Genomic DNA, 54,387 nt, shown 5'->3' with positions numbered 1-54,387 from the left:
CTCGTTCTCGTGGTGCGGAAACTGCAGATCGGCGCCACCGCCGTGGATGTCGAAGCTCTCGCCCAGCAGCGCGCAGCCCATGGCGGAGCATTCGATATGCCAGCCCGGGCGCCCCTCGCCGAAGGGGCTGCGCCACTTCACATCGGCTGGCTCTTCGGGCTTGGCGGACTTCCACAGCACGAAGTCCAGCGGGTCGTGCTTGCCGTCCTGCACGGCCACACGCTCGCCGGCATTTAGCTCGTCCAGCGACTTGCCCGACAGCTTGCCGTAGCCGGGGAACTTGCGCACCGCATAGTTCACGTCGCCGTTGCCCGCCTGGTAGGCCAGGCCCTTGCCCTGGAGCGTGCCGATCATGTCCAGCATCTGCGGCACATAGGCGGTGGCGCGGGGCTCGTGCGTGGGACGCTCGATGCCCAGCGCGTCGGCGTCCTGATGCAGCGCGTCGATCATGCGGTCGGTCAGGCTGCGGATGGTCTCGCCGTTCTCCACCGCGCGCTTGATGATCTTGTCGTCGATGTCGGTGATGTTGCGCACGTAGGTCACCGCCAAGCCCGAGGCGCGCAGCCAGCGCTGCACCACGTCGAAGGCGATCATGGAGCGCGCATGGCCCAGGTGACACAGGTCGTACACGGTCATACCGCACACGTACATGCGCACGTGGCCGGGTTCGAGCGGGGAAAACTCCTCCAATGCACGCGACAGCGTGTTGTAGATACGCAAGCTCATGGATGACGGGTCCAGGGAATCGGTGGGTGCGGTGCGCGCCCGGTGCGGCGCGCGACTCAGGGCGGGTGCGCGCGATGGGCGGTGCCGCGGGGCGCGCAGGCGGTCTGCCGCAAGGGCGGCGGGCCCGCCATCAGGAGCGGCAACAGCGTACCGGCATGACAAAACCCCTCCGCTACAATCGGCCGCAGTATAAGCCCGCACCGCGGCCCGACCGCGCTGCTCCGTCTCTCCAACCCCTCCTCCATGACTCCTGCACGCCGACCCGCCCTCCGCTGCCTGCATCTGCTTGCCGCCACTGTGGCCCTGCTCGCAGCTTCATGGGCCCAGGCGGACGAGTACGCCGACATTTCCCGCCTGCTCCAGCTGGGCAAGCCCGCCGAAGCCATCGTGAAGCTGGACCAGCGCCTGGCCGCCACCCCGCGCGATCCGCAGTTGCGCTTCCTGCGCGCCGTGGCGCTGGCCGATTCCGGCAAGCCTGCCGAAGCCATCGATGCCTTCGTGCAGCTGACCGAGGACTACCCCGAGCTGCCTGAGCCCTACAACAACCTGGCCGTGCTCTACGCCAGCCAGAACCAGTTGGAAAAAGCCCGCGCAGCGCTGGAGACGGCGATCCGCACCAAACCCGACTACGCCACCGCCCACGAGAACCTGGGCGACATCCACGCCAAGCTGGCCAGCCAGTCGTATCTGCGGGCGCAACAGCTGGACCGTGCCACGGCCGCCTCGGTGGCGCCCAAGCTCAAGCTGCTGCGCGAGCTGTTCGCCGCCGAATCGAAACCCGCCGCACCCCAGGCCGCCACCCCGGCCAGCCGCTGAGGCGCGCCGTCTTGCGCGCCGGCCCCGACCCCGCATAGCCGGGCGCCGCGGGCCCCCTATCCCTTTCGATCAAGGAGCAACCATGATTTCCAGAAGAAATATCACCCAAACGCTTGCTGGATTTGCGCTAGCAGCTATTTTTACAGTAGCAAATGCCCAGACCGCCAGTGCCGCAGCACCCCAGGTCAAGCTCGCCACCAGCCTGGGTGACATCGTGGTGCAACTGGACCCGGCCAAGGCGCCCAAGACGGTGGAGAACTTCCTGGCCTACGTGGCCGACAAGCACTATGACGGCACGGTCTTTCACCGCGTGATCGATGGCTTCATGGTCCAGGGTGGCGGCTTCACGGCCGACATGCAGCAAAAGCCCACCAAGGCCCCGATCCCGCTGGAAGCCGCCAACGGGCTGAAGAACGACAAGTACACCATCGCCATGGCCCGCACGGCCAACCCCAATTCGGCGACCAGCCAGTTCTTCATCAACGTGGCGAACAACGCCATGCTCAACGCGCCCCAGCCCGACGGCCACGGCTACGCCGTGTTCGGCAAGGTGGTGAGCGGCACCGAGGTGGTGGACAAGATCAAGGCCGTGGCCACCGGCAACCGCGGCATGCACCAGAACGTGCCCACGACCCCCGTGGTCATCCAATCCGCAACCCTGGTCAAGTAACCTGAAAGGACACCCGCCATGAGCAACCCACAAGTCGAACTGCACGTCACCATCAACGGTGCCGAAACGGCCACCCAGGGCGTCATCACGCTGGAACTGGATGCCGTGAACGCACCCAAGTCCACCGCCAACTTCCTGAACTACGTGAACAAGGGCTTCTACGACGGCACGATCTTTCACCGCGTGATCAAGAACTTCATGGCCCAGGGCGGCGGCTTCACGGCCGATATGAAGCAAAAGCCGACCGATGCGCCCATTGAGAACGAGGCCGCCAACGGCCTGAAGAACGACAAGTACACCATCGCCATGGCCCGCACCGGCGACCCGCACAGCGCCACGGCCCAGTTCTTCATCAACGTGGTGGACAACGCCTTCCTGAACCACACCTCCCCCACACCCCAGGGCTGGGGCTACGCCGTGTTCGGCAAGGTGGTTAAGGGCGAGGACGTGGTGGACGCCATCAAGAAGGTGCGCACCACGCGCAAGGGCTTCCACGACGACGTGCCCTTCGACGCCGTGGTGATCGACAAGGCTGTGGCGCTGTAAGCCCTGCGATGACACCATCCGTGCCGCCGATGGACGAGCTGGCCGCGCCAGCCGCGTGGCGCACGGTGGACTTCATCTCCGACCTGCACCTGGAGCCAGCCCAGCCCTCCACGGTGCAGGCCTTGCGGCAGTACCTGCACAGCACGCCCGCCGACGCGGTGTTCCTGCTGGGCGACCTGTTCGAGGTCTGGGTGGGCGACGACGCCATCGACGAGCCGGGCAGCTTCGAAGGCACCTACTGCGCCCTGCTGGCCCAGGCCGCGCACGCGAGGCCGCTGTATTTCATGCACGGCAACCGCGACTTCCTCGTGGGTGAGGGCTTCACGCGCCACACCGGTATACCCGTGCTGGCCGATCCCACGGTGCTCACGTTCGCTGGCCGGCGCTGGCTGCTGTCGCATGGCGATGCGCTGTGCCTGAACGATGTGGAATACCAGCGCTTTCGCATCCTGGCACGCAACCCGCAATGGCAGGCCCAGTTGCTGGCGCGCCCGCTGCACGAGCGCCGCGCACAGGGCCGCAGCGCCCGCAGCGAGAGCGAGGCGCGCAAGCAGGCCGGCGCCGCGGTCTATGCCGATGTGGACAGCCCGGCCGCCATCGAGTGGCTGCGCGCCGCGGGGGCCCAGGCGCTCATCCACGGCCACACCCATCTGCCGGCAGACCATGTACTGGCCCCCGGCCTGGCGCGCCACGTGCTCACGGACTGGGACCTGGACGCCCACCCGCCGCGCGCCGGCGTGCTGCGCCTGACGGCCGAGGGCTTGCAGCGCCTGCCGCTCGTCCCCACGTAGCGGCATGGCACGTAACCGCGCACCCCTGCACTTCCTTCGCCAACTGGCCCTGCGCGTACGCGCCACCGTGGCCCCTCTCCCCGACATCTCCGCGCAACTGTGGTTGCAGACCCTGCGGCGCTACCCATTCCTGCAGGCGCTGCCACTGCATGACCAAGGCAAGCTGCGCGCCCTGAGCGCGCTGTTCCTGGACCGCAAGGAGTTCACCGGCGCCCATGGGCTGGTGGTGACCGATGCCATGGCGGTCTCGATTGCGGCCCAGGCCTGCCTGCCGCTGCTGCACTGGGGCGCTCCCGAGCGTGCGCTGGCCTGGTACGACGACTTCGTGGGTATCGTGGTGCATCCGGCCGAGGCCGTGGCGCGCCGCCAGGCCGTGGATGCCGCCGGCGTGGTGCACCACTACGACGAGGTGCTGTTGGGCGAAGCCATGGAGCGTGGCCCCGTCATGCTGAGCTGGCCCGCCGTGGACGGGGCCGGCCAGGGCGGACCGGACGGACAACCGGCCGCTACCAGCGTGGTGATCCACGAGTTCGTGCACAAGATCGACATGCGCAACGGCCCGGCCGACGGCTGCCCGCCTTTGCCTCCGGGATTCATGGGCACGCGGGGCGCGCGCGCCGCGCACGCGGCCTGGCGCGACGCCTGGGAGCCCGCGTACGAGCAGTTCCGCGAGCAGGTCATCATCGCCGAGCGTTTCGGCGGTGCATGGCCGTGGCTGGATGCGTACGGCGCCACCGCGCCCGCGGAGTTCTTCGCCGTGGCCTGCGAGGCGTACTTCGTGCACCGTGAACGTTTCGGGCAGGAATTCCCCACCCTGCTGCCCGTGCTGGATGCGTTCTTCGGCCGGCCCCTGTCCGGCTGAGGCGGCTTCATTCCCGCCCCTCAACCGCCCCTCAACCGCCCGTCAGCGCGGCCCGCGCCGCCTGCGCAATGCTGGCGGCATCGACCCCAAAGTACGCACGCAGCGCCGCCCGCGTGTCACTGCGGCCAAAGCCATCCGTGCCCAGCGTGCGGTAGCGGCGCCCCTCGGGCACATAGGCGCGCACCGATTCGGGCACGGCCCGCACATAGTCCGTGGCGGCAATGACCGGGCCGCTCGTTCCCTCCAGTACCTGCGTAAGCCAGGGCTTGGCATCGCCTGCATCCCCCCTGTCACGCCCGGCCTCACAGGCCATGCCATCACGCGCCAGCTCGCTCCAGCTCGTCACGCTGACCACGGTGGCTGCGATACCCTCATCGGCCAGCCGTTGCGCCGCCTTTATGACCTCGGTGAGGATGGCGCCGGAGCCCAGCAGGGTCACGTTTTCTTGAGATGAATTTGAGCCACCGCGCCCTTCCAGCAAGCGCTGATAGCTATTGAATACATAGCATCCACGCAGCACCCCTGCATGCGCCTCGGCCGGCAGGTCCGGCTGGGCGTAGTTTTCGTTCATGAGCGTGACGTAATAGAAAACGTCGCGCTGCTCGGTGACCATCTCGCGCATGCCAGCGTCCACGATCACGGCCATCTCGCCCGCGAAGGCCGGGTCGTAGGCCTTGCAGTTGGGGATGGTGGCGGCCACCAGGTGGCTGGTGCCATCCTGGTGCTGCAGGCCCTCGCCGCCCAGCGTGGTGCGGCCCGAGGTGGCGCCCAGCAGGAAACCGCGCGCGCGCTGGTCGGCGGCGGCCCAGATGGCGTCGCCCACGCGCTGGAAGCCGAACATGGAGTAATAGATGTAGAACGGCAGCATGGCCATGCCGTGCACGCTGTAGCTCGTCGCCGCGGCCGTCCAGCTGGCGATGGCACCGGCCTCGCTGATGCCTTCTTCCAAAATCTGGCCGTCCAGCGCCTCGCGGTAGCTCAGCACCGAACCGATGTCCTCGGGCGCGTAGCGCTGGCCCACGCTGCTGTAGATGCCGACCTGCTTGAACAGGTTGGCCATGCCGAAGGTGCGCGCCTCGTCGGCCACGATGGGGACGATGCGCGGGCCGAGCGTAGCGTCCTTGAGCAGCGTGCCCAGTATGCGCACGAAGGCCATGGTGGTGCTCATCTCCTTGCCATCGGCGGCCAGCGCGAACTGCGCGTAGCTGGCGATAGCGGGCACGGGCAGCACGTCGCACACCGTTTCGCGCCGGGGCAGGTAGCCGCCCAGGGCCTGGCGTTGGCGGCGCAGGTACTGCATCTCGGGGCTGTCGTCCCCCGGCTTGTAGAACGCCAGTCCGGTGGCCTGCGCGTCGCTCAAAGGCAGGTTGAAGCGGTTTCGGAATTCGATGAGGTCGGCGTCGTCGAGCTTCTTCTGGCTGTGCGTGGTCATCTTGCCCTGGCCGGCCTGGCCCATGCCGTAGCCCTTCTTGGTGTGCGCGAGGATCACCGTGGGTTGGCCGCGGTGGCGCGCGGCGGCAGCATAGGCCGCGTGGATCTTCACCAGGTCATGCCCGCCGCGCTTCAAGCGGTCGATCTGCTCGTCGGTCATGCCTTGCGCCAGCGCGGCCAGTGCAGGGTTCTGGCCAAAGAAGTGGTCGCGGTTGTAGCGCCCATCCTTGGCGGCAAAGGTCTGCATTTGCCCATCGACCGTGCCTTCGAGCGTGCGCACCAGCGCGCCCGTGAGGTCGCGGGCGAACAGGCCGTCCCAGTCGCTGCCCCAGACGAGCTTGACCACGTTCCAGCCCGCGCCAGCGAACAGGCGCTCCAGCTCGTCGATGATGCGGCCGTTGCCGCGCACTGGGCCGTCCAGGCGCTGCAGGTTGCAGTTGACGACCCAGACGAGGTTGTCCAGCCCCTCGCGCGCGGCGAGCGTGAGGGCGCTCATGGATTCGGGTTCGTCCATCTCGCCGTCGCCGAACACGCCCCACACCTTGCGTGCGGAGCAATCCAGCAGGTTGCGGTGCGTGAGGTAGCGCATGAAGCGCGCGTGGTAGATGCTGCTGATGGGGCCGATGCCCATGGAGCCGGTGGGGAACTGCCAGAAGTCCGGCATGAGCCAGGGATGCGGGTAGCTGGAGAGGCCACGCGCGCCTTGCGCCGGGGCGGTGATCTCCTGGCGGTAGTGCATGAGGTCCTGCTCGCTCAAACGCCCTTCGAGGAAGGCGCGCGCGTACACGCCGGGCGCGCTGTGCGGCTGGAAGAACACCAGGTCGCCCCGGTGCTGGCCTTCGCCCAGACCCTCGCGGGCGCGGAAGAAGTGGTTGAAGCCGCTCTCGAACAGGTCGGCCGCACTGGCGTAGCTGGCAATGTGGCCGCCAAGTTCACCATAGGCCTGGTTGGCGCGCACCACCATGGCCAGCGCGTTCCAGCGCATGATGGACGCCAGACGCTCCTCGATCGCCAGGTCGCCGGGGAACACCCCCTGCTCCTGCACGGACACGGTGTTCACGTAGGGCGTGTTCAGGCCGGGGCGCCAGTCCACGCGCAGTTGGCCGGCCAGCCGGTTCAGCTCGTCCAGCAGAAAGCGCGCGCGCTCAGGCCCTGCCGTGGCCACCAGGGCCTGCAGGGCGTCACGCCATTCGGCGGTTTCCTGGGGGTCGGTATCGGGGCTGGCCGCGGCAGCGAGGGTAGCCAGTGTTGCGAGGGGCGTGGGGGCGTTCATCGCGCCACTGTAGGCCCCGCATACCGAAATAGGATGCCGATTCACACGCTGTTTCACCCTTCATCGGCACAATATGCCGCTCATGGAATGATTTTCAGCATATGAAGCTTGACGCTACCGATTTGCGCATCCTGGCCGAATTGCAGGCCGATGGCGCGCTGTCCAATGTGGAGCTGGCGCGGCGCGTGCACCTGTCGCCCTCACCCTGCCTGGCCCGGGTCAAGGCACTGGAGGCCGCTGGCGTCATCAGCCGTTACGTGGCGCTGGCCAACGCCACGGCGCTGGGGCTGGGGCTCAATGTGTTCATCAACATCAGCCTGAAAAGCCAGAGCAAGGAAGCGCTCTCGGCCTTCGAACAGCGCATCGCCGAGCATGACCAGGTGATGGAGTGCTACCTGATGACGGGCGACAGCGACTACCTGATCCGCGTGGCGTTGCCCGACATCGCAGCGCTGGAACGGTTCATTCTCGAGCAGCTCACGCCCATCCCGGGCATCGAGAAGATCCGCACCAGCTTCACGCTCAAGCAGGTGCGCTACAAGACGGCGTTGCCTCTGCCCACGCCGTAGTGGTCAGCGGCTGGCAGGCGGCGTCGCCTGCGCCGGTATGCGCGCGACGTTGCCCGCCGCCATGTCTCCGGTGGCCACGCGGCGGCGCAGCTCGGCCAGCACGGCCTTCAGGCGGCGCGCATTCTCAGGGCCCATGCGCACCAGCATCTTCTGACCGCTGGAGAGTGCCTGCAGTTGGGGGTCCACGAATTCGTAACGCACCCAGGGCCGGGTGGACGGCACCTCGCCCACCACGGGCACCAGCCGCACCTGCAAGGGCCCCGCCGGCTCGGGCGCGGCGCGCAGGTGGTCGAGTACCGCCACAAGGCGGTCGTTGAAGTAGCGCCCGGGAAAACCCAGTTCTTCATAGGCCGCCTGGAACAGCGGATACATGCGGGCATAGAGCTTCACCGCGGCGTCCACGGGCACGGCTTCGGCCAGCGTGACGAAGGCTTGGTAACGCGCCGCGTTGGCCGGTGCGATGGTCTGCGCAGGCGCATCCTGCGCCCCTTCCACCGTGAAACGGCCGGGCGTGGGCTGCACGGGCCACATGCGCGAGGGTGCCTGGGCGCGTGCGAGGTTGTCGATGGTCGCCACCATGCGGCGCACCAGCCCCTCGGGCTGCAGCAGCGCCGCCGCCTGCGGCCCCAGCAGTTCCGCCAGCGCGCGGGCCACGTAGGCGTCGGAATCGGCCAGCGCGGGCAGCGCGTCGGCCGGGGGTTCCAGCACTTCCACCGGGTTCTGCGGGCCGGACGCGGGTACCTGCGGCGCGGCGGCGGGGGGTGCGGCCTCGACGGCGGGGGCCGCGGGCGCGGGTTCGGGGGCCTGGGTGTGGCGCCACCCGAACCACCAGGCGGCACCCGCGGCGGCGATCGCCACCAGGGCAATGACGGTCCAGACAGAGACCGAGGACTCCTGCCGGGGATGGAATTCGGCGGGGTCTCGTACAGGCATGGCGGTCCTTTCTCCACGAGGCCCCCTCGCACCGTGCAAGGGGCACCTTCGCTTCAATATTGATAGCTATTAGCGCTTGATCCGCCTATGCTACAGCCCTGTTTCATATAAAACCACGTTAAACCACCAGAGGTTACGAGGCTTACCACCGGGGTCAACCGGCGGCGCCTGCGGCCAGGCCGTGCAGCCAGGCCATGGAATCGCGCAGTTCCTCCGGGCGGATTTCGTGCATGCCCGGGTACTCGCGGTAGCTCAGCGCCAGCGGCAGCGTCCGGACATGGTCGCGTATGGCCTGGGCACTGGCCAGCGGAATGACGTTGTCCTGCACGCCATGGCTCACCCAGAGCTGGCGCCCCGCCAGCGCGGCCGGCTGCGCCGCATGGGGCAGCGCCTGCGGCAGCAGCCGGCTGTGCCAGACCATCGCGCCGTGCAGCAGTTCAGGCCGCGTGAGCAGCAGGGTCAGCGCCATGATGCCGCCCTGGCTGAAGCCGCCCGCCACCACGCGCGCGGCGGGAATGCCCAGCTGGCGCGCCGCGGCGTCCACGGTCTGCGCCACCAGCGCGCGGCTGGCGGCCTCCTGCGGCTCGTTGATGCTGCGCGCGCCATCCGCTGCCACGGTGAATTCGAACCAGGCATTGGCCGTCGGCCCCATACGGTACGGTGCGCGCAGGCTCAGTACGTGGTATTGCGGGGGTACATACGGGGCCAGGCCGAACAGGTCCTGTTCGTTGCTGCCCACGCCGTGCATGAGCACCAGCAGCCACGGCTCGGAGCCGGGCGTCGCGGGGCGGTGAAGGAAGGAAAGGGGTAGGTCGAGCATGGGCAACGTCGTGATGGGGGAAGTGTCAGGCAGCCTGCAGCGCGAAGGCGTCCATGGCCAGCATGCCATACATGACTTCGCGGCTCAGATAGTGCGCCTCGGCGCCTTCGCCGCCAGCGCCCAGCGCAAAGAAGATGGGCAGGAAGTGGTCTTCCGTGGGATGCGCACGCCGGGCATGCGGCGCACGGGCGCGGTAGTCCAACAGGGCTGCGGTGTCGCCCTGCTGCAGCTGCGCCTCGATCCAGCGGCTGAATTCCACCACATAGGATGCGGGCTGGTCGGCGCCGCCAAAAAACTCGGCCAGGTTGTGCGTCATGCTGCCAGAGCCCACGACTAGCACGCCCTGCTCGCGCAGGCCGCGCAGCGCCGCACCCATCGCATACACCTCTGCCGGACCGGCACCCACGGGCAGCGCGACCTGCACCACGGGCACGTCGGCCTGCGGGAACAGATGCATCAGCGGCACCCAGGCGCCATGGTCAAAGGGGCGTGCCGCGTCGCCTCGCGCGTCGATGCCAGCCTGCTCCAGCAGGGCCAACACCTCCTGCGCCAGGGCGGGTGCTCCGGCAGCCGGGTACTGGAGCGCATAGAGCGGACGAGGAAAACCGCCGAAGTCGTGCCAGGTCTCGGGCTGCGCCCCGGTCATGACGGTGGCGCCGCGCGCCACCCAGTGCGGCGACATGATGACCACGCCGCGCAAGCGGGGGTACTGCGCCTTCAGTTCAGCGCCCCAGCGGGTGAGCGCCGGGCCGGTACTGCCGGGCTCCAGCGCAAACAGCGGCGCGCCGTGCGAGACGAACAGCACGGGCAGCGCGGCAGCGGTCGTCGAAGAGGTGACAGAAGGGGTATGGGGGGTGTTCATGGCAAAACCTCAGTCCAGGTTGCAATCATGTGGGAGCGACATGCTTGATGCCAAGCGCCATAGACCCCATCACAGCGTCCCATCCATCGCACCAATGCGATGTGAAGCAGCGTCACTCCCCCAGATGGGGCCGCCCGCGCAATGCCTTGACACCTCCGCGCCGGCTTTTGGCCTCCAGCCGCCGCTGCTGCGATCCCAGCGTGGGCCGCGTGGCACGTCGCACGCGCGGCGGCCGCGCCACGCTGTCCACCAGCGCCTGCAGGCGCGCCAACGCATCCAGGCGGTTGGCCTCCTGGGTGCGGTATTGCTGGGCCTTGATGACCAATACCCCCTGCTGGGTGATGCGGCTGTCGCGCAGGGCCAGCAGGCGCTGTTTCACATCTTCAGGCAATGAAGAGGCCGCGATGTCGAAGCGCAGGTGCACGGCGCTGGACACCTTGTTCACGTTCTGCCCGCCCGCCCCCTGGGCGCGCATGGCAGTAAGTTCGACCTCGGCCGGGTCCACGCGCACGCCGGAAGAAGGATTGCCGGAGGCCATGCCCGTCCGTCAGGCGGCCCCGGCGTGCAGGGCGTCGTCCAGCGCCTGCAGGAAGCGCTGCGGACGCTCAAACTGCACCCAGTGGCCGGCTTCCTCGATCAGCGCCATGCCGCGAAAGTCCGGAGCCGCCGCCGCGTACGCCCCCTCCAATGCACCAATCCACTCCTTGTACAGAGCGTCGCTGCGGCCATAGATCGCATGCACGGGGCAAGGCACCAGCGGCAGAGCGCGCGCCAACGCATCGGTGTGCGCCAGGCGGCGGCGGGGCATGCGGTCGCGCACCACATTGGCCACGTGCGTGTTCAACGCCAGGCCGCCCAAACCGTCGATGAGCGAAGTGTCCTGGAGCATCAGCGCCGCCAGGTTGTAGCGGTGCGCCGCAATCTGCCCCTCCTGCGGCAGGTGGCGCCAGGCCTTGAGCTCGAATTGTCGTTGGGGAACCACCCCCATCGCCGGGGCCCCCACCAGCACGAGTTGGCGGGCCAGTTCGGGGTGGGCCGCGAGCAGCAGGCCCGCCGTCAAACCACCGAAGGAAAATCCCACCAGGTCACACGGCCGTGGCCCGAAAAGCGTGCGCAGGCCTTCGGCCAGCGGCTCCACCAGGGCGTCCGCATCGCCCCCCGCGGGTGGTGCGGCCGAATCTCCGAATCCTGGCAGATCGGGGACCCAGACCTCGCGACCACTGTCCTCCAGATCGTGGATGTTGCGCACCCAATGCGTCCAGCTGCCGCTGCCGCCATGCAGCAGTACCAGAGGCAGCACACCCTCCTGGGATGCCCCCCAGACATGCCAGACGATGTCGCCGGTACCGCAGGGGGTGGACTCGCGCCGTGCGCGTTGCTGCAACGCGGTGACTTCAGGAGGCAGGGGCAGCGTGGCGAGCGATGGCGCCTTCACCATTGGGCCAGCCCATCAATGGCAAGGGCGTAGCCCTGCACCCCAAACCCGCACATCACCGCGCGGGCCGCGCCGGCCAGATAGGAGTGGTGGCGAAAGCTCTCGCGCGCATGCACGTTGCTGATGTGCAGCTCTACCACGGGCACTCCCGTGCCCTTCACGGCATCCAGGAGTGCCACGCTGGTATGGGTGTAGGCGGCAGCATTGAGCACGACGCCGGCCAATTGGCCCGCCGCATGCAGCCGGCCGGCCTCGTGGATCCAGTCCACCAGAGCGCCTTCATGGTTGCTCTGGCGAAATACCAGCGCCAACCCGTGGCGTGCACATGCGGCCGTGCAGAGCTGCTCGACATCCGCCAGAGTCTGGGAGCCATACACCTGCGGCTCGCGCGTGCCCAGCAGGTTGAGATTGGGGCCGTTGAGAACGTAAACGGTTTTCGTCATGGAGTGCTAGCGCGGTTCTACCCGCCGCAACGGACCCGCGAATGCGCATTATCGCGGCCAGCACTCCGACTGGCGTGTCCGTGTCAGCGCCAATCGCGATGGCCGCGATGGTGCCGATGGCCGTGGCGGTACCCGTGCCCGTATCCGCGGTAGTACCCCACGGGCGGTGCCACGACCACAGGTGGCGCGTAATAGACCGGGCGAGGAGCCCTGTATACGGGCGGTGCGTACACCACGGGCGGCGGGGCGTAATACACGGGTGGAGGCGAGTAATACACAGGAGCGGCGTTGCCCACCCCCACGACGGCGCCGGGCACGCCCACGCCGACAGACCAGTACACGTCGCTACGTGCCTGGGCGGTGCCTGTGCCCACCAACAGGGCCAGCGCCACACCGGCCGAGGCGGCGGCGGCAAACCAAGAGCGATGTTGGATCATGAAAATCTCCTATGTAGGGGTGTCGCGGCACCCGGGCGCTTGAACACAAGGCGTTTGGACGTCTAACGCGCCAGCACCGTGAAAGGATGGCATGAACAGATGTTCAGGTTGTTTCCGAACGTACCCCGCACCGTTTCCATGCGTAACCGCAGCGGCCGCTCAACAAGCGCTCGCGCCGGTAGTACGCATCTATGCCGCCTAAAATCCCCCGCATGAGCACCCCCGTCCATCACGACACTTCTGCGGAAGCCGCAAAACCCAGCAACTTCCTGCGCCAGATCATCGAATCCGACCTGTCGCACGGTGTGCATGCCCAAAAACACTGGGCGGGCAGCCCAGGCGACGCAGCCCACCACGCCGCCGCAGCGGTTGACCCTGCCAAGATCCGCACGCGCTTTCCGCCCGAACCCAACGGCTACTTGCACGTGGGCCATGCCAAGAGCATCTGCCTGAATTTCAGCCTGGCGCGCGACTACGGCGGCGTGTGCCACCTGCGCTTTGACGACACCAACCCCGAGAAGGAAGATCAGGAGTACGTAGACAGCATCATCGATTCCGTGCGCTGGCTGGGCTTCGACTGGAAAGACCCCGACGGCCACGAGAACCTGTACTACGCCAGCAATTACTTTGGCTTCATGTACCGCGCGGCCGAGTACCTGATCGAGACCGGCAACGCCTACGTGGACGAGCAAACGCCCGAAGAGATGCGCGCCAACCGCGGCGACTTCGGCAAGCCCGGGGTGGACAGCCCCTATCGCAACCGCACCCCTGCGGAGAACCTGGCGCGCTTTCGCGAGATGCGTGACGGCAAGCTCCCCGACGGCGCCGCCGTACTGCGCGCCAGGATCGACATGGGGCACCCCAACATCAACCTGCGCGACCCGGCCATCTACCGCATCAAGCACGCCGAGCACCACAACACCGGCAACCAGTGGTGCATCTACCCCATGTACACCTTCGCGCACCCGATCGAGGATGCGCTGGAGTGCATCACCCACAGCATCTGTACGCTGGAGTTCGAAGACCAGCGCCCCTTCTACGACTGGCTGTTGGACCGCCTGGGGGAAGGCGGCCTGATCGCCCGCCCTCAGCCGCGCCAGTACGAGTTCGCGCGCCTGAACCTCACCTACGTCATCACCAGCAAGCGCAAGCTCAAGCACCTGGTGGACAGCGGCATCGTGAGCGGCTGGGACGATCCGCGCATGCCCACCATTGTGGGCCTGCGCCGGCGCGGCTATACGCCGGCCTCCATCCAGATGTTCTGCGAGCGCATTGGCGTGACCAAGGACTACAGCTGGATCGACTACGGCACGCTGGAGGGCTGCCTGCGCGAGGACCTGGAATCCAAAGCCCACCGCGCCATGGCCGTGCTCGACCCGCTCCCGCTCACGCTGACCAACTGGGCCGAAGTCTTCGGCAGCGACGGCCACGTCGAGGCCTGCAGCCTACCCGCCCTGCCCCACGCGCACGAAGGCCAGGCTGTTCCCGAGCGCCACTTCACCCTGGGCCGCGAGGTCTGGATCGAACGCGAAGACTTCGCCGAAGTGCCACCCAAGGGCTATAAGCGTCTTTATCCTCCCCGGCTCGGGGCGGACGGGCAAATGCTCCCGGGCAACACCGTGCGACTGAAGGGCGGCTACGTCATCGAATGCACCGGCTGCGAGAAAGATGCGGGCGGCCACGTCACCCGCGTGCTCGCCACCGTGGTGTCCGACACCAAGAGCGGCACGCCCGGCGCCGATAGCGTGAAGGTAAAAGCCGCCATCACCTGGGTGGGGGTGCAGGACGGCGTGCAGGCCGAGGTGCGCCTCTACGACCGCCTGTTCACCGACGCCCAACCCGACGCGGGTGGTAAAGACTTTCTGGCCCTGCTCAATCCCGACAGCCTGAAGGTGGTGACTGCCTATGTGGAGCCATCACTGGCGGCCGCCCAGCCCGACGATAAGTTCCAGTTCGAGCGCTTCGGTTACTTCGTGGCCGACCGGGTGGACCACAGCGCTAGCCGACCGGTGTTCAACAAGATCACCGGACTGAAGGACAGTTGGGCGAAATAGCCAGCCGCTGCTCGACAAGCAAATGCCCGCGTCCGCGGGCATTTTTTTGGTCTCAAACCGAACGCCTGCGCATTACTGAGGGTGCACGACGGAAATTCTCCCGGCGCAAAGATGGATTTTTAATAACGATTCTCGTTTGCTTTATCATCCCACCACCTTATTGCCGAGAAAGACTTGAGCCTCATGTCCATGCCTATGAAATCCTTGGTTGTTGCATGTGTTCTGGCCGCTGCAGGCGCCGCAAGTGCGCAGGACCAGGTGGTCAACCTGTATTCCGCCCGCCACTACGCCACCGATGAAGCGCTGTACAGCGGCTTTACCAAGGCCACGGGCATCAAGATCAATCGTGTGGATTCTGATGATGCCGGGATCATGGCCCGTCTCAAGGCAGAAGGAGCCGCATCCCCTGCCGACGTGATCCTACTGGTGGACGCCGCCCGCCTCTACCGTGGCGAGGCCGACGGCCTGTTCCTGCCCGTGCGCTCGAAGGTGCTGGAGGACGCCATTCCCGCGAACCTGCGCGCAACACCGGTCGCCGACGGTGGTATTCCCTGGTTTGGCCTGTCCACGCGGGCGCGTGTGGTTGTCTACAACAAGACCAAGGTCAACAAGGACGATGTGGACACCTACGAAGAGTTGGGCGACCCCAAAAACAAAGGCAAGGTCTGCATCCGTTCCGGCTCGCACCCCTACAACCTGAGCCTGTTCGGCGCCGTGATGGAACACGTGGGCGAACAGAAAGCCGAAGCATGGCTCAAGGGCGTGGTGAACAACCTCGCCCGCGCGCCCAAGGGGGGCGACACCGATCAAATCAAGGCCGTCGCAGCCGGCGAATGCGATATCGCCGTGACCAACAGCTATTACCTCGCCCGCCTGATGCGCTCGGACAAGCCCGAAGACAAGGCCGTGGTGGACAAGGTGGCGGTGGTGTTCCCCAACCAGCAATCGTGGGGCACGCACATGAACATCGCAGGCGGCGCAGTGGCCCGCCACACCAAGAACCAGGCCAACGCCATCAAGTTCCTGGAATACCTGGCCAGCCCTGAGGCTCAGAACTACTTTGCCAACGGCAACAACGAATGGCCCGCCGCCAAAGGCGTGGATCCGGGCAACCCGGCCCTCAAGGCCATGACGGGCGGCCAACCGTTCAAGAGTGAAACCATCCCCATTGGCGCGGTCGGCGCCAACACCGTCAAGGTGCAGCAGATGCTGGACCGCGTCGGTTTCCGGTAAGCCCTCTGCCCCTTGCGCACAGCCCGGCCCTGCCGGGCTGTTGCTTTTCTAGGGAGTGCCGGATCGCTCGGTGATAATTAACGTTTACGTTAACGTAACTTTGGAGACGGACCATGGAAATCAAGGGCAAGGTGTTCATCGTCACCGGCGGCGCGTCAGGCCTGGGTGAAGGCACGGCACGCATGCTGGCCTCAGCGGGCGGCTTGGTGGTGATTGCCGACATGCAGGCCGACAAGGGTGAAGCCGTCGCGCGCGAGATCGGCGGGCGCTTCGTGCGCTGCGACGTGAGCAGCGAGGCCGATGGCCAAGCCGTGGTGGCCGCAGCGGTATCGATGGGCAAGCTCATGGGCCTGGTGAACTGCGCCGGCATCGCCCCTGCGGAAAAAACCGTTGGCAAGAACGGCGCGCACGCGCTGACTTCGTTCAGCAAGACCATCACGGTGAACCTGATCGGCAGCTTCAACATGATCCGCCTGGCCGCAGAGGCCATGTGCAAGAACGAACCCGAAGCCACCGGCGAGCGCGGGGTGATGATCTCCACCGCCAGCGTGGCGGCCTATGACGGCCAGATCGGGCAGGCGGCGTACTCTGCTTCCAAGGGCGGAATCGTGGGCATGACACTGCCCATCGCCCGCGACCTGGCACGCAACGGCATCCGCAACATGACCATTGCCCCCGGCATCTTCGGCACCCCCATGCTGTTCGGCATGCCCCAGGAGGTACAGGACGCGCTGGCCGCCGGCGTCCCCTTCCCCAGCCGCCTCGGCACCCCGCAGGATTACGCCAAGCTGGTGCGCCACATCTTCGAGAACGACATGCTCAATGGCGAAGTGATTCGTCTGGATGGCGCGATCCGCCTTGCACCGAAGTGATTTTTTGATAGCGCCTTGCGCTTGTCTGTATTGGGTTCGAGCCCGATTTCGTATATTTTCTTAACGAAACCAATGCGGACGCAGTCGGTGAGTAACTGCGGTTAGGGCTGGCGGCGCACGGACGCAGGCAAGCGCTGCAGTTCAGCCTCCAAGGCGCGGATGTTGCTCTGGTGGCGGTTCACCGCCAGCTGCGCATCCGCACCGCCCGCCCCCTCCTGCGCCTGCAGGCGCCGCAAGGCGTCGCGCTCCTTGTCCAGTTCATGGTTCAGGATCGCGCGGCGCCCATCATCATCGGGCTGCACGATCACGGGCGTGTGTCCTGGCGAAGCGGCGTGCGCGCGGCCGAAGCACAAAAACCGCTAGTACGTAACAACGTCGGATTTAGCGCTTTTATTGATGCGAATGGACAGATTCTCAGTAGCCCAATGGGGCATGCCGGGAAGGGAGCCATAAACATTCAGCCACGTCGCGGAGCGACGCCCTATATCCGCATAGCTGCTTGGCTGTCGCAATAAATTCTGAAAACACAGAAAAAAAGCCGCTGCAAATAATTTTGCAGCGGCTTTTTTGATATTGGCGGAGTGGACGGGACTCGAACCCGCGACCCCCGGCGTGACAGGCCGGTATTCTAACCGACTGAACTACCACTCCGCGTCGGTGTGACTTTTGCCCTGCTGCTAATGCAACCGAGCCAAGTGCCACAAAACTTGGCGACCCTACGGGGATTCGAACCCCGGTACTCACCGTGAAAGGGTGATGTCCTAGGCCTCTAGACGATAGGGTCAAAACCTAGAAACTTGCAAACCAACAAATCTTGGTGGAGGTAAGCGGGATCGAACCGCTGACCTCTTGCATGCCATGCAAGCGCTCTCCCAGCTGAGCTATACCCCCAAGATGGCGGAGTGGACGGGACTCGAACCCGCGACCCCCGGCGTGACAGGCCGGTATTCTAACCGACTGAACTACCACTCCGCGTCGGTAGCTGCTTGCATTCTTGCGAATCAAGTGCAGCCAAACTTGGCGACCCTACGGGGATTCGAACCCCGGTACTCACCGTGAAAGGGTGATGTCCTAGGCCTCTAGACGATAGGGTCAAAACCTAAGAACTTCCGTTCAAATCATCAGGTGGTGGAGGTAAGCGGGATCGAACCGCTGACCTCTTGCATGCCATGCAAGCGCTCTCCCAGCTGAGCTATACCCCCTTTGACTTCGACATTTAATTTCTTAACTGTCGTCATCACCTGAGCCTTGAATTATAGACAGGTTTTTAACGACTTTTCAATCGCGCGAGGATTTTTTCGCGCCCCAGCAGTTCGAGCACGGCATCCACCGACGGCGTATGCGCGGTACCCATGGTCAGCACCCGCACGGGCATGGCGAGTTGTGGCATCTTCAAACCCAACTGCTTGAGGAGATCCTTGATCGCAGCGTTGATCGCATCCTTGTTCCACGCCACGGTTTCCATGGCGGCGGCAAAGGCGTCGAGCGCCGGTGCGGCGGTCTCAGTCACGTGCTTCGCGAAGTCGTCTGCATCGGGCTCGATGGCGTCCACATAGAACACGCGCGCCCAGCGTGCCAGGTCCACCAGCGTTTCGCAGCGGTCTTTGAACAGCGCGCAGATGCGCGGTAAGCGATCATCAGCATCCAACTGCGCCTCTGGAATACCCGCCTGCACGACGAAGGGCCGGACGAGTGCTGCCAACTGTGCATCTTCCATGGCCTTGAGATGCTGTGCGTTCACCCAGCGCAACTTGGCCTCGTCGAACTGGCCGGCGCTGCGGCCCAGGTGATCCAAGTTGAACCATTCCAGGAATTGCGCGCGGCTGAAGATCTCGTCATCGCCATGGCTCCAGCCCAGGCGCGCCAGGTAGTTGACCATGGCGTCGGGCAGGTAGCCCTCGTCGCGGTACTGCGTCACGGCCTTGGCACCGTTGCGCTTGCTCATCTTCTCACCCTGCTCGTTGAGCACGGTGGGCAGGTGGGCAAACACAGGCACAGTGGCACCCAGGGCCTCGAAGATGTGGATCTGGCGTGGTGTGTTGTTCACATGGTCGTCGCCGCGAATCACGTGGGTGATGCGCATGTCCATGTCGTCCACGCAAACGCAGAAGTTGTAGGTGGGCGTGCCGTCCGGGCGCGCGATGACCAGGTCGTCCAGCTCGCTGTTCTGAAACTCGATGCGACCCTTGCACTTGTCGTCCCAGCCGACTACGCCGTTCTGGGGCGTCTTGAAGCGCAGCACAGGCTTCACGCCTTCCGGCACGGGCGGCAGCACCTTGCCGGGTTCGGGGCGCCAAGTGCCGTCATAGCGGGGCTTTTCCTTCGCGGCCATCTGGCGTTCACGCAAGGCATCGAGCTCTTCCACGCTCATGTAGCAGGGATAGACATGGCCTGCAGCCTGCAGTTGGGCCAGGACTTCCTTGTAGCGCTCCATGCGCTGCATCTGGTAGTACGGGCCCTCGTCATGGTCGAGCTGCAGCCAGGACATGCCCTCCAGGATGACGTCGACCGAGGCCTGGGTGGAACGCTCCAGATCAGTGTCCTCAATGCGCAGGATGAACACGCCGTCGTTGGCACGCGCGAAGGCCCAGGGATAGAGCGCGGAGCGGATGTTGCCCAGGTGGATGAAGCCCGTGGGCGACGGGGCGAAACGGGTGCGTACTTGTTGTTGTGTCATGGCAGGGTGTCCAGGCCTCGGCAGAGGTCGGTCTTCAGGTCGTCGATATGTTCCAGGCCTACGGAGACGCGGATCAGCCCCTGGCCGATGCCGGCCGCCTGGCGCTGCTCTTCCGTGAGGCGCCCGTGCGAGGTGCTGGCCGGATGGGTGATGGTGGTCTTCACGTCGCCCAGGTTGGCGGTGATGGAGCACACGCGCGTGCTGTCGATGACGTGGAAGGCATTCGCGCGCAACTGCGCCGCGCCTTGTCCCACCACGTCGAACGCCAGCACCGGGCCGCCCATGCCGCCCTGCTGACGCATGGCCAATGCATGCTGCGGATGGCTGGCCAGGCCCGAATAGTGCACGCGCGCCACCTTGGGATGTGTGGCCAGCCAGGTCGCCAGTTCCAAAGCCGCAGCGCTTTGCGCGCGCACGCGCAGCGACAGCGTCTCCAGCCCCTTGAGCACCACCCATGCGTTGAACGGCGACAGGTTCAGCCCCGCGCTGCGCATGAAGGTGCCCATGACCTTGTCCACCAGCGCGGTGGTGCCGCACACGGCGCCCGCCATCACGCGGCCCTGGCCGTCCAGCAGTTTGGTGCCCGAGTAGACCACCAGGTCAGCGCCCAATTGCGCCGGGCGCTGCAGCGCGGGCGAGCAGAAGCTGTTGTCCACCGCCAACAGCAGGCCGCGCGCATGCGCGATCTGCGCCAGTGCGGCGATATCGCACAGGTCTCCCAGCGGGTTGGTCGGTGTCTCGGCAAACAGCAAGCGGGTGTTCGGGCGGATGGCCGCCTCCCACGACTGCAGGTCGGTCTGCGAGACAAAGGTCGTCTCTACGCCGAAGCGCGCCATCTCCGACCCGAGCAGCTTGAGCGTGGAGCCGAACATGGACTGCGAGGCCACCACGTGGTCGCCGCTCTTGAGCACGGTAAGCGCCATCAGCAGGATGGCCGACATGCCGGTGCTGGTGGCCACCGCGCATTCCGTGCCCTCCATGGCCGCCAGGCGGCGCTCGAAACTGCTGACCGTGGGGTTGGCGGTGCGGGTGTAGGTGTAGCCCGGCTCTTCGTTGGCGAAGCGGCGTGCGGCGCTTTCGCAGTCGCTCTGCACGAAGCTGCTGGTCATGTACAGCGCCTCGCTGTGCTCGCCCCACTGGCTGCGCGCGACGGCCTCGCGAACGGCGAGGGTCTCGGGGCGCAGCCCCTCGGGCAGGAGTTGATCGGTCACGGTGGCGGTCCTTGTTCTAAAAATTAGGAGCTGGTAGCGCTTGCTACACCTGGACTTCAGGCATTTTTTACCTTGAAACCAAGTACAAACAAGCGCAAGGCGCTCATCTTTTTGATGAGCGCGAGTGTACTCACGCCTCCTGGGCGTTGGGCAGGGACAGCCGGGAGGTGTCTTCCTGCTCCTCTTCACCACCCCGGTTGCGGCCCTCGTTGAGCGCCGTCACTTCCTCGTCGGAGATGTCGCCGGTGATGTACACGCCGTCGAAGCACGAGGCCTCGAACCCCTCCACCTTGCGGTTGATCTTGCCCACGGCCTGCTTCATGGCCTCGACGTCTTGGTAAATCAGTGCATCGGCGCCGATCAACTGGCGGATCTCCTCCACCGTGCGGCCGTGCGCGACCAGCTCGGAGCGCGTGGGCATGTCGATGCCATAGACATTGGGGTGGCGCACCGGCGGCGCGGCAGAAGCCAGGTAGACCTTCACCGCGCCGGCGTCGCGCGCCATCTGCACGATCTCCTTGGAGGTGGTGCCGCGCACGATGGAGTCGTCTACCAGCAGCACCTTGCGGCCCTTGAACTCGCTGCCGATAGCGTTGAGCTTCTGGCGCACCGACTTCTTGCGCACGCCCTGCCCCGGCATGATGAAGGTGCGGCCCACGTAGCGGTTCTTGACGAAGCCCTCGCGGTACGGAATGCCCAGCAGCTGCGCGAGCTGCATGGCGCTGGGGCGGCTGGATTCGGGGATGGGGATGATGGCGTCGATCTCGCTGGGAGGCACGGTGGAGATCACGCGCTTGGCCAGCGTCTCGCCCATGTTCAGCCGCGCCTGGTAGACCGAGATGCCGTCCATCACCGAGTCGGGACGCGCCAAATACACGTACTCGAACACGCAGGGGTTGAGGTGCGGGTTCTCCGCGCACTGCTGGATTTCCACGCGGCCGTCGGTGTGCACGAACACGGCCTCGCCGGGCGCGACGTCACGGTCCAGCACCTGGGTCGTGCCCTCCAGCGCCACGGACTCGCTCGCCAGCATCACGGTGCCGTCCGCGCCGCGGCCCATGCACAGCGGGCGGATGCCGAACGGGTCGCGGAACGCCAGCAGGCCGTAGCCGGCGATCAGCGCGATCACGGCGTAGGAGCCCTTGACGCGCTTGTGCACCGCGCGCACGGCCTTGAATACGTCCTCGGACTGCAGCGGCGCGCCGCTGGTGGCGCGCGCCAGCTCATGCGCCAGCACGTTGAGCAGCACTTCGGAGTCGCTCTCGGTGTTGGTGTGGCGGTGGTCGGTGTCGGCCAGTTCGCCGCGCAGCTGCTTGGCGTTGGTGAGGTTGCCGTTGTGCACCATCACGATGCCGAACGGCGCGTTCACGTAGAACGGCTGGGCCTCCTCCTCGCTGGAGGCATTGCCCGCCGTGGGATAGCGCACCTGCCCCAGGCCGATGGTGCCGGGCAGTGCGCGCATGTTGCGCGTGCGAAACACGTCGCGCACCATGCCCTTGGCCTTGTGCATGAAGAACTTGCGCCCTTCCTGCGTGACGATGCCCGCGGCGTCCTGTCCCCGGTGCTGCAGCAGCAGCAAGGCGTCATAGATCAGCTGATTCACGGGGGCCGTGCTGACCACGCCGACAATTCCACACATAGTTTCGTTCCAGTTTTGGCGGCGGGGTTTCCCGCCGATCACACATCACTCACCGCGGCCGCGCCGCCAGGCCCGCTAGGAAGGCAGATGGCGGCCCAGTTCATCCGGTAGCGCGGGCCTCAACCCCTTGAGCGCCCCCTGCAACAGGGGGGCGGCCTGCGATTCCTTCCACCACGGCGCATCCTGCATCGGCGTCCAGCCGGCCACCAGCACCACGGCCAGCAGCAGCACCAGGCCGCGCAGCACGCCAAACAATGCCCCTAGCGCCCGGTCCGCGGGCCGCAGGCCCACCGCCTCGACCAGTTTCTTGAGCAGCCACGCCACCAGCCCACACGCAAACACCGCACCGACGAACACCACCGCGAAGCCCGCCACATGGCGCCAGGTGGCATCCGCCTGTCCCATGGGCAGCAGCGCGCCCATATCGTCCGCAAACCATTGCGCGGCAAAGAACGCTACCACCCAGCCGGCCAGCGACAGCAACTCGAACACCAGTCCGCGCCATGCACCGATCAGCAGCGACGCGCACAGCACCACCAAGAAGATCCAGTCCAGCGCCGCCATGCGCAACCTTTGAAACGCCGTCCCAGCCCGCCAGCCGGCCTAAAGCGCCAACACCGACGCGGACAGCCCCGCGCCCTTGACGCGGCCGGCTGCCTTGTCGGCGTCCGCACGGCTGGTGAATGGACCCACTCGCACGCGCGTGCGCTTGCCATCCTTGGTGTCGACCACCTGGGTATAGGTCTTGAGGCCAGAGCGCTCCAACCGATCGCGCACCTCGCGCGCCTTGTCGGCGTCCGCGAAGGCGCCTACCTGCACGATGAAGCGGCCCTGCTCCTCGCGCGCAGCGGCCGGCGCGGCGCTGGGCTGCGGGTTGCGGCCTTCGAGCAGTGCGCGGGCGCGCGCGGCATCGTCCTGGCGCGCAGGCTTGGGATCGGGCCGGGGTTCTGGTTTGGATTCCGGTTTGGCCTCTGCCTTGGGCGCGGGCTTGGGTTCCGGTTTGGGCTCGGGCTTGGATTCCGCCGGGGTTTCCGCCTTAGCCGGCACTTTGGGTTCTACGCGCGCAGCGGGCTGCGAGGCCGCTGGCGCACTGCGTGGGCGGGACGCCACCACTTCCTCGCCCGCATCCAGGCCGGAAGTCGCCGGCTCCGCGGCGCGGGGGGTGTTGGCCTCTTGCTGCGGCACCACCAGCGGAGCCACCTTGTGGCGATCGGGAATGTCCATCGCCACATTCACCGGGACCGGCCGCGGCTGGGTGTCGAACAGCAGGGGGAAGCCCACCACGCCCACCAACACCAGTACTGCAGCACCCAGCAGGCGGTGGCGCGCGCGTCGGCGCATTTCCTCAATGCTCTCGGCCTGCGGAGTGCGTGAGCGCTTGGCGGGTTTGTTGGTGTCGCCCGACGGCTCCTGCCGGCCAGGCCAACGAAACTTGAAAAATGCCATGGAGTGCGGACTCGTTATGCGCCCAGATGCTTGGCCTGCAGGCGCGGCACCCCATGCTGGAGCACGCCACCCACCGTGTAGAACGAGCCAAAGACCACAATTCTATCAGCGGGGTCCGCGGCCTCAACGGCCGCGCGCAGCGCCTCCTCGGGGTTGGCGTGCAGGCTGGTGGCGACCTCACGGCGCCCTCCGGCCACCATCTGCAGCGCATTCCATTTCTGCTGCAGGCTGGCGGCCGTCTCGGCGCGCGGCGTGGGCAGGTCGGTGAAATACCAGCGGTCGATCACCGGCCCCACCTTGGCCAGCATGGGCGCCAGATCCTTGTCGGCCATGGCGCCAAACACCGCGTGCGTGGTCGGGAAGTAGCCCATGGCGTCCAGATTGGCCGTGAGCGCCGCCACCGAGTGCGGGTTGTGTGCCACGTCCAGCACCAGCGTGGGCTGGCCCGGCACGATCTGGAAGCGCCCGGGCAGTTCCACCAGCGCCAGGCCGGCGCGCACCGCCTGCGCGGTGATGGGCAGGCGTTCGCGCACTGCCTCCAGCGCAGCGAGTGCGCCCGAGGCATTGACCAGTTGGTTGGCGCCCCGCAGCGCCGGATACGCCAGGCCCGCATAGCGGCGCCCGCGCCCGGCCCACGCCCACTGCTGCTTGTCGCCCGAGAAGTTGAAGTCCTGCCCGAAGCGCCACAGGTCGGCGCCGATCTCGCGCGCATGGTCGATCACGCTCTGCGGCGGCATGGGGTCGCTCACCACCACGGGGCGGCCGGTGCGCATGATGCCGGCCTTCTCGCGGCCGATGGTTTCGCGGTCAGGCCCGAGGAACTCCACATGGTCGATGTCCACGCTGGTGATCACCGCGCAGTCGGCGTCGATGATGTTGGTGGCATCCAGCCGCCCGCCCAGACCCACCTCCAGGATGGCCACGTCCAGCAGCGACAGGCTCATGTGCCGCAGGATGGCGAGCGTGGTGAATTCGAAGTAGGTCAGCGTGACCTCGTTGCCGTTCTGCGTGCGCGCCCGCTCCACCGCCTCGAAGCTGGCCACCAACGACGCGGCGTCGACGATCTCGCCACGGATGCGGCAACGCTCCTCAAAATGCACCAGATGGGGCGATGTATAGACCCCCGTACGGTAGCCGGCCTGCAGGGCCACGGCCTCCAGCATGGCGCAGGTCGAGCCCTTGCCGTTGGTGCCCGCCACGGTGATCACGGGGCAGTTGAAGCGCAGCCCCAGGCGGCGCGCCACCTCGCCCACGCGCTCCAGGCCCATGTCGATGTTCTTGGGGTGCAGCTGCTCGCAGTGGCGAAGCCAGCCTTCCAGTGTCTGCGGAGGAATGTGCATAGCCCATGAATTGTCGCCGAGCCGGGCTTGCGCGATGATCCCGGGCCATGAGTACCCCCACGATCATCGTCTACGGCATTCCCAACTGCGACACCGTCAAGAAGGCCCGCGCCTGGCTACAGGAGCAAGGCTTGGCCTACCAGTTCCACGACTTCAAGAAGCAAGGCGTGCCCGCAGAGCGCCTGCCCGCGTGGATGGCCGCCGTGGGCTGGGAGAAGCTGCTCAACCGCCAGGGCACGACCTGGCGCAAGCTGGACACGGCCGTGCAGGCCGGCGTGATGGACGCCCCCAGCGCGGCCGCGCTGATGTGCGAGCAGCCCTCGGTCATCAAGCGGCCCGTGGTCGAGTGGCAGGGCGGCCCCGCGGGTGACGTGACGGTGGGCTTCAGCCCCGAGGCATGGAACGCACGCGCGGCCAGCCACTCCAAGGCATGAGGCAACACATCTTTACGCAGATTTACGGGTCGGCGCGGGTGTGTTGACGCGCCGGGCTGAAACTTCCCGCAGGTTCGGCGCGTTGTAGGCCGACCGAAAGGAGCTTTTTGCCCATGAACAAGATTTTTGTCCTCGCGGCCCTGGCCACGGCCGCGCTGGCCGCCCAGGCGCAGGAACAGGGCCGCGTGCTGTCGGCCACGCCCATCACCGAGCAGATCGCGATTCCGCAGCAGGTCTGCGGCAACGAAACCATCTACAGCGGCGCTCGCCCCACCTCCGGCGCGGGCGCGGTGCTGGGCGCGATTGCCGGCGGCGCCGCGGGCAACGCCATCGGCGGCGGCAGCGGCCGTGCCGCGGCCACGGCCCTGGGTGTGATTGGTGGCGCGGTGCTGGGCAACCAGATCGAGGGTGGCCGCCCTGGCTACCAGAATGTGCAGCGCTGCACGACCGAAACCTACTACGACAACCAGATCGTCGGCTACGACGTGGTCTACGAATACGCCGGCCGGCACTACAACACGCGCACGCAGACCGACCCAGGCGCGTGGATTCCACTCACCGTGCAGCCGGCGGTGCCGGGAGTGTCGCGCGCTCCCGCCGGATACCCGCCCACCTACGCCCCCACCTACGCTCCCACCTATTCCGGCGGCTATGCGCAGCCGGGCGTGGTGGTGTCCACCCAGCCGGGCCCGCCGGCCTACATCGTGGAGCCGCCCGTCACCGTGATCGAATACCGCGACAACTATGGCCATCCCTACCGGCCGCCCCGCTACCACGACCGTTACTGGCGCTGAGCAGAGCGCCACGGCCTGGCGGCCAGCACGCAGACGGCACATGCCAAAGGGCTCTTCGGAGCCCTTTTTCGTTGCTGCGCGGCAAACGCCGCCCCGCGCCCGCACGGGGTGCGCCGGCACGCGCAGGCTCTAGAATCGATGGTTTGTCCCATCCTCTGCGTCCCCATCCATGACCACCGAAAAAATCGACGGTGTTTCCGTCACCACCCAGGCCAATGTGTACTTTGACGGCAAGTGCGTGAGCCACAACCTCACGTACCCCGACGGCACGAAGAAGTCGGTGGGTGTGGTGCTGCCGGCCACGTTGACCTTCGGGACGGGCGCACCCGAGATCATGGAATGCGTGGGCGGATCCTGCGAATACCAGCTGGACGGCACCGACGCCTGGGTCAAGGTGGGCGCGGGCGAGAAGTTCAGCGTGCCGGGCAATTCCAAATTCAACATCCGAGTGACCGAGGCCTTCCACTACATCTGCCACTACGGCTGAGCATGTTTTAGGCCTCCAACGCTTACCACACAAGCGCGGGCAGCTATCAATTTTCAAGAGAATCCCATGGCAACCATCCTGCAACACCTCCCCGTCGGCCAGAAGGTCGGCATCGCCTTCTCGGGCGGCCTCGACACCAGCGCCGCGCTGCGCTGGATGAAGAACAAGGGCGCCCTGCCCTACGCCTACACCGCCAACCTGGGCCAGCCTGACGAAGCCGACTACGACGAGATTCCCCGCAAGGCCATGGAATACGGCGCCGAGAAAGCCCGCCTGATCGACTGCCGCACACAGCTGGCGCACGAGGGCATTGCCGCCATCCAGGCCGGAGCGTTCCACATCAGCACCGGTGGCATCACCTATTTCAACACCACGCCGCTGGGCCGCGCCGTGACGGGCACCATGCTGGTGGCCGCGATGAAGGAGGACGACGTCCACATCTGGGGCGACGGCTCCACCTTCAAGGGCAACGACATCGAGCGCTTCTACCGCTACGGCCTGCTCACCAACCCCGCGCTGAAGATCTACAAGCCCTGGCTGGACCAGAAGTTCATCGACGAGCTGGGCGGGCGCGCCGAGATGTCGGCCTTCATGACCAAGGAAGGCTTCGGCTACAAGATGAGCGCCGAAAAGGCGTACAGCACCGACAGCAACATGCTGGGCGCCACGCACGAGGCGAAGGACCTGGAGTTCCTCAGCAGCGGCATCCGCATCGTCAATCCCATCATGGGCGTGGCGTTCTGGAAGCCCGAAGTCGACGTGCCGGCCGAAGAAGTGTCGGTCACCTTCGACGAGGGGCAACCCGTGGCCGTGAACGGCAAGGAGATCGCCGACCCTGTGGAGCTGTTCCTGGAATTGAACCGCATCGGCGGCCGCCACGGCTTAGGGATGAGCGACCAGATCGAGAACCGCATCATCGAAGCCAAGAGCCGCGGCATCTACGAAGCCCCCGGCATGGCGCTGCTGCACATCGCCTACGAGCGCCTGGTCACCGGCATCCACAACGAAGACACCATCGAGCAGTACCGCCTGAACGGCCTGAAGCTCGGCCGCCTGCTGTACCAGGGCCGCTGGTTCGACCCCCAGGCCATCATGCTGCGCGAGACCGCCCAGCGCTGGGTGGCGCGCGCCGTGACCGGCACCGTGACGCTCGAACTGCGTCGCGGCAACGACTACTCCATCCTGAACACCGAGTCGCCCAACCTGACCTACGCGCCCGAGCGCCTGTCGATGGAAAAGGTGGAAGACGCGCCGTTCAGCCCGCTGGACCGCATCGGCCAGTTGACCATGCGCAACCTGGACATCTCCGACACGCGCGGCAAGCTGGGCGTGTATGCACGCGCCGGCCTGCTGTCGCTGGGCGGCAATGCCGCGCTGGCGCAGCTGGAAGACGGCGGCGCGAAGAAAAAATAAGCATCAAACAGGCCTCTAGCGCTTGATGGACGTGCGCTAGAAGCTATAAAAACAGAAGCAACCACCCGGCAGGCCTGCCGGGTGGTTTTTTTATGCGCCGTTCAAAGAGCGCTGCGCGGTCCACTGCTCCCACCCCTGTGCGCGCAGTTCGCAGGCGGGGCAGCCGCCGCAGCCGTGGCCCCAGGCGTGCAGGTCGCCGCGCTGGCCCAGGTAGCAGGTGTGTGACTCGCACCGGATCAGTTCGACCAGGGCGTCGCCGCCCAGCCGCTGCGCCAGGGCCCAGGTGTCGGCCTTGCTGCGCCACATCAGCGGAGTTTCCAGCGTCAGCGGGCGGTCCACGCCCAGACTCAGCGCCACCTGCAGCGCCTTCAGCGTGCTGTCGCGGCAGTCGGGGTAGCCGGAATAGTCGGTCTCGGACATGCCGCCCACCAGCACATCCAGCCCACGCCGATAGGCCAGCGCCGCCGCCAGGGTGAAGAACAGCAGGTTGCGCCCCGGCACGAAGGTGTTGGGCAAACCGTCCGCCTGCATGGCGATGGCCACGTCATCGGTCATGGCGCTGCCGCCCAGCTGCGCGAGCACGTCCACCGTCAGCATGTGGTCCGGCCCCAACTGTCCCGGCCACGGCAGGGCGCGCACCCCGTCGATCAGCCGCTGCCGGCAGTCCAGCTCGACGCGGTGGCGCTGCCCGTAGTCAAAGCCCAGGGTTTCCACATGCCCATAGCGCGCCAGCGCCCAGGCCAGGCAGGTCGCGGAGTCCTGCCCGCCCGACAGCAGCACCAGCGCGCGCCGCTGCGGCAGGCGGCTCATGGCGCGGTCGCGAGCGGGGCCGCGCCCTCGCGCATGCTGCGCACGATGGCGGCCAGCGCCACTCCGTAGGCCGGCACGAAGAACAGCAGGCTCACGGCCAGCTTGATGACATAGTCCACCACGGCGATTTCGCCCCAGTGGGCGGCCATGAACGCGTCAGGGCTGCGCCAGAAGGCGATGGAGAAGAACGCCGCCGTATCCAGCGCCTGGCCGAACACCGACGCCGCCGCAGGCGCCAGCCACCACGAGCGGCTGCTCTGGCGGATACGGTCGAACACCTGGATGTCCAGCAGTTGCCCCAGCACGTAGGCGGCAAAGCTGGCAAAGGCGATGCGGAACACGAAGGTGTTGAAGTCACCCAGCGCCGCCCAGCCGTTGAAGCGGCCTTCATGGAACAGCACACCCACCACATACGACGCCACCAGCGCCGGCAGCATGGCGCGGGTGATGACGCGGCGCGCCTCGGCCTTGCCGATGAGCCGCACTGTCAGGTCGGTGGCCAGAAAGATGAACGGGAAGCTGAACGCCCCCCAGGTGCTGTGAAAGCCCAGCAAATTGATGGGCAGTTGCACCAGGTAGTTGCTGGCGATGACGATGGCGATATGGAACGCCACCAGGAGGGAGAGGTACAACGGCACGCGCGATGGTGCCTTCAGCGAGGTCATGGCAGTCCTTTTTGGATGGGACCTCTGCAATACCTGTAGGGATCAGCACGCTGCGAATCGGTATGGGACGCGAAGCGCAAACCACAGCGGTGGCAGGGCCACCCCGAGGATTTGCATCGACGCAGGCCACCGAGCCTACAGAGGCGTGCGGCACTACAGGTGTTGCGGAGGTTCCTGGATGGGGGCGAGGGAACCCATGGTGGCAACAGAGCCGGGGCGCGATTGTAGGCACATTTGCGCATCCCACCCGCGCACAGGGTTGCGCCGCGTATTTTTTTCAAGGCACCCGTCACACAATGCATGCGCCGCACGTCTTAGGGGCATGAACGCGACAACCTCACTCGCCATGGACCAGCACCTCGCCGCCTTTCAGCAGCACCGCCCACGCCTGGCAGGCGTGGCCTACCGCATGCTGGGCAGCCGCACCGATGCCGAGGACGTGCTGCAGGATGCCTGGCTGCGTTGGCAGGCGACGGCCCTGGAGCGCGTGCAGACGGCCGAGGCCTGGCTGATCACCACGGTCACCCGGCTGTGCGTGGACCGGCTGCGCGCCGCGCGCATCGAACGCACGGCCTATGACGGGCCCTGGCTGCCGGAACCGTGGATCGCCGGCGACAGCGCCCCGGCCGCCGATGCACGCGCCGAACTGGCCAGCGACCTGTCCGTCGCGCTGCTCGTGGTGCTGGAGCGCCTCACGCCCGACGAGCGCGCCGCCTTCCTGCTGCACGACGTGTTCGACAGCGACTACCCCGAGGTGGCGAGCGTGCTGGGCAAGAGCGAGGCCGCCTGCCGCCAGCTGGTGCACCGCGCGCGCGCCCAGGTGCGCCAGCGCAGGGCGCGCTTCACGGCCACACCCGAGGCGTCGCGTGCGCTGGTGGAACGCTTCGTGCAGGCCATGCGCACGCAGGACCATGCGGCGCTGCTGGCGCTGTTCGCCGAGGATGCGCAGTGGACCGCCGACGGCGGGGGCAAGGTGCGCGCGGCCGCCAAGCTGCTGCACGGGCCGCGTGCGATCGCACGCCTGGCCGCGTCGGTGTGGCGCCTCTACCTGAGCCACCAGACCATGGAGGCGGTGGACGTCAACGGCGGCCCCGGGCTGCTGCTGCGCGACGCGGGCGGCGCGCGCGCCGTCATGGCCTTCGAGACCGACGGCGTACACATCCACGCGGTGTATTCCGTCCTCAACCCCGACAAGCTGCGCGGCCTGTAGGCCTGCGCGCTTCGCCCGGCACCGTCTGCGCGGCGGCGCCGCGTTCACCCCTTTTTTCTCACCCCCCTGCAAGGAGCCTTCCATGTCCTCAGCCCCCCGCATCAACCTCCCTGGCCACGCCGCAAGCTATGCCGCCATGTACGGCCTGCAAAAGCACGTCGATGCGGGGCAACTACCCGTGCAGTTGCACGAGCTGGTAAAGATGCGCGCCTCGCAAATCAATGGCTGCGCGTTCTGCATCGACATGCACGCCCGCGAGGCGCGCGAGCATGGCGAAAGCGACCGGCGGCTGCACCTGCTCAGCGCCTGGCGCGAGAGCGGCGTGTTCGATGCGCGCGAATGTGCCGCACTGGCCTGGACCGAGGCCCTCACGCGCCTGGAGCAGTCGCAGGTGCCCGACGCCGTGTACGACGAGGTGCGCGCGCAGTTCAGCGAAGCGGAGATCGTGGAGCTGTCGATGGCCATCGTCACGATCAATGGCTGGAACCGGCTCAATGTAGCGTTCCGCACCCCGCCCGGGCGCTACACGCCGGCGTGAACTGGCGCCGCAGACGGCAACCTTGACCCAGGTCATGCACGCGCGACGGAGGCGGCCGCCCTGCCCGCCAGGCATGGGGGCAGCGGCGCACAATGACCGCAAGCCCTGGCCAGGCTGGGGCACTGCAAGGAAAGGAAGCTGCCATGACCTCATCCCCGGCCTCCGCGCTGCCCTCGTCGCCCGCACCCGCGGGCGGCTCCACGCTCACCCAACGTGCCGGCCTGTGGGTGGCCATTGCCGTGCTGCTGCTCATTGCCTTCATGCCCGCGCTGCCGGGCCTGCCGCAGGCCGGGCAGATGATGCTGGCCGTCCTCGCGTTCGCCGTGATTCTGTGGATGACCGAGGCGCTGGACTATGCGGTGAGCGCCGTCGTCATCGGCGCGCTGATGATCGTCCTGCTGGCCATCAGCCCCGTGCCAGGCAAGGAGGCGGCGGGGGCCATGATGGGCACACGTGCCGCGCTGCCCTACGCGCTAGGCGGCTTCAGCAACAGCGCCGTGGTGCTGGTGGCGGCGGCCTGCTTCATCGCCGCGGCCATGACGGCGACGCAGCTGGACAAACGCATCGCGCTGCAGGTGCTGTCGTACGTGCCCGCGCGCGCCAACCACGTGGCGATGGGCGCGATCCTGGTGGGCTTTCTGTTGTCGTTCATCGTGCCCAGCGCCACGGCGCGCGTGGCCTGCCTGATGCCGATCATGCTGGGCTTCCTGTCGGCCTTCGGGGCGCAGCGGCGCAGCAAGTTCGCGGCGCTGGTGGTGATCACCGCCGCGCAGACCGCCAGCGTGTGGAACATCGGCATCAAGACCGCCGCCGCGCAGAACATGGTGGCCATCGGCTTCATCGAGAAGCAGTTCGGCCAGACCATCACCTGGGGCGAGTGGTTCGTGGCTGGCGCGCCGTATTCCATCGTGCTGACCTTTGCGCTGTACTTCATCATGACGCGCATGCTCAAGCCCGAGATGGACCACATCGCCGGCGGGCGCGAGGCCATCCATCGCCAACTGGCCGAGCTGGGCCCCATGACCGCCAACCAGTGGAAGCTGCTGGGCATCACGCTGGTGCTGCTGGGCTTCTGGGCGACCGAGGGTGTGCTGCACGACGTGGACACCACCACCTCCACCATCGTGGCCATCGCACTGATGCTGCTGCCGCGCCTGGGCGTGATGGGCTGGAAGGAGTCGCAAAGGGGCTTCCCCTGGGGCACGGTGCTGCTGTTCGCCGTGGGCATCGCCATGGGTGCGGCCCTGCTCAAGACCGAGGCCGCGCCCTGGCTGGCCCGCCTGATCGTGGACAGCCTCGGCCTGGCCAACGCCACGGCATTTGCCATCTTCATGCTGCTGGCCCTGTTCCTGATCGTGATCCACCTGGGTTTTGCCAGCGCCACAGGCCTGGCCTCCACCATGATTCCGATCATCATCAGCGTGCTGCAGGCGGTGCAGACGCCGGGCATCAACCCCATCGGCATGACCATGCTGCTGCAGTTCGTGGTCAGCATCGGCTTCATCCTGCCGGTGAACTCGCCCCAGGGCATGCTGGCCTACGGCACCGACACCTTCGACATCAAGGACTATGTGCGCACGGGCCTGGTGCTCACCGCCGTGGCCATCGCGCTGCTGGTGGTGTTTGCGCTGACCTACTGGCCCTGGATGGGCTACATGACCCTGCCGGCGCACTGAGGCCCCTTCGCCGGCCGGTGGGCCATGCGAATCCAGACATTTTTGGCCTGTAGCCCTTTACTGATAAGCGGTAGCAGCTATCAAAAGGTTAGCAGCTACCGCCTGCTAGACCACCACCGGCTCCGGCTCCAGCCGGATGCCGAAGCGCTCGTACACGCTGGTCTGGATGGCGCGCGCCAGCGTCATCACCTCGCCGCCGGTCACGCTGTCGTCGGGCGTGCCGCGGTTGACCAGCACCAGCGCCTGCTTGTCGTACACGCCGGCCTTGCCCACCGTCTTGCCCTTCCAACCGCAGGCGTCGATGAGCCAGCCCGCCGCCAGCTTGATGGTGCCGTCGGGCATGGGGTAGTGCACGATCTTCGGGTCGCGCGCGATGATGTCCTGGCACTGCTCGGGCGTGACCGTGGGGTTCTTGAAGAAGCTGCCGGCGTTGCCGATCACGGCCGGGTCGGGCAGCTTGGCACGGCGGATCTCGCACACCCAGTCAAAGATCTGCTGCGCCGTGGGCCGCTCCACGCCCGCCTCCTGGCGCTTGCGCTCCAGGTCCAGGTAGCCCAGCTCAGGCGCCCAGTCCTTGCGCAGCAGAAAGCGCACATGGGTGATGACCGCGCGCCCGGCCAGCCCCATGCCGCGGTGCAGCCCCCCACCCTCGTGGGGCGCCTGGGGCGCGGCATGCTTGAACACCGAGTCGCGGTAGCCGAAGGCGCACTGGGCTGCGTCCAGCGTGAACGGGCGGCCCGTGGCCAGGTCGATGGCAACCAGGGAATGAAAGCGGTCCTGCAGTTCCACGCCGTAGGCGCCGATGTTCTGCACGGGCGCTGCGCCCACGGTGCCGGGAATCAGCGCCAGGTTCTCCAGGCCGGGGTAGCCCTGGGCCAGCGTCCAGGCCACGGCCTCGTGCCAGACCTCGCCCGCGCCGGCCTCCACGATCCAGGCCTTGTCGGTCTCTTCCAGCAGGCGCAGGCCCTTGATCTCCATCTTCAGCACGAGGGGCTTGACGTCGCCGGTCAGCACGATGTTGCTGCCGCCCCCCAGCACGAACACCGGCTGGCGCTCCAAGCGGTGGTCGCCCAGCAGGTCGTGCACGTCCTTGGCCGAGCGCACGCGCACCAGGGTGTGCGCACGTGCGGCGATGCCGAAGGTGTTGTAAGTCTGCAGGGGAACATTTTTCTCGACTAACATCGACCGGATTGTCGCACCCGCCCCCAGGCGGGCGCGGGTTTGTACCGAGTTAGCCGCGAGTGATGCCATGCCTTCTTTTGATACCGTCTGTGAAGCCAACTTCGTCGAAGTGAAAAACGCCGTGGAGAACACCGCCAAGGAGATCGGCACGCGCTTCGACTTCAAGGGCACCTCTGCCGCCGTCGAGCTGAAAGACAAGGAAATCACGCTGTACGGCGACGCCGACTTCCAGCTGCAGCAGGTCGAGGACATCCTGCGCAACAAGCTCACCAAGCGCAACGTGGACGTGCGCTTCCTGGACGTGCAAAAGCCCCAGAAGATCGGCGGCGACAAGCTCAAGCAGGTGGTGAAGGTCAAGAACGGCATTGACAGCGAGCAGGCCAAGAAGATCCAGCGCCTGATCAAGGACAGCAAGCTCAAGCTGCAGGCGGCCATCCAGGAGGACAAGGTGCGCGTCACCGGCGCCAAGCGCGACGACCTGCAGGCCGCCATGGCGCTGATCCGCAAGGACATCGCCGACCTGCCGCTGACGTTCGACAACTTCCGCGACTGATGACTGCCCGCCGCCCATGCACAGCCTGACCCTGCGCCTGGCCGTCGCCCTGCTGGCGGTCACCGGCCTGCCCGCCGCCTACGCGCAAAGCGTGGCGCTGGCCGGCATCCTGGGCGGCAAGGCCCTGCTGGTGGTGGACGGCAGCGCGCCGCGCAGCGTGGCACCGGGCGGCTCCCACATGGGCGTGCGCGTGGTCTCGTTGGGCCGCGACGGCGTGGTGCTGGAGGTCGCGGGCGCGCAGCGCGCGATTCAGCTGGGCGAGTCGCCCGTGAGCATTGGCGGCAGCGCGGCCGGCCAGCGTATCGTGCTCAAGGCCGACGCGCGTGGGCATTTCATCAACAGCGGCTTCATCAACGGTCGCGTGATGCAGTACATGGTGGACACGGGCGCCACCACCGTGGCCATCGGCCGGCCCGACGCGCAGCGCATGGGCCTGAAGTTCGAACAGGGCCAGCCCGTGATGATGAACACCGCCAACGGCACGGCGCAGGGCTGGCGCATGCGGCTGGAGTCCGTGCGGGTGGGCGATGTGGAACTGCGCAGCGTGGACGCCATCGTCACCGCGGAGGCCATGCCCTATGTGCTGCTGGGCAACAGCTTCCTGCGCGAATTCCACATGAACCGCAGCGGCGACGAGATGGTGCTGCAACGCCGCCGCTGACGCGCGTCGCCCTCAGGCCCCCATGTCCGCACAGCCCCAACCCAGTGGCACCGATCCGTCGGGCAGCGACTACGAAGATCTGCTGGGCCAGTGGTCCGACCTGGAGTCCGCCCTGTCGGCGCTGCTCGCGCGGCCACGGCAGGCGCGCGACTTCGTGGCCAAGGTGCGCCAGTGCGACCGCTGGCTTCAGGACCTGGTGGCGCACGACATCGACGCCGCGCTGTACCTCATGTTCCAGCTCGCGGCCACCTCCACCGTGGGCTACAGCGCATCGCATGCCCTGGTGTGCGGCACGCTGTGCCACATCCTGGCGCAGGAGTTGCAGTTGCCGCCGCAGGAGTGCGACAGCCTGGTGCGCGCGGCGTTCACCATGAACATCGGCATGACGGCGCTGCAGGATGCGCTGGCCGTGCAGCGCGAGCCGCTCACGGCCGAGCAGCAGCAGGTCGTGGCCAGCCACCCTCGGCTTGGACTGGACATGCTGGAAGATCTGCAGGTCACCAACGACCTGTGGCTGGAGATCGTGGCGACGCACCATGCGCCCTCGTCCGACGCGGCCGTCCCCCTGGCGAGCCTGCCCGTACGGGAGCGGCTCACGCGCATCCTGAGCACCATCGACCGCTACGCGGCCCTGATCAGCCCGCGCAAGTCCCGCGCCGGCCGCAGCGCCACCGACTCGGTACGCGCCATCGTGGGCCAAGACAGCGACGCGCGCGACGAAGCCAGCCTCATGCTGGTGCGCACCGTGGGCCTGTGCCCGCCGGGCACGTTCGTGCGCCTGGACAATGGCGAGACGGCCGTCGTGCTGCGCCGCAGCGAGCGGGCGAACTTCCCGCTGGTGGCCAGCGTGCTGGATGCCAAGGGCGAGCCGCTGGCCTCGCCCGCGCTCTACCACACGGTGCGCGGACAGCCGCGCATCCAGTCGGCGCTGGCGCGGTCGGCGGTGACGGTGGAACTGCACAACCGCACCATGGTGCGCCTGGGGCTTTATGCGGCCCAGCGCACACAGACCCTGTCCCGCTGAAAAGCCGGGCCTGCCGCATCAGGAAACACACGGCACTGCGTGCCGCCTGCCGGGTGCGGACAGGCGCGTATCCGGCTTTTAGGCTTTCTTCTTGGAGCCCAGGCGCGATTCCTTGCCCTGCAGCAGGCGCTGGATGTTTTCCTTGTGGCGCCAGGCCAGCAGGCCCGACATCACGGCGATGGCCACGCCCACGCGCGCATCGGTGTACCACGCCACGCCACCGCCCAGCACGTAGAAGAACGGCGCGAACACCGCGGCCACCAGAGAGGCCAGCGACGAGTAGCGGAAGAAGAACGCAATGATCACCCAGGTGAGCAGCGTGGCCAGGCCCAGCCAGCCGCTGATGCCTATGAGCACTCCCAGCGCCGTGGCCACGCCCTTGCCGCCTTCAAAGCGGAAGAACACCGGCCACAGGTGGCCGAGGAACGCCGCCAGGCCGACCAGCGCCATGGTGCCCTCCTCCAGACCGTAGGGCGCGCCGAACCAGCGCACCAGCACCACGGGCAGCCAGCCCTTGAGCGCATCGAACAGCAGCGTGACGGCCGCCGCCGCCTTGGAGCCCGAGCGCAGCACGTTGGTGGCGCCGGGGTTCTTGCTGCCGTAGGTGCGCGGGTCGGACAGCCCCATCACGCGGCTGACGATGACGGCAAACGACAGGGAGCCCAGCAGGTAGGCGGCCACGGCAGCGGCAAGAGGCAAAAGGACAGTGCTCACGACAAGGGGCGCTCAGGGAAGGTGAATGACAAAAGCAAAACCGCCCTATTCTGCCAGCGCGCACTGCACCGGCCGCGCACCCAGCAGCTGCACGCAGACCTGCGGGTCCAACTGCACCAGAAAGCCGCGGCGCCCGCCGTTGATGGCGATGCGCGGCAACTGCAGGATGCTCTCCTCGATGAACACCGGCATCTGCTTGCGCGTGCCGAACGGCGAAGTGCCGCCCACCAGGTAGCCGCTGTGGCGGTTGGCCACCTCGGGCTTGCAGGGCTCCACGCTCTTGGCGCCGATCTGGCGCGCAAGGTTCTTGGTGGACACCTTGCAGTCGCCGTGCATGAGCACGATCAACGGCTTGGCGTCCTGGTCCTGCATCACCAGCGTCTTGACCACCACGTGTTCGTCCAATCCCAGCTGGCGCGCCGACTCCTCGGTGCCGCCATGCTCCACGTAGTCGTACGGGTGCTCCGTGAAGGCGACCTTGTGCGCGCGCAGCAGTTGCGTGGCAGGGGTTTCGCTCACGTGGGCGGTCTTGTCCTTCTTGGCCATAAACTCAAAAACAATAGCTGCCCGCGCTTACCAGTCAAGCGTTACAGGCCGATTCGATCCAAAACTCATTGCGCCGGATCGCGCATCTCCCAGCGCACCGCATCGATGGCGGCCAGCAGTTCGGGCGACAGGCGCGTGTCCCACGCATCCAGGTCTTCGTCCAGTTGCGCAAGGGATGTCACGCCGATGATGGTGCTGCTCACGCGCCATTGGTGGTAGCAGAAGGCCAGCGCCATCTGCGTGGGCGACAGGCCGTGGTCACGCGCCAGTTGGTTGTAGCGGCGCGCCGCAGCCAGCGCCTCGGGACGGCCCCAGCGCTGCTTGCGCACCGACTCATAGCGCGCGATGCGCGCCTGTTGCGGCGCACCCGCGTCGGTGGGCGCGTACTGGTCGAACTTGCCGGTGAGCAGGCCGAACGCCAGCGGCGAATACGCAAGCAGCGACACGCCCAGGCGGTGGCACGTCTCGTCCATGGCGTTTTCCCAGCTGCGGTTGAGCAGGCAGTACGGGTTCTGGACCGACGCCACGCGCGGCAGCCCGTGCTGCTCCGCCAGGCGCACGAACTCGTGCACGCCGTAGGGCGTCTCATTGGACAGGCCGACATAGCGCACCTTGCCCGCACGCACCAGGCCGGCCAGTGCCTCCAACTGGTCGTGGATGGGCGTGGTGCTGGCTTCCTTGGACGGGTCGTAGTACAGCGTGCCGAACGCGGGCACGTGCCGCTCGGGCCAGTGGATCTGGTACAGGTCGATCACGTCGGTCTGAAGCCGGCGCAGGCTGCCCTCACACGAGGCGACGATGTCCGCCGCCGTCATGCCCTGGCCCTTGCGGATCCACGGCATGCCGCGCGACGGGCCCGCCACCTTGGTGGCCAGCACCACCTTGCCCCGCATACCCGGGCGGCTGGCAAACCAGCGGCCGATGATGGATTCGGTAGCGCCACAGGTGGCCTCGCGCGCGGGCACGGCATACATCTCGGCCGTGTCGATGAAGTTCACGCCGCGCTCCAGCGCGCGGTCGAGGATGGCGTGCGCCGCCGGCTCCGCCACTTGTTCGCCAAAGGTCATGGTGCCCAGGCAGATCGGCGTGACGTGCAGGTCGCTGTGGCCAAGGGGAAGGGTATGCATGCAGGCTCCGAAAGACAGTTGCGCACGAGTTTACGGATTCGCGTCACATCGCGCAGGCCGCACCCACTCCGCCGCGTTGTCGCGGCCACGACGCGCCGCGGACGGTTCACCGCGAAATAATCCACCCATGTACCAAGCCCAACGCCCTTGCCGCACCGAGACCGTTCCCGTTCGCACGCTGCACTACCACGTGCGGGTCTGGGGCGAGCGCCCCGCCGATGCGCCGCCCCTCGTGCTGCTGCATGGCTGGATGGACGTAGGCGCGTCCTACCAGTTCGTGGTGGACGCCTTCAGCGCCGCCTTTGCCGCGAGCCGCCAGATCATCGCGCCGGACTGGCGCGGCTTCGGCCACACGCGCACGCCCGCACCGAGCGACAGCTACCACTTCGTGGACTACCTGGCCGACCTGGACCAGCTGCTGGACCACTATGCCGGCGAGCAGCCGGTAGACCTGGTGGGCCACAGCATGGGCGGCAACGTGGCCATGCTGTATGCCGGCGCGCGGCCATCGCGCATCCGCCGCCTGGTGAACCTGGAGGGCTTCGGCCTGCCCGCCACCCAGCCGGCGCAGGCCCCCCAGCGGCTGGCGCAGTGGATGGACGAGATCCGCCAGTTCGAGCGCGGCGACCTGGCCCTGAAGCACTACGACAGCGCCGATGGCGTGGCCCTGCGGCTGATGAAGACCAACCCGCGCCTGCCCTCGGACAAGGCCGCATGGCTCGCCCGCCATTGGGCGGCGCAAGATGCCCAGGGCCGCTGGCACATCCAGGGCGACGCGGCGCACAAGATCGTGAACCCGCAGCTGTACCGGGTGGACGAGGTGCTGGCGCTGTACCAGGCCATCACCGCGCCGGTGCTCTCGGTGCATGCCAGCGACGACAGCCTGGGCCAGTGGTGGAAGGGCCGCTACACGCTGCAGGAATACCACCAGCGCCTGACCCAGGTGCGCGACGTGCGGCATGCCGTCGTCGAGAACGCAGGCCACATGCTGCACCACGACCAGCCGCAGGCCGTGGCGGCGCTGATCGAGGCGTTCGTGGCCGGGCCGGCGCCCGCAGCCTGAGTCGACGCCTTGCGCACGCGGCGCTCGCGCTGCCCACGCTCGCCTGTGCGCCGTGCAACGGGCGCGGCCGCTGCTCACGGGCGGCCCCACCGCAGATATCCCCGCCGCGCAGCGCGGTGTCGTGGCAAGCGCTGCCGCCCGTGGCCGACAATCGGGCAACCGCGCTTTGCCGCTTTGTTGTCAGCCCACGAAAGGTAGCCCCACCGCATGGACCAGAACCGCGACGCCCACCCTCCCGCCACCCGCATCGGCATCGTCGGCTACGGCAATCTGGGGCGCGGCGTCGAGGCCTCAATCGCCAAGAACCCCGACATGGCGATCGCCGGCATCTTCACGCGCCGCGACCCCGCGCAGCTCCAGCCGCTGGGCGCAAGCGTTTCGGTGCACGGCATGGACAGCCTGTTGCGCCACAAGGGCGCTATCGATGTGCTGGTGCTGTGCGGCGGGTCCAAGGACGACCTGCCCTGGCAAAGCCCCGAGCTGGCCGCGCATTTCAATCTGGTGGACAGCTTCGACACCCATGCGCGCATCCCCCAGCATTTCGCCGCCGTGGACGCCGCGGCCCAGGCCGGCCAGACCACCGCACTGATCTCGGCCGGCTGGGACCCGGGCCTGTTCTCCATCAACCGCGTGGTGGGCGAGGCCCTGCTGCCCGACGGGGCCACCTACACTTTTTGGGGCAAGGGCCTGAGCCAGGGCCACTCCGACGCGGTGCGCCGCGTGCCCGGCGTGGCGGGTGGCGTGCAGTACACCATCCCCGTGCCCGAGGCAGTGGACAAGGTGCGCAGCGGCGTGCGGCCCGAGCTGTCCACGCGCGAAAAGCACCGGCGCGAGTGCTTCGTGGTGCTGCAGGACGGTGCCGACGCTGACGCGGTGCGCCGGGCCATCGTCGGCATGCCGCACTACTTTGACCAGTACGACACCACGGTGCAGTTCATCAGCGCCGAGGAACTGGCGCGCGACCATGGCGCCATGCCGCACGGCGGGTTCGTGATCCGCAGCGGCAACACCTCGGCGTCCAGCAGGCAGGTCATCGAATACCGACTGCAGCTGGACAGTAACCCCGAGTTCACCGCCAGCGTGCTGGTGGCCTATGCACGCGCGGTGCACCGCATGCACGCGGCGGGTCAGTTCGGTTGCAAGACCGTGCTGGACGTGGCGCCCGCCCTGCTGTCGGCCAAGAGTGCGGCGGAACTGCGCGAGCAGTTCCTGTAAGCCCCGCGGGCATCAGGCCAAAACAGCCTCTAGCACCCACCCATCAAGCGCAGATAGCTATTGTAAAGATAGCAACCACATATAACCCCGGTCGGTTCCCGGCGCTGCAGGGTGCGTTAGCGGGGGCATCAGCCCGCCATGAGAAAATCGCGCGTTATTCACAAGACACCACCAGGACACCCGCACCATGGAAGCAGAACGCATCAACCTCATCGGCACCACCCTCGAAGACCTGACCGAGCGGACCCAAGAGCTACGGAGGTATCTTTGACTACGATGCCAAGTTTGAACGCCTGCGCACCGTCAACGCATCGCTAGAAGACCCGGCTGTCTGGAACGACCCCAAGAAGGCCCAGGAGCTCGGCAAGGAAAAGAAGTCGCTCGACGCCGTGGTGCTGACGCTGCAAAAGCTCACCACCGAGCTGGCCGACAACGCCGAGCTCTACGAAATGAGCAAGGAAGAAGGCGACGAGGCGGGCCTGATGACCATCGAAGCCGAGGCCGAGAAGCTGCGCCCGCTCATCGAGGAGCTGGAATTCCGCCGCATGTTCAGCAATGAGGCCGACCCGCTGAACTGCTTCGTGGACATCCAGGCCGGCGCCGGCGGCACCGAGGCCTGCGACTGGGCCAGCATGCTGCTGCGCCAGTACCTGAAGTACGCCGAGCGCAAGGGCTTCAAGGCCACGGTGGAAGAAGAAACACCGGGCGACGTCGCCGGCATCAAGAGCGCCACGATCAAGATCGAGGGCGAGTACGCCTACGGCCTGCTGCGCACCGAGACCGGCGTGCACCGCCTGGTGCGCAAGTCGCCGTTCGACTCGTCGGGCGGGCGCCACACATCGTTCGCGTCGCTGTTCGTCTACCCCGAGATCGATGACTCCATCGAGATCAACATCAATCCGTCCGACGTGCGCACCGACACCTACCGTGCCTCGGGCGCGGGCGGCCAGCACATCAACAAGACCGATTCGGCCGTCCGTCTGACACACATCCCCACGGGGATCGTGGTGCAGTGCCAGGATGGCCGCAGCCAGCACAGCAACCGCGACGTGGCCTGGCAGCGCCTGCGCTCGCGCCTGTATGACTTCGAAATGCGCAAGCGCATGGAAGAGCAGCAGAAGCTGGAAGACACCAAGACCGACGTGGGCTGGGGCCACCAGATCCGCAGCTACGTGCTGGACAACAGCCGCATCAAGGACCTGCGCACCAACGTCGAAGTCTCCGCCACGCAGAAGGTGCTGGACGGCGACCTGGACGTGTTCATCGAAGCCTCGCTCAAGCAGGGTGTCTAAACAGGGCGTGCAAACGCGCCCGCACAGATTGGAAAGCCCATCGCCATGATGAGAGAAGGACAAGCCATCGCCATCCACCGTGCCGACTACGCGGCCCCCGCGTACTGGATCGACACGGTGGATCTCACCTTTGACCTGGACCCGGCCAAGACCCGCGTGCTGAGCCGCCTGCGCGTGCGCCGCAATGCCGACGTACCCGCGCAGCCGCTGCGCCTGGATGGCGACGAGCTGAACCTGGCGCGCGTGATGGTCAACGGCGCCGGCACCTCGTTCAAGCTGGACGGCGGCCAGCTGGTGCTGGAAAACCTGCCGGAGGGCACCGAGCCCTTCGAGCTGGAGATTTTCACCACCTGCGCGCCCGCCAAGAACACCCAGCTGTCGGGCCTGTACGTGAGCCAGGGCACCTTCTTCACGCAGTGCGAAGCCGAGGGCTTTCGGCGCATCACCTACTTCCTGGACCGCCCAGACGTCATGGCCAGCTACAGCGTGCTGCTGCGCGCCAGCAAGGCCGACTACCCCGTGCTGCTGTCCAACGGCAACCTGGTGGACAGCGGCGAGCTGGAAGACGGCCGCCACTTCGCCAAGTGGGTGGACCCGCACAAGAAGCCCAGCTACCTGTTCGCCCTGGTGGCCGGCAAGCTGGTCGCGCGCGAGCAGAAGATCAAGAGCCGCGCGGGGCGCGAGCATCTGCTGCAGGTGTACGTGCGCCCGGGCGACCTGGAGAAGACCGAGCACGCCATGAACTCCCTCATGGCCAGCATCGCGTGGGACGAGGCGCGCTTCGGACTGAGCCTGGACCTGGACCGCTTCATGATCGTCGCCACCAGCGACTTCAACATGGGCGCCATGGAAAACAAGGGCCTGAACATCTTCAACACGAAGTACGTTCTGGCCAGCCAGGCCACGGCGACGGACGTGGACTTCGCCAACATCGAGTCCGTAGTGGGCCACGAGTACTTCCACAACTGGACAGGCAACCGCGTCACCTGCCGCGACTGGTTCCAGCTGTCGCTCAAGGAAGGCCTCACCGTCTTTCGCGATCAGGAATTCAGCATGGACATGGCGGGCAGCCCGTCCGCGCGCGCCGTCAAGCGCATCGAGGACGTGCGCGTGCTGCGCACCGTGCAGTTCCCCGAGGATGCGGGCCCCATGGCCCACCCCGTGCGGCCCGACAGCTATGTCGAGATCAACAACTTCTACACCGTCACGATCTACGAGAAGGGCTCCGAGGTCGTGCGCATGCAGCACAACCTGGTCGGGCGCGACGGCTTTGCCAAGGGGCTGAAGCTGTACTTCGAGCGCCACGACGGCCAGGCCGTGACCTGCGACGACTTCGCCCAGGCCATGGCCGACGCCAACCCCGGCAGCCCGCTGGCCCAGCACCTGGAGCAATTCAAGCGCTGGTACTCCCAGGCAGGCACGCCGCGCGTGAAGGCCGTTGGCCAGTACGACGCCGACGCACGCCGCTACACGCTCACGCTGTCCCAAAGCTGCCCCGCCACGCCGGGCCAGCCCGACAAGCTGCCCTTTGTGATCCCCGTGACGCTGGGCCTGGTGGGCACCGACGGCCGCGCCCTGGCACTGCAGCTGGACGGCGAAGCCGCGGCGGGCGCTCCGGAGCGCACCGTGGTGCTGACCGAGGGCGAGATGACGCTCACCTTCACAGGGGTGGACGTGCCGCCCGTGCCCTCGCTGCTGCGCTCCTTCAGCGCACCGGTGGTCCTGGACTGCGAATACAGCGACGCCGAGCTGCTCACCCTGCTGGCGCACGACAGCGATGCCTTCAACCGCTGGGAAGCCGGCCAGCGCCTGATGCTGCGCATCGCTATCAATGCGATAGCTGATGGCGCTTTGCTGGCGGGCGTAAACGGCCAAAACGGCCAGAACCTCCTGCCCCAGCCGCTGGTGCAGGCCATGCGCGACGTACTGCGCCACCCCACGCTGGACGCAGCCTTCAAGGAACTGGTGCTGACCCTGCCGTCCGAGGGCTACATCGCCGAGCAGCTGGACACGGTGGACCCGCAGCGCGTGCATGCCGTGCGCGAGGCGCTGCGCGAGCAGCTGGCCCTGGCGCTGCGTGACGACTGGGTCTGGGCCTGGGAGGAGCACCACGCCACGGGCGGCTACCGCCCGGATGCCGTGTCGGCGGGCCGCCGCGCCCTGGCCGGCCTGGCCCTGGGCATGCTGTGCCTGGCCGCGCGTTCCAACGGCGACATCGTGTGGCCCGGCAAGACCTACCAGCGCTTCAAGGACGCGGGCAATATGACCGACCGCTTCAACGCGCTGGCGGCGCTGGTCGGCAGCGGCCACGAGTTGGCGGCGCCCGCGCTGGCGCGCTTTCATGCGCTGTTCAAGGACGACGCCTTGGTGCTGGACAAGTGGTTCGCGCTGCAGGCGGGCGCGCCCGACCGCGGCGGCCAGGTGCTGCCGGCCGTGCGCCAGCTCATGAAGCACCCGGACTTCCACATCAAGAACCCCAACCGCGCGCGCAGCGTGATCTTCAGTTACTGCAACGGCAACCCCGGGGGCTTTCACCGCACCGACGCCGCCGGCTACGTCTTCTGGGCCGACCGCGTGCTGGAGCTGGACAGTCTCAACCCCCAGGTGGCCGCCCGCCTGGCGCGCGCGCTGGACCGCTGGAAGAAGCTCGCCGAGCCTTACCGCACGGCCGCCCACGAAGCCATTTCCCGCGTGGCCGCCAAGTCCGACCTCTCCAACGACGTGCGCGAAGTCGTCACCCGCGCCCTTGCCGATTAAGAAAGGCCTCCATGACCGAACGTATCAGCCTCACCCGCTACCTTGTCGAGCAGCAGCGCGTCCATGGCCGCATCCCCCCGCAGCTGCGCTTGCTGGTGGAGGTGGTTGCGCGCGCCTGCAAGCGCATCAGCTTCGCCGTGAACAAGGGCGATCTCGGCGACGTGATGGGCACCGCCGGAACCGAGAACGTTCAGGGTGAGGTGCAGAAGAAGCTGGACATCATTGCGAACGAGGTGTTGATCGAAGCCAACGAATGGGGCGGGCATCTGGCTGCGATGGCGTCTGAGGAAATGGATGGGATCTATGTGGTGCCCAACCGCTTTCCCCAGGGCGAGTACCTGCTGATGTTCGACCCCCTGGACGGTTCGTCCAACATCGACGTCAACGTGAGCATTGGCACCATTTTCTCGGTGCTGCACAAGCACCATGACGATCCCACCACCGACGAACCCGTCACCGAAGCCGACTTCTTGCAACCCGGCCACCAGCAGGTCGCCGCAGGCTACTGCATCTATGGCCCGCAGACCACGTTGGTGCTGACCGTGGGCGACGGCGTGGCCATGTTCACGCTGGACCGCGAACAGGGCTCCTTCGTGCTCACGCGCGAGAACATCCGTATTCCCGAAGACACCAAGGAATTCGCGATCAACATGAGCAATATGCGCCACTGGGATGCGCCCGTGCGCCGCTACATCGACGAATGCCTGCAGGGCAAGGAAGGCCCGCGCGGCAAGGACTTCAACATGCGCTGGATCGCCAGCATGGTCGCCGACGTGCACCGCATCCTGATGCGCGGCGGCATCTTCATGTACCCCTGGGACAAGCGCGAGCCAAACAAGCCCGGCAAGCTGCGCCTGATGTATGAGGCGAATCCCATGGGCTGGCTGGTTGAGCAGGCCGGCGGCGCCGCCACCAACGGCCGCCAGCGCATCCTGGACATCCAGCCCGCCCAGTTGCACGAACGCGTGAGCGTGATCCTGGGCTCAAAGAATGAGGTCGATCGCGTGACAAGTTACCACTCCGGTATATAATGTGAGTCTTCGCCGGTGTAGCTCAGTCGGTAGAGCAGCTCATTCGTAATCGGAGCGTTGCTCTAGACAGTCTGGACTACAAGGCAAGCAATACAAGGCTTCGGGAGTGCCAGCGGCGTAGCCGCAGTGACGAACGAACACGGTTTGAACAAGTTTCGGTTTTTGCCGGCATAGCTCAGTTGGTAGAGCAGCGCATTCGTAATGCGAAGGTCGGGGGTTCGACTCCTCTTGCCGGCACCACTTGAAGTAGGAAGGGCAGCTCACGCGAGCTGCCCTTTTTGCTATGGAGGCTGGGCAGCGATGGCAGACAACGGGAACGGTAGCGCGACTCTAGACCCGCAGCTCACGGGCAACGTGGGGCTGTACTACTGCTGCTACCGCCTGTCCCTGCTCGGGTGGAATGTCATGCCGACCGCGCGCAACGCCCGCGGCGTCGACATCATCGCCTACAGCCGCGACGCCTCCCGCTTCGTCGGCGTCCAGGTCAAGGCGCTGAGCAAGCGCAACCCCGTTCCGCTCGGCACGAGCCTCGACAAAATCATGGGCGACTTCTGGGTCATCGTGAACAAGGTCGCCACGCCCACACCATCCGCTTTCATCCTTCTGCCGTCCGAGGTGCGCGAGCGCGCCCACCGGGGCGAGAAGGACGGCCGGGTGTCCTTCTGGCTGCAACCGGCCGACTACGAGCAGGACCAGTTCCGCGAGGCCTGGGAGCGCATCGGCCACGGCGGCGTCTAATCCCGCGACATGCCGAAAAACGGCAACTTCCTACCTTCCACGGCAACCCTGCCGCCTGCAATCGTTTATGGACGCGCACTTGACCGGCGCGTGAAACTCCTCTCGATCGCGCGATGAGCTGGGGACGCCCGGCGTCCATCAACCTGCTTTGGAGAGAAAACATGAACACCTGCACCACTGAATCCCCGAAAGTCGCCGGCATCCATGAACTGGCGCGCGAGCACCTGACGACCCTCTGCGACGAGTTCCTAGACGGCGATCCTGTGCGGATCGTGTCTGCCTGGCGCATGGCCGAGCGCATGGACCCCGAGGACCTCGCAGATTCCTACGAGGGACCCTATGGGTTGCGCCTGCGGGTCATCGACGACCTGGGCTGCGAGCAAGCAGAGGCCGGCTGCCATGAGCGCGACTGCTACGAGGCCTTCGCGGCGCTCCGGCTGGCCTACGGCAAGGACTGGCCGCGCGAGGCTTTGCGGGACTACTGCACTGTCTTTGAGGGATTCGAGGCCTCAAGGGCCGATGCCATCGCATCAATCAGGTGGGACAACGCTCGCAGCTCTTACGACATCCACAAGTTCTGCGACGGCAAGCCCGAGAAGAAGGCCGCCTGATAGGTTGTCGGAGCGTGGCGCTACCCAGACTGATGAAACGAAAGGACATCCTCATGGGGAGGTCCTTTCTACGCACGACGGGGCAAAGTCAGCCCTGGCCCTGATCCACTGCGGTGAGGAAGCGCTTGAGCGCGTGGTAGGCCTTGCTGTCGGTCTGGCCGTCGATGACCGCGTCCTCGGCGTAGCCGCCAGTGGTCTGGACCCGCAGCCAGGTGCGCTGCGACGTCGTGATCTTGCGGACGAGGTCCAGCGGCACGATGAAGCCCTTGCGGGATTCCTTGGTCGCGGCGCCCAGCTCGTTGAAGTTGGTGAAGGTCTGCATGGTCGTCAGGTCGTAGGTCTGCCCGTCGATGTTCAGCTTGGCCCCGGTGATGGCCTTGATGTCGTTGAACAGGTAGACGACGAGGACCGCGTCGGCCGGGGTCTTGGAGTTCCAGTGCGCTCCTAGCCCGGTGCAGAGCATGCCCTTGCAGGCGTTGCCATGGCCATTGATGGCTACGACCCGCGCGCCGTCGAAGCCGCTACGGGTTACGTTGGGTCCTGTGCCTGAGGTGGTCGAGCAGCCGGCGAGTGCGGCCAGGGCGAGGATCGATGAGAGCGCGAGCGCGCGGGCGATGCTTGTCATGAGTGCTCCTTGCGGTTGTTGTGGATGTTGGCCAAGTCGCCGGGATGACAGACGCCGCGCCTCCATCGCATGCATCTTGGTTATTCCAATACTAACGAGTCCCAGCGCGCTAGGCAGCCAACTTTCATAACCGGCTGCACCGAGGCCGCTCGGAACCGCGCCCCGACGGCCCTCCGGTCTCACCGGGCGACCCGTGCCGCTTCCGGATGCCTCGGCCTAGGCGCTGAGCCACGCCGAACCTAATCGGGCCTCCTGGGCTCGTCTGGCGCTCGGGCAAACGTTGGTGTTTTCGCGTGCGCCCCCATGGCAATATGTGAATCGTCGGCGCCAGCAGCCGGCGCTCGGCCTTCGGCGGCCCAAACAGCCGAGACCCGCCCCGGCACCGACTGACGGGGAGAGTCGGGTCCATCTCTGCGACGCACAGCAGGCAGTCATTCCCGCGGCACGGCCGCAACGACTGACCTGGAGCACCAGAGATGGCATACGAACCGAAGAAATTCACCCCTGCGGAGCTGGCCGAGCTCCACGCACTCCCCGACGAGGCGCTGCTCACCGCCCAGGAGGCTTCCGCCTTCCTGCGCCTCAAGTACAACACCCTGTCCTGGTACCGCTGCAACGGCGGCGGCCCCGCATTCGTCCGCGTCGGGCCGAAGCTGATCCGCTACCGTCTCGGAGACCTGCGCGAGTACATGAAGGGCCAGCCGATGGGCGAAGGCGTCCAGCGTGCGGCCATGGCAATGCTCGCAGCCCGCACCGCCAAGGCGGAGGGCTGACCATGGACGCGAAAAAAGAAAACGCCCGCGGGCAAGGCGGGCGCAAAGAGTCCTACAGGAGGGAGATGGAGCATGCAGAAGCTCACGAGAGCAATCATGCCCCGGCCCAAGCTGGTCTTACGCCATCGTTCGACGTCGAGGGCCTTATCCGCGCGGGCCTCACGCTGATCCCGCTGCACCGCTGGAACGCCATCGATGCGAGGGGCCGCCAGCGGGGCAAGTCCCCGCTCGACCCTGCATGGCAGGCGAAGGACTACGATAGCCGCGAGGTGCTGGAGCGCGCGAGGCGCGCCGGCCTGAACGTGGGCGTGCGCCTGCCGCCGAACTGGGTCGTGCTCGACGTCGATCCCCGCAACTTCCCCGAGGGCCGCGACACGCTGGCCGAGCTCGTCCGCGACGCGGGCCTGGACCTCTCGCAGGCGCCGCACGTCCGCACGGGCTCGGGCGGGCACCACTACTACTTCCGCAAGCCCGCCGACGTGCAGCTCCTCGACAGCCTGGAGGACTACCCCGGCCTGGAGTTCAAGAGCCACGGGCGGCAGGTCGTCGCGCCGGGGTCGATCCACCCGTGCGGTAGGCTCTACGAGTGGGACGACCTCGCGCCGTTCCCCGAGGAGGCGCCCCCGATGCCGGACAGGCTGCTGGCGATGGCGCGCCGCCCGGTTCGTGCACATGGCGAGGCTGCGGGCTTCGGCGAGCTGACACCCGAGAAGCTGGCCGAGACCCTGGAGCAGATCGACCCGACCGACTTCCGCGACCACGACACCTGGCGCGACCTGATGATGGCCTGCCACCACGCGACGGCCGGCGAGGGACGGCAGGAGTTCATCGACTGGAGCACGCAGGACCCGAACTACCTGGACGACGCCTGGATCATCGGGCGCCGGTGGGACTCCCTGCACGCCAGCCCCTCGGGTGGGCGGCGCGGTCGCCCTGTCACCATCAAGTTCCTGCACAAGGTCGTGCAGGAGGCAGGCGGCGAGGTGGCGCGCCCTGACCCCGAGGACGACTTCGACGCCTGGGACGAGCCCGATGACCTCGGCCAGGGCGTGGACGACGCAGCCCTGCGTGAGCCGCCGAAGGTCTCTGGCCTCGACGCGATCATCGAGGAGATGAACGCCCGACACTACGTCGTTCTGGACAGCGGCTTCCAGGTCATCACCGAGGAGCACGACCCCATCTTCGACGGCCGCGTCCGCTACCAGCGTCTGTCCAAGAGCGACTTCCGCTCGGCCTACGAGAACCAGCTCGTCGAGAAGGGTGACAAGCTGGTGACCAGGGGCGACCTGTGGCTCAGGAGCCCGCACCGCCGCACCTACAAGGGCATCATCTTCGACCCGGCGCGCGAGCACGAGGGCTGGCTCAACATGTGGAAGGGCTGGGCCGTCGAGCCCAAGCCGGGCGACTGGTCGCTGCTACGCGAACTCATCCGCGACGTGCTCACCGACGGGGACGCCGAGTCCTTCGAGTACGTCCTCAACTGGATGGCCTTCATGTTCCAGCACCCCGAAAAGGTCGCCGAGGTGGCGATCGCGTTCAAGGGCGCGAAGGGCACCGGCAAGGGCACGCTCGGCCGCGCACTGTTCAAGCTGGCAGGCGCGAGCGGGTTGCACATCAGCTCGCCGGGGCACCTCGTCGGCCGGTTCAACTCGCACCTGCAGAACTGCGTGTGCCTGTTCGCCGACGAAGCATTCTGGGCTGGCGACAAGGCGGGCGAGGCAGTGCTCAAGCAGCTCGTGACCGAGCCGACGCTTACCTATGAGGGCAAGGGGCGCGACGCCGTGACGGGCCGCAACCACGTGCACATCATCATGGCGTCCAACAACGACTGGGTCGTCCCGGCCGGCATGGACGGGGAGCGCAGGTTCGCGGTGTTCAACGTCAACGAGCGCCGCCGCGGGGACCGCGAGTTCTTCCTCGCCCTGAATCGCCAGCTCGACGAGGGCGGGCTCGCCGGCCTGCTGCAAGACATGCTGACGCGGGACATCCGCGAATGGCACCCGCGCGACAGCGTGCCGCAGACCGAGGCACTGGCCGAGCAGATCGAGATGAGCCAGGGGGCCGAGGAGTCCTGGTGGGACGGCCTGCTTGAGACCGGCCGCTTGCCCCACTTCATGGGCGACCTGCCCTGGCACGAGCAGGCCGTCGAGGTGGATACCGACGAACTCCACGCGGACTATGTGGCGCACGCGAAGATGCTCGGCGTGAGGCCCAGGTGCGTATTCCACGCGATGGCGGACACGATTCCATGCTGATGGCGGACAGTGTTCCAGCGTGATGGCGGACAGTGTTCCACGCTGAAGGCGGACAGCATTCCAAACTGATGGCGGACACCTGCGGGGTGTTCTGAGTGACCCGAACGCGGCATACGCTGCCCGGTTTTTTGACCGGAACCAGCGATGCCCACACCCAGGGTCACCATGAGCAAACTACGACACACACTGCAACTGCTGCACCGCGGGGCCTTGAGCACCCGTCAAATCGGTGCCGCCCTCGGCATCTCCAAATCCACTGTCAGCGAGATAGCCAGCTACGCGCGCGTGGCCGGCGTGGACTGGGCACTGGCCCAGAGCCTGAACGACGACGAACTCCAGGCCCGGCTCTACAAGCCACCCGTGGCGCGCGAGTCCCGGCACCTTGAACCCGACCACGCCCACATCCACCGCGAACTGCGCCGACCTGGCGTGACGCTGCAGTTGCTTTGGGAGGAATACCAGCAACAGCACAGCGGGCAGGCGTACAAGTACAGCGCCTTCTGCGAGAAGTACAAGGCCTGGGCCCGGCGCCTGCAGCGCTCCATGCGCCAGACCCACACGGGCGGTGACAAGCTCTTTGTGGACTACGCCGGCCAGACCGTTCCCGTGGTGGATGCCGACACTGGCGAGATACGCCAGGCCCAGGTCTTCGTGGCCGTGCTGGGCGCATCGAACTACACCTACGCCTGCGCCACCGCCAGCCAGAAGACCACCGACTGGGTGGCCAGCATCATTAGCGCGCTGGAGTTCATCGGCGGCGTGCCCCGCCTGCTGGTGCCTGACCAGCCGCGCGCCCTCATGGCCCGACCCGACCGTTACGAGCCCACCGCGCACCGCCTGCTCGAAGAGCTCTGTGCGCACTACAGCCTGGCCGTGATGCCCGCGCGCCCGGCCAAGCCACGCGACAAACCCAAGGTGGAGGTCGCTGTGCAGGTGGTCGAGCGCTGGATTCTGGCCAGGCTGCGCCACCAGACCTTCTTCAGCCTGGCCGAGCTCAACCGGGCGATTGCCGCCTTGCTGGTGGACTTGAACCAGCGCGCGTTCAAGAAGCTGCCGGGCAACCGCACTAGCGCCTTCGCCGAACTCGACCGGCCAGCCCTGCGCCCCCTGCCGCCGGTGCGCATGCCCATCGCGCGCTTCAAACCCGCCCGCGTCAACATCGATTACCACGTTGAGCTCGATGGCCACTACTACTCGGTGCCCCACGCCCTGGTGGGTGAGCCGGTGGAGTTGCGCATCACGGCCGGCACGCTCGAAGTCCTGCACGGCAGCAAACGCGTGGCCGCCCACGCCCTCAATCCCCGACGGGGTGCACACACCACCACGCCCGAGCACATGCCGGCCTCGCACCGGGCGCACCTGCAGTGGACGCCGGCCAAGCTCATCGCCTGGGGTGAGCGCGTGGGCGCGGCCACCGCCGCCGTGGTGCGCTGGCAGATGGAGCACCGCCAGCATCCCGAGCAGGGTTACCGCTCCTGTCTGGGCCTCATGCGCCTGGGCCGTGAGTACGGGGCTGACCGGCTGGAGGCCGCCTGTGCGCGGGCGCAGTCGATTCGCTCACCGTCCTACAAGAGCATCGCCTCCATCCTGGGCTGCGGCCTGGACCAGCGGCCGCTGGATGCGCCGATGGCCGCACAGGCGAGCCTGCCGCTGCACGAGAACGTGCGCGGGCCGGGCTACTACCACTGAACTCCAACGTGCAAGCAAACCTAACAAGGAAGAACCATGCTCAACGAACAGACCTTGAACCAACTGCGCGCCCTGCGCCTGGACGGCATGGTGGCCGCCCTCAGCGACGCGGCCACCCACATCACGGCCAGCGAGCTGCCCTTTGAACAACGCCTGGCGCTGCTGGTGCAGCGCGAGGTGGACTGGCGTGACAGCAAGCGCCTGGAGCGCCTGTTGAAGGCGGCCCGCCTGAAGGTCTCCAGTGCCTGCCTGGAGGACATCGACTGGCGCGCCAGCCGGGGCCTGAGCCGAGAGGTCATCACCAGCCTGGCCGGCGGGGACTGGCTGCGCCATGGCCACAACGTGCTGCTCACCGGCGCCACCGGGTGCGGCAAGACGTGGCTCGCCTGCGCACTGGGGCAGCAGGCCGCGCGCCTGGGCTTCTCGGTGCTCTACACCCGCGCGCCACGGCTGCTGCAGGAGCTGCACGTGGCCCACGGCGATGGCAGCCTGGGCAAACGGCTGGCGCAACTGGCGCGGCTGGACCTGCTCATCCTGGACGACTTCGGCATCGCGCCGATTGCCGCGCACGAGCGAAACGACCTGCTGGAATTGCTGGACGACCGGGTGGGCACGCGCTCGACGCTCATCACCAGCCAGTTGCCGGTGACGGCCTGGCACGCCTGGCTGGACGAGCCCACGCTGGCCGACGCCATCCTGGACCGCATCGTGCACGGCTCGCACAAGATAGCCCTCAAGGGCGAGTCGATGCGCAAGCTCACCAAGGCCGTCTGAGCCGGCCGCGCCGACCGCCATTCCACGCTGATGGCGGACACTTCGGCTACGATTTGAGCGTCACTCAGGACACCCGCGCAACGTGTCCGCCATCGCCTGGAACGCTGTCCGCGATGGGAATGGAATCACTGTCCGCCATCAGTGGAATGCGCACCCAGGGACAAGAAGGGCCTCGGGATGAAAATCAAGCGCAAGGCCGGAATCGGCCAGCGTCAGGTCTCGCTCGACGGTGGGCGCAGGGTCTGGCGGTGGGTGCTGCCCCGCCTCGACGACGCCCGCGCCACTTGGGCCAAGGCCGTCGGGCGCGAGTGACTGCACAGAGGGTGACGCGGCCACGGACAAACGGCCGACCTATCGAAAAGATCGGTCGGCCGTTTTTTCTTTGCAGATCATGGCCTTGCGCTCGACACGCACTGACGCTCGATCGCACACTCGACGTTCGCGTTCGTCCGGATAACGAGCCGGAACTAAATAGCTAAATGCTAAATAGCCCGGCCGGCATTTAGCATTTAGTTTCTGCTCTCTTTCTTCTTAATCTTTATTTATTGTCTGTGAAGTTAGTGAAGATTGAGAAAGATAAGTAAATCATAGCCTTACGGCGCACGGACTTGGTTGCTGGGCACGGACAGTAGTCTGTGCAGCCT

General features: G+C 66.8%; 54 protein-coding genes and 7 tRNA genes (1 of these 61 cut by a window edge). 32 read left to right on the top strand and 29 right to left on the bottom strand.

Annotated elements, in window-relative coordinates; genetic code table 11:
* Window positions 1-726, bottom strand: the 5' portion of a protein-coding gene (gene cysS / locus MRB47_RS08660; protein ID WP_252102451.1) for a cysteine--tRNA ligase. 651 nt of this gene lie to the left of the window's left edge; the window shows 726 of its 1,377 coding nt (coding positions 1-726); it begins with the start codon at window positions 724-726; its stop codon lies off the left edge, out of view.
* Window positions 727-969: 243 nt separating this feature from the next.
* Here cysS and MRB47_RS08655 point away from each other — a divergent pair, with 243 nt between their 5' ends.
* The 5 genes from MRB47_RS08655 (at window position 970) to MRB47_RS08635 (ending at window position 4,411) form a co-directional block, all read left to right on the top strand.
* On the top strand, window positions 970-1,542 hold the full coding sequence (locus MRB47_RS08655) for a tetratricopeptide repeat protein (RefSeq protein ID WP_047351424.1): 573 nt from the start codon (window positions 970-972) through the stop codon (window positions 1,540-1,542).
* 82 nt (window positions 1,543-1,624) lie between these two features.
* Window positions 1,625-2,212 carry a peptidylprolyl isomerase gene (locus tag MRB47_RS08650; RefSeq protein WP_252102450.1) on the top strand — a complete coding sequence of 196 codons (588 nt, stop codon included), beginning with the start codon at window positions 1,625-1,627 and terminating at the stop codon, window positions 2,210-2,212.
* A gap of 18 nt (window positions 2,213-2,230) precedes the next feature.
* Window positions 2,231-2,758, top strand: a complete 528-nt coding sequence (locus MRB47_RS08645) for a peptidylprolyl isomerase (protein WP_047351425.1) — start codon at window positions 2,231-2,233, stop codon at window positions 2,756-2,758.
* Between the two features lie 8 nt (window positions 2,759-2,766).
* Complete coding sequence (locus MRB47_RS08640; RefSeq protein ID WP_252102449.1) at window positions 2,767-3,549, top strand: UDP-2,3-diacylglucosamine diphosphatase; 783 nt, start codon at window positions 2,767-2,769, stop codon at window positions 3,547-3,549.
* 4 nt (window positions 3,550-3,553) lie between these two features.
* The gene (locus MRB47_RS08635; RefSeq protein ID WP_220637598.1) at window positions 3,554-4,411 is read left to right on the top strand and encodes a zinc-dependent peptidase; all 858 of its coding nucleotides are present in this window, start codon (window positions 3,554-3,556) and stop codon (window positions 4,409-4,411) included.
* Between the two features lie 31 nt (window positions 4,412-4,442).
* On the opposite strand, the gene mdeB is transcribed toward MRB47_RS08635, so the two are convergent.
* Window positions 4,443-7,115 (bottom strand): alpha-ketoglutarate dehydrogenase, encoded by a 2,673-nt coding sequence (gene mdeB / locus MRB47_RS08630; RefSeq protein ID WP_252102448.1) that lies wholly within the window; start codon window positions 7,113-7,115, stop codon window positions 4,443-4,445.
* Window positions 7,116-7,216: 101 nt separating this feature from the next.
* Between mdeB and MRB47_RS08625 the strand changes: the two genes are divergently transcribed.
* Window positions 7,217-7,684, top strand: a complete 468-nt coding sequence (locus MRB47_RS08625; protein ID WP_011804889.1) for an Lrp/AsnC family transcriptional regulator — start codon at window positions 7,217-7,219, stop codon at window positions 7,682-7,684.
* A gap of 3 nt (window positions 7,685-7,687) precedes the next feature.
* Here the strand turns inward: MRB47_RS08625 and MRB47_RS08620 are convergent, their stop codons facing one another.
* The 7 genes from MRB47_RS08620 to MRB47_RS08590 all read right to left on the bottom strand — a co-directional run bounded on the left by MRB47_RS08620 (window position 7,688) and on the right by MRB47_RS08590 (window position 12,614).
* On the bottom strand, window positions 7,688-8,617 hold the full coding sequence (locus tag MRB47_RS08620; RefSeq protein WP_252102447.1) for a DUF3014 domain-containing protein: 930 nt from the start codon (window positions 8,615-8,617) through the stop codon (window positions 7,688-7,690).
* A 154-nt stretch (window positions 8,618-8,771) separates the two neighbouring features.
* A complete protein-coding gene (locus MRB47_RS08615; RefSeq protein ID WP_015913579.1) occupies window positions 8,772-9,437 on the bottom strand; it encodes an alpha/beta hydrolase in 666 nt (221 codons plus the stop codon).
* A gap of 25 nt (window positions 9,438-9,462) precedes the next feature.
* Window positions 9,463-10,299: a DODA-type extradiol aromatic ring-opening family dioxygenase gene (locus MRB47_RS08610; protein ID WP_252102446.1), complete on the bottom strand. Its 837-nt coding sequence runs from the start codon at window positions 10,297-10,299 to the stop codon at window positions 9,463-9,465.
* 112 nt (window positions 10,300-10,411) lie between these two features.
* Complete coding sequence (arfB, locus tag MRB47_RS08605) at window positions 10,412-10,837, bottom strand: alternative ribosome rescue aminoacyl-tRNA hydrolase ArfB (protein WP_252102445.1); 426 nt, start codon at window positions 10,835-10,837, stop codon at window positions 10,412-10,414.
* 9 nt (window positions 10,838-10,846) lie between these two features.
* Window positions 10,847-11,737, bottom strand: a complete 891-nt coding sequence (locus MRB47_RS08600; protein WP_252102444.1) for an alpha/beta fold hydrolase — start codon at window positions 11,735-11,737, stop codon at window positions 10,847-10,849.
* On the bottom strand, window positions 11,731-12,177 hold the full coding sequence (gene aroQ, locus MRB47_RS08595; protein WP_011804883.1) for a type II 3-dehydroquinate dehydratase: 447 nt from the start codon (window positions 12,175-12,177) through the stop codon (window positions 11,731-11,733). Before aroQ ends, MRB47_RS08600 begins: the two co-directional genes overlap by 7 nt.
* Before the next feature lie 83 nt (window positions 12,178-12,260).
* The gene (locus tag MRB47_RS08590; RefSeq protein WP_011804882.1) at window positions 12,261-12,614 is read right to left on the bottom strand and encodes a hypothetical protein; all 354 of its coding nucleotides are present in this window, start codon (window positions 12,612-12,614) and stop codon (window positions 12,261-12,263) included.
* Between the two features lie 212 nt (window positions 12,615-12,826).
* Between MRB47_RS08590 and MRB47_RS08585 the strand changes: the two genes are divergently transcribed.
* The 3 genes from MRB47_RS08585 to MRB47_RS08575 all read left to right on the top strand — a co-directional run bounded on the left by MRB47_RS08585 (window position 12,827) and on the right by MRB47_RS08575 (window position 16,773).
* On the top strand, window positions 12,827-14,668 hold the full coding sequence (locus MRB47_RS08585) for a glutamine--tRNA ligase/YqeY domain fusion protein (RefSeq protein ID WP_252102443.1): 1,842 nt from the start codon (window positions 12,827-12,829) through the stop codon (window positions 14,666-14,668).
* A 183-nt stretch (window positions 14,669-14,851) separates the two neighbouring features.
* Window positions 14,852-15,901 (top strand): extracellular solute-binding protein, encoded by a 1,050-nt coding sequence (locus MRB47_RS08580; protein ID WP_172207208.1) that lies wholly within the window; start codon window positions 14,852-14,854, stop codon window positions 15,899-15,901.
* Between the two features lie 113 nt (window positions 15,902-16,014).
* Entirely contained in the window at window positions 16,015-16,773 is a 759-nt protein-coding gene (locus MRB47_RS08575; RefSeq protein WP_135148718.1) for a 3-hydroxyacyl-CoA dehydrogenase, read from the top strand.
* A gap of 101 nt (window positions 16,774-16,874) precedes the next feature.
* Here MRB47_RS08575 and MRB47_RS08570 read toward each other — a convergent pair whose 3' ends face one another.
* From MRB47_RS08570 to folC, 13 genes are all read right to left on the bottom strand, one after another.
* A complete protein-coding gene (locus MRB47_RS08570) occupies window positions 16,875-17,081 on the bottom strand; it encodes a hypothetical protein (RefSeq protein WP_103737993.1) in 207 nt (68 codons plus the stop codon).
* Window positions 17,082-17,347: 266 nt separating this feature from the next.
* Window positions 17,348-17,424: transfer RNA gene (locus MRB47_RS08565), tRNA-Asp, on the bottom strand.
* 57 nt (window positions 17,425-17,481) lie between these two features.
* Window positions 17,482-17,557: transfer RNA gene (locus MRB47_RS08560), tRNA-Glu, on the bottom strand.
* Between the two features lie 31 nt (window positions 17,558-17,588).
* Window positions 17,589-17,664 (bottom strand) — tRNA-Ala (locus MRB47_RS08555).
* Between the two features lie 4 nt (window positions 17,665-17,668).
* Window positions 17,669-17,745 (bottom strand) — tRNA-Asp (locus MRB47_RS08550).
* Window positions 17,746-17,791: 46 nt separating this feature from the next.
* A tRNA-Glu gene (locus MRB47_RS08545) sits at window positions 17,792-17,867 on the bottom strand.
* A 32-nt stretch (window positions 17,868-17,899) separates the two neighbouring features.
* Window positions 17,900-17,975 (bottom strand) — tRNA-Ala (locus tag MRB47_RS08540).
* 65 nt (window positions 17,976-18,040) lie between these two features.
* The gene (gltX, locus tag MRB47_RS08535) at window positions 18,041-19,450 is read right to left on the bottom strand and encodes a glutamate--tRNA ligase (RefSeq protein ID WP_252102442.1); all 1,410 of its coding nucleotides are present in this window, start codon (window positions 19,448-19,450) and stop codon (window positions 18,041-18,043) included.
* Complete coding sequence (locus MRB47_RS08530) at window positions 19,447-20,661, bottom strand: O-succinylhomoserine sulfhydrylase (RefSeq protein WP_252102441.1); 1,215 nt, start codon at window positions 20,659-20,661, stop codon at window positions 19,447-19,449. The genes gltX and MRB47_RS08530 overlap by 4 nt, the downstream gene beginning before the upstream one ends.
* A gap of 130 nt (window positions 20,662-20,791) precedes the next feature.
* Window positions 20,792-22,300, bottom strand: a complete 1,509-nt coding sequence (purF, locus tag MRB47_RS08525) for an amidophosphoribosyltransferase (protein ID WP_252102440.1) — start codon at window positions 22,298-22,300, stop codon at window positions 20,792-20,794.
* Between the two features lie 75 nt (window positions 22,301-22,375).
* On the bottom strand, window positions 22,376-22,864 hold the full coding sequence (locus MRB47_RS08520; protein ID WP_011805893.1) for a CvpA family protein: 489 nt from the start codon (window positions 22,862-22,864) through the stop codon (window positions 22,376-22,378).
* 39 nt (window positions 22,865-22,903) lie between these two features.
* Window positions 22,904-23,746: an SPOR domain-containing protein gene (locus MRB47_RS08515; RefSeq protein WP_011805894.1), complete on the bottom strand. Its 843-nt coding sequence runs from the start codon at window positions 23,744-23,746 to the stop codon at window positions 22,904-22,906.
* Between the two features lie 14 nt (window positions 23,747-23,760).
* A complete protein-coding gene (gene folC, locus MRB47_RS08510) occupies window positions 23,761-25,086 on the bottom strand; it encodes a bifunctional tetrahydrofolate synthase/dihydrofolate synthase (protein WP_011805895.1) in 1,326 nt (441 codons plus the stop codon).
* A 47-nt stretch (window positions 25,087-25,133) separates the two neighbouring features.
* On the opposite strand from folC, the gene MRB47_RS08505 reads away from it, so the two are divergent.
* From MRB47_RS08505 to argG, 4 genes are all read left to right on the top strand, one after another.
* Entirely contained in the window at window positions 25,134-25,520 is a 387-nt protein-coding gene (locus tag MRB47_RS08505; protein ID WP_252102439.1) for an ArsC family reductase, read from the top strand.
* A 113-nt stretch (window positions 25,521-25,633) separates the two neighbouring features.
* Entirely contained in the window at window positions 25,634-26,314 is a 681-nt protein-coding gene (locus MRB47_RS08500) for a glycine zipper 2TM domain-containing protein (RefSeq protein WP_252102438.1), read from the top strand.
* 169 nt (window positions 26,315-26,483) lie between these two features.
* A complete protein-coding gene (locus MRB47_RS08495; RefSeq protein WP_011805898.1) occupies window positions 26,484-26,801 on the top strand; it encodes a pyrimidine/purine nucleoside phosphorylase in 318 nt (105 codons plus the stop codon).
* A gap of 66 nt (window positions 26,802-26,867) precedes the next feature.
* Entirely contained in the window at window positions 26,868-28,214 is a 1,347-nt protein-coding gene (gene argG, locus MRB47_RS08490) for an argininosuccinate synthase (RefSeq protein WP_011805899.1), read from the top strand.
* A gap of 90 nt (window positions 28,215-28,304) precedes the next feature.
* Here the strand turns inward: argG and queC are convergent, their stop codons facing one another.
* Window positions 28,305-29,024: a 7-cyano-7-deazaguanine synthase QueC gene (queC, locus tag MRB47_RS08485; RefSeq protein ID WP_011805900.1), complete on the bottom strand. Its 720-nt coding sequence runs from the start codon at window positions 29,022-29,024 to the stop codon at window positions 28,305-28,307.
* A complete protein-coding gene (locus MRB47_RS08480) occupies window positions 29,021-29,689 on the bottom strand; it encodes a 7-cyano-7-deazaguanine/7-aminomethyl-7-deazaguanine transporter (RefSeq protein WP_015913664.1) in 669 nt (222 codons plus the stop codon). Before MRB47_RS08480 ends, queC begins: the two co-directional genes overlap by 4 nt.
* 346 nt (window positions 29,690-30,035) lie before the next feature.
* On the opposite strand from MRB47_RS08480, the gene MRB47_RS08475 reads away from it, so the two are divergent.
* The 3 genes from MRB47_RS08475 to MRB47_RS08465 all read left to right on the top strand — a co-directional run bounded on the left by MRB47_RS08475 (window position 30,036) and on the right by MRB47_RS08465 (window position 33,113).
* Complete coding sequence (locus tag MRB47_RS08475) at window positions 30,036-30,899, top strand: RNA polymerase sigma-70 factor (protein ID WP_252102437.1); 864 nt, start codon at window positions 30,036-30,038, stop codon at window positions 30,897-30,899.
* A gap of 82 nt (window positions 30,900-30,981) precedes the next feature.
* The gene (locus tag MRB47_RS08470) at window positions 30,982-31,437 is read left to right on the top strand and encodes a carboxymuconolactone decarboxylase family protein (RefSeq protein ID WP_252102436.1); all 456 of its coding nucleotides are present in this window, start codon (window positions 30,982-30,984) and stop codon (window positions 31,435-31,437) included.
* A 143-nt stretch (window positions 31,438-31,580) separates the two neighbouring features.
* Entirely contained in the window at window positions 31,581-33,113 is a 1,533-nt protein-coding gene (locus tag MRB47_RS08465) for a DASS family sodium-coupled anion symporter (RefSeq protein WP_252102435.1), read from the top strand.
* A gap of 105 nt (window positions 33,114-33,218) precedes the next feature.
* Here the strand turns inward: MRB47_RS08465 and murB are convergent, their stop codons facing one another.
* Complete coding sequence (murB, locus tag MRB47_RS08460; protein WP_015913668.1) at window positions 33,219-34,295, bottom strand: UDP-N-acetylmuramate dehydrogenase; 1,077 nt, start codon at window positions 34,293-34,295, stop codon at window positions 33,219-33,221.
* 67 nt (window positions 34,296-34,362) lie between these two features.
* On the opposite strand from murB, the gene MRB47_RS08455 reads away from it, so the two are divergent.
* Genes MRB47_RS08455 through MRB47_RS08445 form a run of 3 tightly spaced genes read left to right on the top strand, consistent with a single transcriptional unit; the run spans window position 34,363 to window position 36,533 of the window.
* The gene (locus MRB47_RS08455; protein ID WP_047350459.1) at window positions 34,363-34,848 is read left to right on the top strand and encodes a YajQ family cyclic di-GMP-binding protein; all 486 of its coding nucleotides are present in this window, start codon (window positions 34,363-34,365) and stop codon (window positions 34,846-34,848) included.
* 16 nt (window positions 34,849-34,864) lie between these two features.
* Window positions 34,865-35,509: a TIGR02281 family clan AA aspartic protease gene (locus tag MRB47_RS08450; RefSeq protein ID WP_252102434.1), complete on the top strand. Its 645-nt coding sequence runs from the start codon at window positions 34,865-34,867 to the stop codon at window positions 35,507-35,509.
* A 22-nt stretch (window positions 35,510-35,531) separates the two neighbouring features.
* Entirely contained in the window at window positions 35,532-36,533 is a 1,002-nt protein-coding gene (locus MRB47_RS08445) for an HD-GYP domain-containing protein (protein ID WP_252102433.1), read from the top strand.
* A gap of 78 nt (window positions 36,534-36,611) precedes the next feature.
* Here the strand turns inward: MRB47_RS08445 and plsY are convergent, their stop codons facing one another.
* The 3 genes from plsY to MRB47_RS08430 all read right to left on the bottom strand — a co-directional run bounded on the left by plsY (window position 36,612) and on the right by MRB47_RS08430 (window position 38,920).
* The gene (gene plsY, locus MRB47_RS08440; RefSeq protein ID WP_088886456.1) at window positions 36,612-37,247 is read right to left on the bottom strand and encodes a glycerol-3-phosphate 1-O-acyltransferase PlsY; all 636 of its coding nucleotides are present in this window, start codon (window positions 37,245-37,247) and stop codon (window positions 36,612-36,614) included.
* A gap of 45 nt (window positions 37,248-37,292) precedes the next feature.
* Complete coding sequence (ybaK, locus tag MRB47_RS08435; RefSeq protein WP_047350456.1) at window positions 37,293-37,793, bottom strand: Cys-tRNA(Pro) deacylase; 501 nt, start codon at window positions 37,791-37,793, stop codon at window positions 37,293-37,295.
* 65 nt (window positions 37,794-37,858) lie between these two features.
* A complete protein-coding gene (locus tag MRB47_RS08430; protein WP_252102432.1) occupies window positions 37,859-38,920 on the bottom strand; it encodes an aldo/keto reductase in 1,062 nt (353 codons plus the stop codon).
* Between the two features lie 127 nt (window positions 38,921-39,047).
* Here MRB47_RS08430 and MRB47_RS08425 point away from each other — a divergent pair, with 127 nt between their 5' ends.
* From MRB47_RS08425 to MRB47_RS08390, 8 genes are all read left to right on the top strand, one after another.
* On the top strand, window positions 39,048-39,983 hold the full coding sequence (locus MRB47_RS08425; protein WP_252102431.1) for an alpha/beta fold hydrolase: 936 nt from the start codon (window positions 39,048-39,050) through the stop codon (window positions 39,981-39,983).
* Window positions 39,984-40,190: 207 nt separating this feature from the next.
* Window positions 40,191-41,198: a diaminopimelate dehydrogenase gene (locus tag MRB47_RS08420; protein ID WP_252102430.1), complete on the top strand. Its 1,008-nt coding sequence runs from the start codon at window positions 40,191-40,193 to the stop codon at window positions 41,196-41,198.
* Between the two features lie 187 nt (window positions 41,199-41,385).
* Window positions 41,386-42,490 (top strand): peptide chain release factor 2 gene (gene prfB, locus MRB47_RS08415; protein ID WP_123675606.1). Its coding sequence is split into 2 segments (ribosomal slippage): window positions 41,386-41,466 and window positions 41,468-42,490, totalling 1,104 coding nucleotides; the frame shifts between segments, so codons are not numbered across the junction.
* A 48-nt stretch (window positions 42,491-42,538) separates the two neighbouring features.
* Window positions 42,539-45,247, top strand: coding sequence for an aminopeptidase N (pepN, locus tag MRB47_RS08410; protein WP_252102605.1), 2,709 nt, complete (start codon window positions 42,539-42,541; stop codon window positions 45,245-45,247).
* An 11-nt stretch (window positions 45,248-45,258) separates the two neighbouring features.
* Complete coding sequence (locus MRB47_RS08405) at window positions 45,259-46,278, top strand: class 1 fructose-bisphosphatase (protein WP_015913677.1); 1,020 nt, start codon at window positions 45,259-45,261, stop codon at window positions 46,276-46,278.
* Window positions 46,279-46,442: 164 nt separating this feature from the next.
* Window positions 46,443-46,518: transfer RNA gene (locus tag MRB47_RS08400), tRNA-Thr, on the top strand.
* A gap of 60 nt (window positions 46,519-46,578) precedes the next feature.
* Window positions 46,579-47,016, top strand: a complete 438-nt coding sequence (locus tag MRB47_RS08395; protein WP_252102429.1) for a hypothetical protein — start codon at window positions 46,579-46,581, stop codon at window positions 47,014-47,016.
* Between the two features lie 161 nt (window positions 47,017-47,177).
* Window positions 47,178-47,627, top strand: a complete 450-nt coding sequence (locus tag MRB47_RS08390; protein ID WP_252102428.1) for a hypothetical protein — start codon at window positions 47,178-47,180, stop codon at window positions 47,625-47,627.
* Between the two features lie 88 nt (window positions 47,628-47,715).
* Here MRB47_RS08390 and MRB47_RS08385 read toward each other — a convergent pair whose 3' ends face one another.
* Complete coding sequence (locus MRB47_RS08385; RefSeq protein WP_252102427.1) at window positions 47,716-48,252, bottom strand: hypothetical protein; 537 nt, start codon at window positions 48,250-48,252, stop codon at window positions 47,716-47,718.
* 476 nt (window positions 48,253-48,728) lie between these two features.
* Here MRB47_RS08385 and MRB47_RS08380 point away from each other — a divergent pair, with 476 nt between their 5' ends.
* From MRB47_RS08380 to MRB47_RS19970, 5 genes are all read left to right on the top strand, one after another.
* Window positions 48,729-49,025 carry a helix-turn-helix transcriptional regulator gene (locus MRB47_RS08380; RefSeq protein WP_252102426.1) on the top strand — a complete coding sequence of 99 codons (297 nt, stop codon included), beginning with the start codon at window positions 48,729-48,731 and terminating at the stop codon, window positions 49,023-49,025.
* Between the two features lie 2 nt (window positions 49,026-49,027).
* On the top strand, window positions 49,028-51,280 hold the full coding sequence (locus MRB47_RS08375) for a bifunctional DNA primase/polymerase (RefSeq protein ID WP_252102425.1): 2,253 nt from the start codon (window positions 49,028-49,030) through the stop codon (window positions 51,278-51,280).
* Window positions 51,281-51,424: 144 nt separating this feature from the next.
* On the top strand, window positions 51,425-52,969 hold the full coding sequence (gene istA / locus MRB47_RS08370; protein WP_252100662.1) for an IS21 family transposase: 1,545 nt from the start codon (window positions 51,425-51,427) through the stop codon (window positions 52,967-52,969).
* A gap of 36 nt (window positions 52,970-53,005) precedes the next feature.
* A complete protein-coding gene (gene istB / locus MRB47_RS08365; RefSeq protein WP_011805003.1) occupies window positions 53,006-53,743 on the top strand; it encodes an IS21-like element helper ATPase IstB in 738 nt (245 codons plus the stop codon).
* A gap of 177 nt (window positions 53,744-53,920) precedes the next feature.
* Window positions 53,921-54,055, top strand: coding sequence for a hypothetical protein (locus tag MRB47_RS19970; protein ID WP_411275739.1), 135 nt, complete (start codon window positions 53,921-53,923; stop codon window positions 54,053-54,055).
* Window positions 54,056-54,387: the final 332 nt, after the last annotated feature.

The sequence above is a fragment of the Diaphorobacter sp. LI3 genome, assembly GCF_022807955.1.
Lineage (GTDB): Bacteria > Pseudomonadota > Gammaproteobacteria > Burkholderiales > Burkholderiaceae_C > Diaphorobacter > Diaphorobacter nitroreducens.
The sequence above is the reverse complement of the archived record's forward strand: the minus strand, read 5'-3'. Positions and strand labels throughout refer to the sequence as shown.

Excerpts from the sequence above, each read along its gene's own strand:
- MRB47_RS08425 (WP_252102431.1), top strand. The coding sequence starts at position 39,048 with ATGTACCAAGCCCAACGCCCTTGCCGCACCGAGACCGTTCCCGTTCGC.
- MRB47_RS08450 (WP_252102434.1), top strand. The coding sequence starts at position 34,865 with ATGCACAGCCTGACCCTGCGCCTGGCCGTCGCCCTGCTGGCGGTCACC.
- MRB47_RS08620 (WP_252102447.1), bottom strand. The coding sequence starts at position 8,617 with ATGCCTGTACGAGACCCCGCCGAATTCCATCCCCGGCAGGAGTCCTCG.
- istB (WP_011805003.1), top strand. The coding sequence starts at position 53,006 with ATGCTCAACGAACAGACCTTGAACCAACTGCGCGCCCTGCGCCTGGAC.
- MRB47_RS08645 (WP_047351425.1), top strand. The coding sequence starts at position 2,231 with ATGAGCAACCCACAAGTCGAACTGCACGTCACCATCAACGGTGCCGAA.
- MRB47_RS08650 (WP_252102450.1), top strand. The coding sequence starts at position 1,625 with ATGATTTCCAGAAGAAATATCACCCAAACGCTTGCTGGATTTGCGCTA.
- MRB47_RS08395 (WP_252102429.1), top strand. The coding sequence starts at position 46,579 with ATGGCAGACAACGGGAACGGTAGCGCGACTCTAGACCCGCAGCTCACG.
- MRB47_RS08640 (WP_252102449.1), top strand. The coding sequence starts at position 2,767 with ATGACACCATCCGTGCCGCCGATGGACGAGCTGGCCGCGCCAGCCGCG.
- MRB47_RS08520 (WP_011805893.1), bottom strand. The coding sequence starts at position 22,864 with ATGGCGGCGCTGGACTGGATCTTCTTGGTGGTGCTGTGCGCGTCGCTG.
- arfB (WP_252102445.1), bottom strand. The coding sequence starts at position 10,837 with ATGGCCTCCGGCAATCCTTCTTCCGGCGTGCGCGTGGACCCGGCCGAG.
- MRB47_RS08405 (WP_015913677.1), top strand. The coding sequence starts at position 45,259 with ATGACCGAACGTATCAGCCTCACCCGCTACCTTGTCGAGCAGCAGCGC.
- argG (WP_011805899.1), top strand. The coding sequence starts at position 26,868 with ATGGCAACCATCCTGCAACACCTCCCCGTCGGCCAGAAGGTCGGCATC.
- pepN (WP_252102605.1), top strand. The coding sequence starts at position 42,539 with ATGAGAGAAGGACAAGCCATCGCCATCCACCGTGCCGACTACGCGGCC.
- MRB47_RS08575 (WP_135148718.1), top strand. The coding sequence starts at position 16,015 with ATGGAAATCAAGGGCAAGGTGTTCATCGTCACCGGCGGCGCGTCAGGC.
- MRB47_RS08475 (WP_252102437.1), top strand. The coding sequence starts at position 30,036 with ATGGACCAGCACCTCGCCGCCTTTCAGCAGCACCGCCCACGCCTGGCA.
- MRB47_RS08385 (WP_252102427.1), bottom strand. The coding sequence starts at position 48,252 with ATGACAAGCATCGCCCGCGCGCTCGCGCTCTCATCGATCCTCGCCCTG.
- MRB47_RS08480 (WP_015913664.1), bottom strand. The coding sequence starts at position 29,689 with ATGACCTCGCTGAAGGCACCATCGCGCGTGCCGTTGTACCTCTCCCTC.
- MRB47_RS08430 (WP_252102432.1), bottom strand. The coding sequence starts at position 38,920 with ATGCATACCCTTCCCCTTGGCCACAGCGACCTGCACGTCACGCCGATC.
- MRB47_RS08615 (WP_015913579.1), bottom strand. The coding sequence starts at position 9,437 with ATGCTCGACCTACCCCTTTCCTTCCTTCACCGCCCCGCGACGCCCGGC.
- MRB47_RS08445 (WP_252102433.1), top strand. The coding sequence starts at position 35,532 with ATGTCCGCACAGCCCCAACCCAGTGGCACCGATCCGTCGGGCAGCGAC.
- MRB47_RS08500 (WP_252102438.1), top strand. The coding sequence starts at position 25,634 with ATGAACAAGATTTTTGTCCTCGCGGCCCTGGCCACGGCCGCGCTGGCC.
- MRB47_RS08470 (WP_252102436.1), top strand. The coding sequence starts at position 30,982 with ATGTCCTCAGCCCCCCGCATCAACCTCCCTGGCCACGCCGCAAGCTAT.
- MRB47_RS08590 (WP_011804882.1), bottom strand. The coding sequence starts at position 12,614 with ATGATCCAACATCGCTCTTGGTTTGCCGCCGCCGCCTCGGCCGGTGTG.
- mdeB (WP_252102448.1), bottom strand. The coding sequence starts at position 7,115 with ATGAACGCCCCCACGCCCCTCGCAACACTGGCTACCCTCGCTGCCGCG.
- MRB47_RS19970 (WP_411275739.1), top strand. The coding sequence starts at position 53,921 with ATGAAAATCAAGCGCAAGGCCGGAATCGGCCAGCGTCAGGTCTCGCTC.
- MRB47_RS08455 (WP_047350459.1), top strand. The coding sequence starts at position 34,363 with ATGCCTTCTTTTGATACCGTCTGTGAAGCCAACTTCGTCGAAGTGAAA.
- MRB47_RS08390 (WP_252102428.1), top strand. The coding sequence starts at position 47,178 with ATGAACACCTGCACCACTGAATCCCCGAAAGTCGCCGGCATCCATGAA.
- MRB47_RS08515 (WP_011805894.1), bottom strand. The coding sequence starts at position 23,746 with ATGGCATTTTTCAAGTTTCGTTGGCCTGGCCGGCAGGAGCCGTCGGGC.
- MRB47_RS08495 (WP_011805898.1), top strand. The coding sequence starts at position 26,484 with ATGACCACCGAAAAAATCGACGGTGTTTCCGTCACCACCCAGGCCAAT.
- purF (WP_252102440.1), bottom strand. The coding sequence starts at position 22,300 with ATGTGTGGAATTGTCGGCGTGGTCAGCACGGCCCCCGTGAATCAGCTG.
- MRB47_RS08580 (WP_172207208.1), top strand. The coding sequence starts at position 14,852 with ATGTCCATGCCTATGAAATCCTTGGTTGTTGCATGTGTTCTGGCCGCT.
- MRB47_RS08420 (WP_252102430.1), top strand. The coding sequence starts at position 40,191 with ATGGACCAGAACCGCGACGCCCACCCTCCCGCCACCCGCATCGGCATC.
- MRB47_RS08600 (WP_252102444.1), bottom strand. The coding sequence starts at position 11,737 with ATGGTGAAGGCGCCATCGCTCGCCACGCTGCCCCTGCCTCCTGAAGTC.
- MRB47_RS08465 (WP_252102435.1), top strand. The coding sequence starts at position 31,581 with ATGACCTCATCCCCGGCCTCCGCGCTGCCCTCGTCGCCCGCACCCGCG.
- MRB47_RS08635 (WP_220637598.1), top strand. The coding sequence starts at position 3,554 with ATGGCACGTAACCGCGCACCCCTGCACTTCCTTCGCCAACTGGCCCTG.
- folC (WP_011805895.1), bottom strand. The coding sequence starts at position 25,086 with ATGCACATTCCTCCGCAGACACTGGAAGGCTGGCTTCGCCACTGCGAG.
- gltX (WP_252102442.1), bottom strand. The coding sequence starts at position 19,450 with ATGACACAACAACAAGTACGCACCCGTTTCGCCCCGTCGCCCACGGGC.
- MRB47_RS08375 (WP_252102425.1), top strand. The coding sequence starts at position 49,028 with ATGGACGCGAAAAAAGAAAACGCCCGCGGGCAAGGCGGGCGCAAAGAG.
- MRB47_RS08655 (WP_047351424.1), top strand. The coding sequence starts at position 970 with ATGACTCCTGCACGCCGACCCGCCCTCCGCTGCCTGCATCTGCTTGCC.
- ybaK (WP_047350456.1), bottom strand. The coding sequence starts at position 37,793 with ATGGCCAAGAAGGACAAGACCGCCCACGTGAGCGAAACCCCTGCCACG.
- MRB47_RS08380 (WP_252102426.1), top strand. The coding sequence starts at position 48,729 with ATGGCATACGAACCGAAGAAATTCACCCCTGCGGAGCTGGCCGAGCTC.
- aroQ (WP_011804883.1), bottom strand. The coding sequence starts at position 12,177 with ATGACGAAAACCGTTTACGTTCTCAACGGCCCCAATCTCAACCTGCTG.
- MRB47_RS08505 (WP_252102439.1), top strand. The coding sequence starts at position 25,134 with ATGAGTACCCCCACGATCATCGTCTACGGCATTCCCAACTGCGACACC.
- MRB47_RS08585 (WP_252102443.1), top strand. The coding sequence starts at position 12,827 with ATGAGCACCCCCGTCCATCACGACACTTCTGCGGAAGCCGCAAAACCC.
- istA (WP_252100662.1), top strand. The coding sequence starts at position 51,425 with ATGCCCACACCCAGGGTCACCATGAGCAAACTACGACACACACTGCAA.
- MRB47_RS08625 (WP_011804889.1), top strand. The coding sequence starts at position 7,217 with ATGAAGCTTGACGCTACCGATTTGCGCATCCTGGCCGAATTGCAGGCC.
- MRB47_RS08610 (WP_252102446.1), bottom strand. The coding sequence starts at position 10,299 with ATGAACACCCCCCATACCCCTTCTGTCACCTCTTCGACGACCGCTGCC.
- murB (WP_015913668.1), bottom strand. The coding sequence starts at position 34,295 with ATGTTAGTCGAGAAAAATGTTCCCCTGCAGACTTACAACACCTTCGGC.
- queC (WP_011805900.1), bottom strand. The coding sequence starts at position 29,024 with ATGAGCCGCCTGCCGCAGCGGCGCGCGCTGGTGCTGCTGTCGGGCGGG.